This window comes from Acidaminococcus intestini DSM 21505, assembly GCF_000425045.1.
GTDB classification, from domain to species: domain Bacteria; phylum Bacillota; class Negativicutes; order Acidaminococcales; family Acidaminococcaceae; genus Acidaminococcus; species Acidaminococcus intestini.
The window spans coordinates 1-48311 of sequence record NZ_AULA01000017.1 but is presented as its reverse complement, the minus strand read 5'-3'; the positions used below and the strand labels follow the sequence as shown (position 1 = coordinate 48311).

43 protein-coding genes and 1 other RNA gene are annotated in these 48311 nt (G+C 48.8%); 32 read left to right on the top strand and 12 right to left on the bottom strand.

Annotated features, from left to right (window positions below; translation table 11 throughout):
• On the bottom strand, positions 1-292 hold a 292-nt coding region (locus tag H503_RS0106705; protein WP_026385588.1), incomplete at its 3' end, for a transposase.
• Positions 293-818: 526 nt separating this feature from the next.
• On the opposite strand from H503_RS0106705, the gene H503_RS0106700 reads away from it, so the two are divergent.
• The 8 genes from H503_RS0106700 to mmuM all read left to right on the top strand — a co-directional run bounded on the left by H503_RS0106700 (position 819) and on the right by mmuM (position 7625).
• Positions 819-1175, top strand: coding sequence for a hypothetical protein (locus H503_RS0106700; protein ID WP_009015463.1), 357 nt, complete (start codon positions 819-821; stop codon positions 1173-1175).
• Positions 1176-1256: 81 nt separating this feature from the next.
• Positions 1257-1877, top strand: a complete 621-nt coding sequence (locus tag H503_RS0106695) for an ECF transporter S component (protein ID WP_009015462.1) — start codon at positions 1257-1259, stop codon at positions 1875-1877.
• Positions 1878-1888: 11 nt separating this feature from the next.
• Entirely contained in the window at positions 1889-2407 is a 519-nt protein-coding gene (locus H503_RS12235; RefSeq protein ID WP_016459498.1) for a PPC domain-containing DNA-binding protein, read from the top strand.
• 85 nt (positions 2408-2492) lie between these two features.
• A complete protein-coding gene (locus H503_RS0106675; RefSeq protein WP_009015460.1) occupies positions 2493-3335 on the top strand; it encodes a DMT family transporter in 843 nt (280 codons plus the stop codon).
• A gap of 3 nt (positions 3336-3338) precedes the next feature.
• Positions 3339-4040, top strand: coding sequence for a heterodisulfide reductase-related iron-sulfur binding cluster (locus H503_RS0106670; protein WP_026385586.1), 702 nt, complete (start codon positions 3339-3341; stop codon positions 4038-4040).
• A gap of 30 nt (positions 4041-4070) precedes the next feature.
• Positions 4071-5105, top strand: coding sequence for a mechanosensitive ion channel family protein (locus H503_RS0106665; protein WP_009015458.1), 1035 nt, complete (start codon positions 4071-4073; stop codon positions 5103-5105).
• A 120-nt stretch (positions 5106-5225) separates the two neighbouring features.
• On the top strand, positions 5226-6656 hold the full coding sequence (locus H503_RS0106660) for an alanine/glycine:cation symporter family protein (protein WP_014128644.1): 1431 nt from the start codon (positions 5226-5228) through the stop codon (positions 6654-6656).
• Positions 6657-6662: 6 nt separating this feature from the next.
• Entirely contained in the window at positions 6663-7625 is a 963-nt protein-coding gene (gene mmuM, locus H503_RS0106655) for a homocysteine S-methyltransferase (RefSeq protein WP_009015456.1), read from the top strand.
• Between the two features lie 539 nt (positions 7626-8164).
• Here the strand turns inward: mmuM and bcp are convergent.
• Both bcp and H503_RS0106645 read right to left on the bottom strand, forming a co-directional pair.
• On the bottom strand, positions 8165-8620 hold the full coding sequence (gene bcp, locus H503_RS0106650; RefSeq protein ID WP_009015455.1) for a thioredoxin-dependent thiol peroxidase: 456 nt from the start codon (positions 8618-8620) through the stop codon (positions 8165-8167).
• A gap of 14 nt (positions 8621-8634) precedes the next feature.
• Entirely contained in the window at positions 8635-9561 is a 927-nt protein-coding gene (locus H503_RS0106645) for a DUF1848 domain-containing protein (protein ID WP_014128643.1), read from the bottom strand.
• Positions 9562-9738: 177 nt separating this feature from the next.
• On the opposite strand from H503_RS0106645, the gene H503_RS0106640 reads away from it, so the two are divergent.
• The 13 genes from H503_RS0106640 to H503_RS0106580 all read left to right on the top strand — a co-directional run bounded on the left by H503_RS0106640 (position 9739) and on the right by H503_RS0106580 (position 29155).
• Entirely contained in the window at positions 9739-9972 is a 234-nt protein-coding gene (locus H503_RS0106640) for a FeoA family protein (protein ID WP_009015453.1), read from the top strand.
• A complete protein-coding gene (feoB, locus tag H503_RS0106635) occupies positions 9965-12028 on the top strand; it encodes a ferrous iron transport protein B (protein ID WP_009015452.1) in 2064 nt (687 codons plus the stop codon). The genes H503_RS0106640 and feoB overlap by 8 nt, the downstream gene beginning before the upstream one ends.
• A 751-nt stretch (positions 12029-12779) precedes the next feature.
• Complete coding sequence (locus H503_RS0106630; protein ID WP_014128642.1) at positions 12780-12998, top strand: cation transporter; 219 nt, start codon at positions 12780-12782, stop codon at positions 12996-12998.
• 43 nt (positions 12999-13041) lie between these two features.
• A complete protein-coding gene (locus H503_RS0106625) occupies positions 13042-14952 on the top strand; it encodes a heavy metal translocating P-type ATPase (RefSeq protein WP_009015450.1) in 1911 nt (636 codons plus the stop codon).
• A gap of 208 nt (positions 14953-15160) precedes the next feature.
• Positions 15161-16084: an N-acetyl-gamma-glutamyl-phosphate reductase gene (argC, locus tag H503_RS0106620; protein ID WP_009015449.1), complete on the top strand. Its 924-nt coding sequence runs from the start codon at positions 15161-15163 to the stop codon at positions 16082-16084.
• Between the two features lie 163 nt (positions 16085-16247).
• Positions 16248-16796: an NADH peroxidase gene (locus tag H503_RS0106615; protein ID WP_009015448.1), complete on the top strand. Its 549-nt coding sequence runs from the start codon at positions 16248-16250 to the stop codon at positions 16794-16796.
• Between the two features lie 777 nt (positions 16797-17573).
• The gene (locus tag H503_RS0106610) at positions 17574-18272 is read left to right on the top strand and encodes a response regulator transcription factor (protein ID WP_016459500.1); all 699 of its coding nucleotides are present in this window, start codon (positions 17574-17576) and stop codon (positions 18270-18272) included.
• Between the two features lie 23 nt (positions 18273-18295).
• Entirely contained in the window at positions 18296-19906 is a 1611-nt protein-coding gene (locus H503_RS0106605; protein ID WP_226828481.1) for a sensor histidine kinase, read from the top strand.
• A 5-nt stretch (positions 19907-19911) separates the two neighbouring features.
• On the top strand, positions 19912-21216 hold the full coding sequence (locus H503_RS0106600) for a M15 family metallopeptidase (protein WP_016459501.1): 1305 nt from the start codon (positions 19912-19914) through the stop codon (positions 21214-21216).
• A gap of 152 nt (positions 21217-21368) precedes the next feature.
• Positions 21369-21704, top strand: a complete 336-nt coding sequence (locus tag H503_RS0106595) for a YlbF/YmcA family competence regulator (protein ID WP_009015444.1) — start codon at positions 21369-21371, stop codon at positions 21702-21704.
• Positions 21701-22636, top strand: a complete 936-nt coding sequence (gene murB, locus H503_RS0106590; protein ID WP_016459502.1) for a UDP-N-acetylmuramate dehydrogenase — start codon at positions 21701-21703, stop codon at positions 22634-22636. The genes H503_RS0106595 and murB overlap by 4 nt, the downstream gene beginning before the upstream one ends.
• 167 nt (positions 22637-22803) lie before the next feature.
• Positions 22804-25830 (top strand): PD-(D/E)XK nuclease family protein, encoded by a 3027-nt coding sequence (locus H503_RS0106585; RefSeq protein WP_016459503.1) that lies wholly within the window; start codon positions 22804-22806, stop codon positions 25828-25830.
• Positions 25823-29155 (top strand): UvrD-helicase domain-containing protein, encoded by a 3333-nt coding sequence (locus tag H503_RS0106580; protein ID WP_014128529.1) that lies wholly within the window; start codon positions 25823-25825, stop codon positions 29153-29155. The genes H503_RS0106585 and H503_RS0106580 overlap by 8 nt, the downstream gene beginning before the upstream one ends.
• A gap of 168 nt (positions 29156-29323) precedes the next feature.
• On the opposite strand, the gene H503_RS0106575 is transcribed toward H503_RS0106580, so the two are convergent.
• The gene (locus H503_RS0106575; RefSeq protein WP_014128528.1) at positions 29324-30193 is read right to left on the bottom strand and encodes a LysR family transcriptional regulator; all 870 of its coding nucleotides are present in this window, start codon (positions 30191-30193) and stop codon (positions 29324-29326) included.
• Between the two features lie 128 nt (positions 30194-30321).
• On the opposite strand from H503_RS0106575, the gene H503_RS0106570 reads away from it, so the two are divergent.
• Positions 30322-31110 carry a PhzF family phenazine biosynthesis protein gene (locus H503_RS0106570; protein WP_009015438.1) on the top strand — a complete coding sequence of 263 codons (789 nt, stop codon included), beginning with the start codon at positions 30322-30324 and terminating at the stop codon, positions 31108-31110.
• The gene (locus tag H503_RS0106565) at positions 31111-32304 is read left to right on the top strand and encodes an MFS transporter (protein ID WP_009015437.1); all 1194 of its coding nucleotides are present in this window, start codon (positions 31111-31113) and stop codon (positions 32302-32304) included.
• 1290 nt (positions 32305-33594) lie between these two features.
• Here the strand turns inward: H503_RS0106565 and H503_RS0106560 are convergent.
• The 3 genes from H503_RS0106560 to H503_RS0106550 form a co-directional block, all read right to left on the bottom strand.
• Positions 33595-34515, bottom strand: a complete 921-nt coding sequence (locus H503_RS0106560) for a LysR family transcriptional regulator (RefSeq protein ID WP_009015436.1) — start codon at positions 34513-34515, stop codon at positions 33595-33597.
• A gap of 106 nt (positions 34516-34621) precedes the next feature.
• Complete coding sequence (locus H503_RS0106555) at positions 34622-35452, bottom strand: alpha/beta hydrolase family protein (RefSeq protein ID WP_009015435.1); 831 nt, start codon at positions 35450-35452, stop codon at positions 34622-34624.
• Positions 35449-36711, bottom strand: a complete 1263-nt coding sequence (locus tag H503_RS0106550; protein ID WP_009015434.1) for a dicarboxylate/amino acid:cation symporter — start codon at positions 36709-36711, stop codon at positions 35449-35451. Before H503_RS0106550 ends, H503_RS0106555 begins: the two co-directional genes overlap by 4 nt.
• Before the next feature lie 231 nt (positions 36712-36942).
• Between H503_RS0106550 and ssrA the strand changes: the two genes are divergently transcribed.
• The 3 genes from ssrA (at position 36943) to H503_RS11905 (ending at position 39159) form a co-directional block, all read left to right on the top strand.
• Positions 36943-37289, top strand: a transfer-messenger RNA (tmRNA) gene (ssrA, locus tag H503_RS12230).
• Positions 37290-38005: 716 nt separating this feature from the next.
• Positions 38006-38173 carry an RNA-directed DNA polymerase gene (locus H503_RS12565; protein WP_014128527.1) on the top strand — a complete coding sequence of 56 codons (168 nt, stop codon included), beginning with the start codon at positions 38006-38008 and terminating at the stop codon, positions 38171-38173.
• Positions 38170-39159, top strand: a complete 990-nt coding sequence (locus H503_RS11905) for a reverse transcriptase domain-containing protein (RefSeq protein WP_009015433.1) — start codon at positions 38170-38172, stop codon at positions 39157-39159. Before H503_RS12565 ends, H503_RS11905 begins: the two co-directional genes overlap by 4 nt.
• A 217-nt stretch (positions 39160-39376) precedes the next feature.
• Here H503_RS11905 and H503_RS0106540 read toward each other — a convergent pair whose 3' ends face one another.
• Complete coding sequence (locus tag H503_RS0106540; protein ID WP_009015432.1) at positions 39377-39925, bottom strand: flavodoxin family protein; 549 nt, start codon at positions 39923-39925, stop codon at positions 39377-39379.
• Between the two features lie 178 nt (positions 39926-40103).
• Between H503_RS0106540 and H503_RS0106535 the strand changes: the two genes are divergently transcribed.
• The 4 genes from H503_RS0106535 to H503_RS0106520 all read left to right on the top strand — a co-directional run bounded on the left by H503_RS0106535 (position 40104) and on the right by H503_RS0106520 (position 43860).
• A complete protein-coding gene (locus H503_RS0106535) occupies positions 40104-41477 on the top strand; it encodes an aminotransferase-like domain-containing protein (RefSeq protein ID WP_016459508.1) in 1374 nt (457 codons plus the stop codon).
• Between the two features lie 154 nt (positions 41478-41631).
• The gene (locus H503_RS0106530) at positions 41632-42417 is read left to right on the top strand and encodes a PhzF family phenazine biosynthesis protein (protein ID WP_009015430.1); all 786 of its coding nucleotides are present in this window, start codon (positions 41632-41634) and stop codon (positions 42415-42417) included.
• A gap of 48 nt (positions 42418-42465) precedes the next feature.
• Positions 42466-42840 (top strand): RidA family protein, encoded by a 375-nt coding sequence (locus H503_RS0106525; RefSeq protein ID WP_009015429.1) that lies wholly within the window; start codon positions 42466-42468, stop codon positions 42838-42840.
• 39 nt (positions 42841-42879) lie between these two features.
• Positions 42880-43860 carry an NADPH:quinone reductase gene (locus H503_RS0106520; RefSeq protein WP_009015428.1) on the top strand — a complete coding sequence of 327 codons (981 nt, stop codon included), beginning with the start codon at positions 42880-42882 and terminating at the stop codon, positions 43858-43860.
• A gap of 76 nt (positions 43861-43936) precedes the next feature.
• Here H503_RS0106520 and H503_RS12960 read toward each other — a convergent pair whose 3' ends face one another.
• On the bottom strand, positions 43937-44254 hold the full coding sequence (locus H503_RS12960; protein ID WP_026385585.1) for a transposase: 318 nt from the start codon (positions 44252-44254) through the stop codon (positions 43937-43939).
• Positions 44255-44320: 66 nt separating this feature from the next.
• On the opposite strand from H503_RS12960, the gene H503_RS0106510 reads away from it, so the two are divergent.
• Both H503_RS0106510 and H503_RS0106505 read left to right on the top strand, forming a co-directional pair.
• The gene (locus tag H503_RS0106510; protein ID WP_026385584.1) at positions 44321-44530 is read left to right on the top strand and encodes a hypothetical protein; all 210 of its coding nucleotides are present in this window, start codon (positions 44321-44323) and stop codon (positions 44528-44530) included.
• Between the two features lie 278 nt (positions 44531-44808).
• A complete protein-coding gene (locus tag H503_RS0106505) occupies positions 44809-45696 on the top strand; it encodes a 3-hydroxyacyl-CoA dehydrogenase family protein (RefSeq protein WP_016459511.1) in 888 nt (295 codons plus the stop codon).
• A gap of 91 nt (positions 45697-45787) precedes the next feature.
• Here the strand turns inward: H503_RS0106505 and H503_RS0106500 are convergent, their stop codons facing one another.
• The 3 genes from H503_RS0106500 to panC are packed head-to-tail and all read right to left on the bottom strand — an operon-like array spanning position 45788 to position 47999.
• Positions 45788-46759 carry a bile acid:sodium symporter family protein gene (locus H503_RS0106500; RefSeq protein ID WP_014128521.1) on the bottom strand — a complete coding sequence of 324 codons (972 nt, stop codon included), beginning with the start codon at positions 46757-46759 and terminating at the stop codon, positions 45788-45790.
• Entirely contained in the window at positions 46759-47145 is a 387-nt protein-coding gene (gene panD / locus H503_RS0106495) for an aspartate 1-decarboxylase (protein WP_009014640.1), read from the bottom strand. The genes H503_RS0106500 and panD overlap by 1 nt, the downstream gene beginning before the upstream one ends.
• Complete coding sequence (gene panC / locus H503_RS0106490) at positions 47142-47999, bottom strand: pantoate--beta-alanine ligase (protein ID WP_009014641.1); 858 nt, start codon at positions 47997-47999, stop codon at positions 47142-47144. The genes panD and panC overlap by 4 nt, the downstream gene beginning before the upstream one ends.
• Positions 48000-48311: the final 312 nt, after the last annotated feature.

The following is a 48311-nucleotide window of genomic DNA, read 5'->3' as shown; positions in this document are numbered from 1 at the left end:
TACGAACCCATTGGTACAAAAGACTATAGCTCATACCATATTGACAGGCGACAGCCATCATTGACTGTCCGGCATTTACTTGTGAAACCAATTCAAGTTTCTCCTCTGGGGACCATGCCTTGTAATGTGCTTTGTGACACAATGCTTCCGGTCCGCCAGCCTGTTCGATACGATTCCAAGTACGAATCTTGTTACGAAAATTTGCTGTTTTAATTCCTTTAGGTGTTTTTACCCACTTACCTTGACGATAAAGTTCTACACACATCAGCTTAAATTCAGTCGTATAACGCAAAATGTACCCTCCTTACTGGGTGTCCAGTAAAGAGGGTACATTTCAAAATGGGGAAATCCTTTTTTCACAGTCTCTTTTTTATGGAGAAAAGACACAACTGCTTAAAGGTGGTTGCCGCATCGCACCAATTCGCACCAAGCCTTCAAAAAAGGCGCGTCAGGGTCACGGTTACCCGTCTTTTCCATCAAGACCTTGCCATACTGTCCTTTGCTCTTGGGTCATTGCCTCAGGGCGGCGGAAGCAAATCCGCCTTGGCAAAGGCGAATCGGCTCTTCGAGTCGAGTTCAAAGGAAAAATACGTACGCAGGTCGTCCCGGGACGATTGTGATTCCTCTTACGGTCTTTTGGTCGACAGACTCTTTGTCTTTCTCTTCCGCTTCAATAAGCTGGGCACTGGAAGTAATGGCATGTTCTACATAATTATCAGTCTAGTTTTTATCGGGATCCAACTTTCCGCCACCTTGTCATTGACAACGCTTCATGGTAGAATGAAAGGTGTATCTACAACAATAAGGAGGGGAGTCCCATGTCAACCGTTACGTTTGCTGCCATCAAATCCAAGGTGGAAGAACTTTGCACGCTGCCTTCCACCTGTCCTGAACTGAAAGCCGTCTGTATGGAATGGCTCGCAGCTGTTGGTACGGACCGTCAGCAGGAAATGAACACTAAGCTCTTAAAGGAAGTGGGAGAAGACATCAACACCCTTGATGACGTCATTCCGTTCTTTGAATCTGCTGCAGGTAAGAAGATCTTCGGTGAAGAAACGGCAGCCCAGCTTGCAAAAAAGGCCCACGACCTGAAGGCCGAAGGCAAGAAATACTGTTTCTGCCCGTCCTGCACGATTTGTCTCTTCATCCTGGAAAATAAAGAAGTCCTTCTCTAAGGAACGATTCCAGGGGGTGCTTTCGCGGCACCCCTTTTCCTATGTCGAAATCGCCAGTTTTCTATATCATTGGGAGGCATTATGTTTGTCAATCGTCCACTGACGACTCGTGCCGTCGTTTTTATCGGCCTTTTGGGGGCCTTATCCTTTCTTCTCATGAGTTTCGAATTTCCCTTGCCTTTTGCACCTGCCTACATGAAATTCGAAATCTCTGATATGCCGGCCCTTTTCGGCGGCTTTTTTCTGGGACCCATTGCCGGGGCCTTGGCTGCCTTTGTCAAGATCCTTTTGAAACTTGTCATTATCGGGACAAACAGCGCCCTTGTAGGAGAGGTCATGAACCTTTTCTGTTCCATTGCTTATGTCGTCCCAAGCACCATCTTCTACCATCTCCATCATTCAAAAAAAGGCGCCCTCTATGCCCTTGTGTCTGGCTCCCTCATTGCCAGTATCTTTGCCGTTGTGACAAACTATTACTTTGCCATTCCCATGTATGTGAAGCTCTACGGGATCCCTCTTGAAACCATCCTCAAGATGGGGCGAGCCGTCAATCCTTTTGTAGATTCCCTCATAGATTATCTCTTATTTACGGTCCTGCCCTTTAACCTCATCAAATACGGAATCGTAAGTTTTCTTACCTATCTTGTCTATAAAAAGGCCAGTGTGGCCTTGACGGAAATCGTGAATCGTCTTGATCGGTAAGGAGAAAATTGATGGAATATGGTAAAATTGATGAACCCCATTTTGTGGTCTGCCTTGAGGGGGGCGATGAAATCCATGACAGCCTTGTTGCCTTTGTTGAAAAAGAGCACATCACCTTTGGAATGATTCAGGGCATTGGCACCGTCCGGGAAGTCACGTTGGGCTTTTTTCACCCTGACAGGAAAGAATATAGGGAAACGAAACTTTACGGCATCAAGGAAATCATTTCCCTCACAGGAACTCTCGATATGTTTCAGAAAAAGCCCTATGGACATTTTAATATCGCCCTTGGCGGGGAAGTGGCAATACATAGGGCAGCCATATGGTCTCGGGCGTCATCGGAATTACCGCCAAAATCATCGTCACCTGTTTTAACACGATCATCATGCGGGAGAAGGACGAATCCATGGGCTTTAATATGTGGAAACTATCCAAAAAGGCGTAACCTTCGATACAATTTCATAGTAAAAAGCTGGGGCAATTTATTTTGTTCCAGTTTTTTCTTGCTCTTTTTTATCTTTTCCCATTAAAATATAAAAATACGCAATCTCGATAGAAAGGAAGGCCGCCATAATCTCTTCATCGGCAAAAGCCCGTTTATCCATCATCTTCTCCATGCTTGTCTTTGCTACGGTTGGACTCATTGTGCGCCATATTCCACTTCCCGAAAGCGTCATTGCCTTTTGCCGCGCGTTTTTGGGCGCTTTTTCCTCTTTATCTTTGCCTGCGCAAAAAGGAGAGGCCGCGCGGGAAAAACTCTGGGAACACAGGTATAAGCTTTTTTCCTGCGGCTTTGCCATGGGGTTTACCTGGATCTTTCTCTTTAAGGCCTTTGCCAGCACGACCGTAGCCGCAGCAGTCATTTGCTACTATATGGCGCCTATCTTTGTGCTCTTTTTTTCGCCCTTTAGTTTTGGGGAACAACTGACGAAAGGTAAGGTACTCAGCGTGCTCTTTGCTTTTTGCGGTATGATCCTGGTCTCCGGCATCTTTGGGGAATCAAGCGGGGCCAATGCAGAGGGCATGATATATGGGCTCCTAGCGGCTTTCTTTTATGTCTGTGTCATGATGATCAATAAGACCTTGGGGGGCCTTACCCCCTATGAATCGACCCTTGTGGAAGTCATTTTGGCCGCCCTGATCCTTTTACCCTATGTTTTCTGGACGGAAGACGTCTCCCATCTTGTGCTGACGGGTAGCGAATGGGGCTATCTGCTGTTTTTGAGTCTATTTGTGATAGGCTTTACGTACGCTCTTTTCTTCAGCGCCCTGCCCAAACTGGAGGCGGCTGCCATTGCCCTTTATACCTATATCGATCCTATTGTGGCCGTTCTCCTTTCCACGTTTTTGCTCCATGAACGCTTCACGCCTGGCATGTTCCTGGGTGCGGTTTTGATTCTCTTGCCGACAGCCGTACAGGAAATCCGGTCTTTTCATAACAAGGTGAAAGGAGAATAATCCATGTTTTTTAATCCAAGCTGCGGCTTGTGTCTTTATAAGCCGAAACTCACTGAACGGGTCTATGAAAAGCTTCATGCCATAGATCCCTCGCTTAAGCCTCACGGCATCTGTTGCCGGAGGAATCCTGAGCTGCCTCAGGGCGCGGTCATCATTAATGTCTGTCCTTCCTGCGACAATCACTGGCGAACCCGTTATGAGGGCATCCGCACCTTATCTTTGTATGAATATATTGATCGCCTGGACGCCTTTTTTTTGCCGCGCTATGACCAGCTGACGTTGACCATTCACGATCCCTGTCTTGTAAGGGGGCGGGATTCCCTTTATGACAGTGTGCGCAGCCTGCTCCGAAAAATGAGCATTACGGTACGGGAGGCCCCCTACAACAGGGACCATGCCCCGTGCTGCGGTAATTCCTTTTTTAAACGTAAAGATCCTGCAGGTGCTTTTTGCGCGCTTGATCGCTGCGTTTTGCAGCTGCCTTGTGAGAATGTCCTAACCTATTGCCTTACATGTATGAAGATGCTTTCCTTGGGTGGCAAGCGGCCGGTCTTTCTATTGGACCTTATTATGGGGGAGCAAACAAAGCCAGGCTCTCTTGATATTAAGGCATGGCACAGGGCGCTTGACAAGGCGAAATGGCAGGATGATAAGGCCTTTCGCTATTTGGAAAGCCAATCTTTGAATAATACGGAACGCAAATGATTCCGTCAAGAAAGGATCTAGACAACTATCATGGATGAGACAATACTTGCCATTGCAAAAAATGAGCTAAAGCACGGAGGACCGCATGTACATTTTCTAGCTTTTATTTTCTTTAATTTATTGGGCATCCTCCTTTTTCATTTTGTTTTCCGGTTTTTGATCGTAATCTTGGTAAAAATCACCCATATCAAGGAAAAGACGTGGAAAAGTACCTTCCGCTTCATGCCAACACTGGTAGGGATGCTGGCAGGAAGCCGCATGGCCAAGGATTTCCTGAATGTCCCTTGGTTCATCAAGGAGCTGATGGAAAACCATTTTCGCAGTCTGCTCCTCATTACGGTGACCTTTTTCATTGCCCATCTGTCTTCTTCCCTGATTAAGGCGAGGATGACGCGGCGGGAAAGCGAATCGTCTTCCATGTCTATCTTGACGACGGTCATTGATCTTGCCATCTACATGGCGGGTTTCCTCATTATCCTCAGTTCTTACGGAATTTCCATTTCTCCCTTGCTGACTGCTTTGGGAGCTGGGGGACTGGCTTCGGCCTTAGCCTTGCAGGACACACTGAGCAATTTGTTTTCCGGTATCACCACGATCGTTTCCCGTCAGGTCCATATGGGGGACTATATCAGCCTTTCCAGTGGCGAATCGGGGCGGGTTGTCGATATGAACTGGCGCAATACGACCCTTCGGACGTCAACAGGAAATATGATCATTGTCCCTAATAAAAGCATTGCAGCCTCAATCATTACCAATTATGAGCAGCCACAGGCGGAATGCACGATTGCCATCCCGTTGACCATCACTTATGGAAATGATCTGGAAGCGGTTGAGCGGGTTACCCTCAGGGTTGCACGCAGCATCCTGGACCGGAGCCAGTATGGCGTCAAGGGATTTATGCCGGCTGTACGGTTTGATAAAATGGGGGAATACGGGATTACCTTGAAGGTTGTCCTGCGCATCCGCAACATCGTTGATGAGACCAAGATTCGTCACCAGTTCATCAAGGAAATCATCCGGGTCTATCAGCAGGAAGGCATTGAGCTTCTTGTGCGTCATGATTAAATAGATGCCATATTGTTGTAGGGAAGAAGAAAAAAGAAAGCAAGGCTGCTAGGAAGGTACAAAGGGTCCCTCGGCCGTAGCCGGAGGGTACGCAGCAAAGCAAGAGGAAGAAAGGAAGGAATGCAGATGATCGTATCGTCTTTAATCGCTCTGTCGGATGCGCTCTGGGGGACGCCCATGATTGTGATTCTTTTGGGAACGGGACTTTATTTGAGTATCCGGTTTCGGTTCCGATATAATTTCCGCAGCTATGCGTTTCATTTTCGCAATACCTTTGGCCGTATGTTTGCTCATGGGGAAGGGCAGGGCACGGTTTCAGGTTTTGCAGCTGCCTGCACGGCCATGGCAAACACCATCGGTGTCGGGAATATTGGCGGCGTGGCAACGGCAATTGTATCCGGCGGTCCTGGAGCTGTTTTTTGGATGTGGGTCTCAGGCTTTTTGGGGATGTCCACGAAAGCGTGTGAAATCATCCTGGGGCAGCGTTTCCGCGTGAAGTATTCAAAATCCATGGATGAATATATGTGCGACCGCTCCTTTGTGATGAAAAATGCCTTGGGCTGGAAAAAAGGCGCCATCCTCCTTGCCATTGCCTGCTTTACCTTGGGACCTTGGACAGACTGCGTGCAAACCGAATCCGTGGTTGGTGCAATGCAGGAGGGGTTTGGCCTTGATCCGCGGATCAGTGTGGCTGTCCTTGGCGTGACCTGTTTTGCAACGATCTTTGGCGGCCTCAAGAGAATCAGTGCCGTCATGGAAAAAATCGTTCCTTTTATGGCTCTGCTCTATATTCTTGGAGGGATGGGGATTCTTTTGATCCATCTGGCCGATGTGCCCAAGGCTTTTTGGCTCATCCTTGAAAGCGCGTTTACACCGACCGCTGCCGTAGGCGGATTTGCCGGGGCCACGGTGAAAGACGCCCTGCGCTATGGCATTGCCAGGGGGCTTTATTCCAATGATGCCGGAACTGGATATGGCATCATTGCCCATGCTTCGGCCCGTACGGATCATCCTGTGCGGCAGGCTTCATGGGGGTGGGGGGAAGTCTTTCTCGATACAATCGTGGTCTGCAGCGTGACTGCCCTTTCGATCATCCTGACCAATGTCTATGTGACCCATCCGGGAGTTGACAGTGCCCGCCTGACGACTGTGGCTTTCCGCGACGCTTATGGCATTTTTGGGGCTTGGTTCATGGCCATTGCCATCACGATTTTTGCATGGACGACCATTGTAGGCATGTATTACAGCTGCGAAAAATCCATCAACTATGCCTTTGGCGATACGGAGCGCAATCGGGTTGCCGTAAAGATCTACATGCTGTACTACATGGTTCCTTGTGTCATCATGTATGATATCAAAGCCGATGCCCTTTGGGCTATGACCGATATCCTGTCCGCTGTGTATGTCATGATGACCCTGCTGTTTGTCTTTACGCAGCAAAAGGAAATCATGCGGCTTGTAAAGGACTTCTGGGACCGTTACCTACAAGCATATGAGCGTGGAGAGCACCCGCCCGTTGTCAGTTTTGGAACCATTGAGGAAAGGAAGTAAGAAAAGATGAGACAAACCCTTGCAAAGATTCTTGAAAAAAAACAGATCTGTGTCATTGACGGATCCATGGGGACAGCCCTGGAGCATTTGGGCGCCAATCTCAATAACTCCCTGTGGACAGCACGTGTGCTCTTGGATCAGCCCGAATTAGTAAAAAAGGTCCATCTGGATTATTTCCATGCCGGCGCGGACGCGGGCATTACCTGCAGCTATCAGGCCACCATTCCTGGACTCATGGCAAATGGCCTTTCGGAAAAAGAAGCCGAGGATCTCATTGTCCGTTCAGTCAAGGTCTTCCAGGAAGCCCGTAACGAGTGGTGGGAAAAAGAAGGCAAGGCCGCGGACCGCGCCTATCCCATGTGTCTAGCTGGCATCGGGCCTTATGGCGCTTATCTGGCTGATGGCTCGGAATATAAAGGCCATTACGGCATTCCTGACGCTGCCCTTCATGACTTCCATCAAAGACGGGCTGAGCTTTTGTGGGAAGCCGGCGCCGATGTCCTCCTTTTTGAGACCCAGCCTTCCCTTGGTGAAGCCAAAATTGAAGCGGCCATTGCAGAGCGGCTCGGCGCTGATTACTGGATCAGTTTCTCTTGTAAGGATGGGCTTCATATCAACGAAGGCGACCTCATCCGGGACTGTGCTGCTGCCTTCCGTAGCGGCTATCCGCGTCTAAGGGCCCTCGGCGTCAACTGCACAAAACCGGAATACCTTGAAAGCCTTATCAAGGAACTTGGAAAAGAAACGGATCTTCCGATTGTCGTGTATCCTAACAGCGGGGAAACCTACGATCCGGTTACCAAGACCTGGAATGGGAAAGGCGACGGCCATTCCTTCAAGGACTATGCCCGGACATATATGGAAGCCGGCGCCCGTGCCGTTGGCGGTTGCTGCACCACCGTATCTGAGCATATCGTCGCGGTGGCAAAAGCGCGAGAAGAATTCCTGGACCGTCAAAGTAAAGCATAAAATGAGGAAGGTGGGTCGTTTCAGCTGCTATTGGTATCCCTATATTTCAAAAGATCAGTTAATTAAAGACTTCAATTAAAGAACAAGAGCCCTAACCCGACTCTGCGCTTACAGTCGAGTTAGGGCTAGCTTTATGATGGGTTGTCTTTGTATTCTCGCCGCAGGGCCGTGAAAGCTATAAAATGGATCAAAACAGCGAAGCGAGAAATCGTGCAGGGGACGTATCCAGAGAGCGCTCCATTGTAAGACTGCGGAGTGCAGAGCCCTTTTATCCCTTACATCCGCATAGTATCAGGCGGATATAAAAAGCAGCGGAATCGTTTTCGTGTACGACGAAGTTTCGAATAGATTTTCTTAGCAGGATTGTAACAAATATGCTTGCTTACGGGAGTGGATGGTAGATGAAAATGGCGGTTTGGCACCGTGTGTTATGGGCCTTTGCCTTCCAATCTTTTCCTCCATTGCATCCATAAAATATGGATTAAGCAATGGAGGTATGTCATGATGCAGAATCGGAGCGATTTTTGCTTTGAGTACAATCATCCTAAAACCTTTACCATCTGCTCGGGATTCTTAGCCGGCTGTACTTTCTGCAGCGCCTTTACAATGGTGCCTTCTTCATCAATGAGGTAGGTTGAGCGTTCCGTGCCCATGTATTTCCGCCCGTACAGGCTCTTTTCCTTCCATACGTCATAAAGTTCCTGGACCTTATGTTCTGGATCGGAAAGAAGCGTAAAGGGAAGGGCGTAGGTCGTCACAAATTCCTCGTGCTTTTTGACGCTGTCCTTACTGATACCGATCACAACGGCGCCTTTTTCCGTAATGAGAGGGTAGCGTTCTTTAAAGCCGCAGGCTTGTTTCGTGCAGCCGCTTGTCAAGTCTTTCGGATAGAAGTAGAGGATGACTTTCTTCCCTTTGAAGTCTGATAGGGAGACTTCCTTTCCTTCTTGGTTCTGCAGGGTAAAATCAGGTGCTTTTGTTCCAACTTCAAGCATGGGTGTAATCCTCCTTAGAATAATGAAATTTCAGGACTCTTCCAGCTTTTTTGCTGGGCGTCCTTGATGATATCCCCCTGTTCAAGATGCCCGATGAGAAGGGCTGACGCAGGGTCGTGGCGCTGGTAGTTTTTCCTCACCAGGGCTTCATCGTAATTGGCATAGCAATAGCGGCAGAAATGAGAGCATGTATTATAAGCGCCGATATCGGCTCCAAGAAGACAGGTACAGCCTTCCCGCGGTGCTTTGCGGCGTGGTACGGAAAGTTTTTCACCAAGAGCTTCTTCGAGGACAGCCTGGGACAGACAGCCATTCGCATCGACATTGTCCCGCTCCAAGATGGCCGATTCACAGCACAGATGGATGGCGAGCCCTGTCTTTTTGGCAATTTCCGAAAAGGCATTGACGAGGAGCACCTGGTCATGGGCGCTGACGGGACGGGCTTCTGGAAAGTTGCGCTTTGTTTTTTCATAAAGATCGATGAAGCTAATGACCACTTGGTGTGTATAGCCTTGAAGCGTTTCTGCCATGGAGCGAAAGGCTTCGATATGGTATGCCGTCGTGTAGGTATGATTGATGAGAATGGGGTCGTAACGCCAGACGATGCGATTTGCGCCTATCTGATGGGACAGGTACTGGAACGCCGAAAGAATGTCCCTTTTGCTAGGCACGTTGGGTTCGATGTCCCTGCCATAGGGCGTAATCGTCACATGCCAAAAGGTATCAAAGATGCTCAGCGATTTTAGATGGGGCAGGATGGGATAGGGGTTCTTCGTACAAAAAACAAGGAGGTCAACGACACTGGGGTCGAGACGATAGCGCGTGACCTGATTTTCCGCATAAGGACTGCGGACTAGGACTTCACCGCTTTTTACTCGGTTCATGAACCAAGGGGTATAAAAAGCGGGTATATCCGTGCGGTTGCCTGTATTGAGGATCATGACCGGGCCTCCTTTCGAACGCAAATTCCTTTCTTCATATAGTATATATCGGTTGGGGGAAAAGAGGCAACGAGAAAGAATCTGCAATTTTCCTTCGTCTTTTTCCTCAATAAAGTGGACAAGATGAGTAGAACAAATTAGAATAGGAAGAGCTGTTAAATTGGGGGAGTCAGAGATATGAAACTAAATGAACTTGGCAAAGGGGAGACCGCCATGATCGATGCTTTCCATTTGCCTTTTGAAATTGAACGCCGTCTCCTTGCCCTTGGGATGACGCCGGGGACAACGGTCGATGTTGTGGACCGTAAAGGAAAGGGCGTCATGATTGTGACCGTCCGGGGCACCCGATTTGCCATGGGCTACAACCTGACACGCAATGTCGACGTGACAAGGGAGGTCTATCATGGCTGACGCAAAGACAAATCTCACCATTGGCTTCATTGGGAACCCGAACTGCGGGAAGACGACCTTGTTCAACGCCTATACAGGCGCCAATCTTAAAGTCGCGAACTGGCCGGGCGTGACTGTGGAAAAAGTAGAGGGTGCCATCCGCCACCACAACATGAATATCCGTCTTGTCGATCTGCCCGGGACCTACAGTCTCACAAGTTACACCATGGAAGAAATTGTTTCCCGGAAATTCATCCTCAGTGATGAGGTGGATGTCGTCATCAACGTAGTTGACGCATCGGCCCTTGAACGCAGTCTCTATCTGACGCTTCAGCTCCTTGAACTGGGTAAGCCGGTGGTCATGGCCCTTAACATGATGGATATTGTAGAAAAACGTGGGCTGGAGATTGACCTGCACCGGCTGCCAGAAATGCTCGGCATCCCGGTCATTCCCGTATCAGCTAGAAAGCGACGGGGCCTTGAAGTGCTCATTCACGCCGCGGCTCACCATAAGGACGTGAATACGACCGATCCCTTGATTCACGACCATGATCAACCCAGTACCCATGAACTCAATCATCAGGAATATGCCATGGTCTATTCCGATGATATCGAAGACCGAATCGACCAGATTTCCGCTTTTCTTGAAACTCATTATACGGATGTTCCCAATCGCCGCTGGGCCTCCATCAAACTTTTGGAGCGCGATAAGGAAGTGATGGAAAAGCTTCCTGTGAACTTGCCCGACGTGCTGGACCGGAGCTATGAAATCGATATCATTCGGCAAAAGTATGACTTTATTGAAGAAATCATTCGGGAAGTGGTCATCCACAAGGAAAAAAGGGATGAATTCACCGATCGTCTGGACCGAATCTTTACGGATAAGACATGGGGCATTCCTATTTTTCTTCTCATCATGGCCTTCATTTTTTTCCTTACCTTCACGGTGGGGGACTTTTTAAGCGGATTTCTTGAAGACGGTATTTCTGCCCTCACAGATTTTATGGCTGCCGCCATGTCGGCCCAGTTGGTCGCAAAGCCCCTGCAGTCCCTGATCCTTGATGGGGCCCTTGCGGGGGTGGGAACCATCATCACGTTTCTTCCCAATATCCTGATTCTTTTTCTGAGCCTGGGTTTTTTGGAGGACAGTGGCTATATGGCCCGCGTTGCTTATGTCATGGAAAATATCATGGGAAAGGTTGGGTTATCGGGCCGTGCCTTTATCCCTATGCTCGTTGGTTTCGGATGTACCGTGCCTGCCATTATGGCATCCCGAGGTCTTGAAAATAAACGGGACCGCTACAAGGTCATGCTCGTTACTCCGTTCATGAGCTGCAACGCTCGCCTGACCATCTATATTCTCTTTTCGGAAATCTTCTTCAATGAATATGCGATGGTGGCTGCTTATTCCATGTACATCATTGGCATTTTTGTTGCCATTGGCGTTTCCCTCTTGATCCATTGGACCGATGTTGCCCGTCATCTGGACAAGGAGGATTACCTCCTCATTGAGCTTCCTGAATATAAAATGCCGGATATGCGTACAGTTGGCATCTATGTTTCAGATAAAGTCAAAGGCTACCTGCAAAAAGCAGGAACTATCATCTTCTTAGGGACAATCGTGATCTGGGGGCTCTTGAACTTTGGACCCCAAGGGTATACGGAAGATCCGACACAAAGTCTGGGAGCTCTCTTAGGACACTCCCTGGTGCCTCTTTTTGCTCCTATTGGACTGGGATTTTGGCAGATTACGGTGGCCCTTCTTGCAGGAATTTCAGCAAAAGAAGTGGTTGTATCAAGCTGTGCCGTTCTTTTTGGAATCACCAATGCAACAAGCGGAGAGGGCATGGACCGGTTTCAGCAGGCTCTTGAAAGCATTGGTTTTACTTCCATTAATGCCTTGTGCCTCATGGTCTTTTGCCTGCTTTATGTCCCCTGTGTGGCAGCCCTTGCGACTATCAGGAAAGAATCAGGAAGCTGGGCCTGGACCCTTGGTGAAGCGGTGTTTCAGCTCGTGACGGCATGGGTGGTGACCTTTGTTGTTTATCAAGGATTTCAGATTATCTTCGGAGCGTAAATCACTCCAGCCCAGGTAAGGTACGAGCCCTTTCTTCAAAAGAGAACACGGGGTATTACGGAACGCAACGAAAAATAAAAGACGCCTCAAGCTGAACTTGTAAATGGATCCAGCTTGAGGCATTTTTGTCCTTTATGGGCGTGCAGTAACAATTCCTTGCGGCTGCAAAATTGCGAAAACTGTTTTTGTGCACAATGAAACCCGCATGTCCTTTTGTGTTTTGCTTGCGTTATTTTGAGAGGAAGCATCAGCCATATCAAAAGAGTAGCCCGTTAATAAGTTCAACTGCAAACTAAGAGTGCCGATCCGAACCAGTGCTGACGTTCAGTTTGTGGCCTACTTCATGATGATGGATCGAGAACCTGCTGCACCATGTTCCGTCATTTTAAGATTGACCGATATAGGACCCAGGGAATCATGCTTCTTCTACAAACGAAATCATTCCAAGCGGTGGCTCGACCGCCGACAGCTTTTTTCGGGCGAGATTATCTTGAAATTGTGTATCGCATCATTTTACTATGTGCCATGACCTCATTGCCATAAAATCAATCTTTTAAAGCCAATGATGACACGTAACTGTATCGAATCGGCACAATTTCTAATCCAAGTAAATAGAAAAGGTGCTGGTTGGGCCATGAACCCCTTGCTTCATATTCATCTGAATCCTCTTGACAAACCCACTCAAAATGGGTATAACATAGTTAAACGATTAAATAAATATTTAATTAAAATACATCGTGAGGTGAGTTGGATGAAAAAACGTTATGCAATCGTTGTCGACTGTGCCAACTGTGCAGCCAAGATGGAGGGCCTCGCTCAGGAAACTCCAGGCGTCAAGACGGCCGCTGTTAATTTTATGACCCAAAAGATGGCCATTGAATTTGAACCGGGAGCGGATGCGGGAACCGTTATGAAAGCCGTCAAGGAACGCTGCGAAAAAGTCGATGCAGAGGCTCAGGTCCTGATCTGATTGCTTTTTAATTAAAATTTGACTTAATCAAGAAGGAGAGATCATGGAAGCAGAACAAAAAGAAAGCCTGATCCGCATCGTTACGGCCGCGCTCTTGACGGCGGGTGCTCATCTTTTTATGGATGCTGGCCCGATGAAACCGGGCGAATCCCTCGTGACAAGGCTGTGGGAATCCTTGCCTTATTTTGCGGCTTACGCCGTCATTTCCTGGAATATCCTGATCAAGGCTTGGAAAAATATTCGCCGCGGCCAGGTTTTTGATGAAAACTTTCTTATGGCCGTTGCCAGTTTAGGGGCTTTTTTCCTCGGATTCTTCCAAAATGGGGAATACACGGAAGCCATTGCTGTTATGCTCTTTTATCAAGTTGGGGAACTATTTGAAGACTATGCGGTCGATAAGAGCCGCCGCAACATCAGCGAACTTATGGATATCCGTCCTGATTACGCTAATGTTGAAGAAAACGGGAAATTGATCCGCATCGATCCCGATGATGTGGCCGTAGGAACCCTCATTGTCGTACAGCCTGGTGAAAAAGTGCCGATTGACGGTACGGTCGTAAGCGGTCATTCTACCCTTAATACGGCCGCCCTTACGGGAGAAAGCCTGCCTCTTGATGTAGAACCGGGGATGGCCGTTGTCAGCGGGTCCATCAATCAGCAAGGTGTGCTTAAAATATGCACGTCAAAGGAATTCTGTGATTCCACGGTCAGCAAGATCCTCGAACTTGTTGAAGATGCAGGAAGCCGTAAATCTAAGTCAGAAAACTTCATCTCCAAATTCGCTCGCTATTACACGCCTATTGTTTGTTGCAGTGCCTTGGCCCTTTCCCTTATTCCGCCCTTTGTGCGGATCTTCATGGGCCTTGAACCTTTGTGGTCAAGCTGGATTTACCGGAGCCTGACATTTCTTGTCATCAGCTGTCCCTGTGCCTTGGTGCTCAGTGTTCCTTTGACATTCTTTGCCGGGATTGGCGGAGCAAGCCACGAAGGCATTTTGATTAAAGGGTCCAACTATATGGAAACCTTGTCACAGGCGGCCACAGTTGTCATGGATAAGACAGGGACCCTGACCAAGGGCGTTTTTGAAGTGGTTGGCATCCATCATTCACCTGTTGAAGACCATATCCTTCTTGAATGGGCCGCCCTTGCTGAAAATGCATCCAGCCATCCCATCAGTAAAAGCCTTCAAAAAGCCTACGGGAAACCGCTGGACCGCAGCCGTGTCACGGAAATTAAAGAACTGAGCGGCCGCGGTATTCAGGCCACCGTTGACGGACGCAGCATACTGTGCGGCAATGCCAAGCTCATGGAAGAAGCGGGGATTTCCTATCTTCCCTGCCATCAAGTGGGAACTCTCGTCCATATGGCCGTTGATGGGACATATGCAGGGCACATCCTGATTGCTGATGTCGTGAAACCGCATTCCATAAGGGCCATTGACGAGCTGAAAAAACAAGGCATCGCTACGGTTATGCTCACTGGTGATGCGAAACAGGTTGCGGAAAAGGTCGCTCAGGAGCTGGGGATTTCGCGTGTCTACAGTGAACTTTTACCTGAAGATAAAGTCACACTCCTGGAAAAGATTACCCAGCAGAAAAATGGCAATGAAAAGGTCCTTTTCGTGGGTGATGGCATCAATGACGCGCCTGTCCTTTCCCTAGCCGATGTAGGGATTGCCATGGGGGCTATGGGGTCCGATGCAGCCATCGAAGCTGCCGATGTCGTTTTGATGGATGATGATCCTTTGAAAATCGGGAAAGCCATTCGCATCTCTAAAAAATGCGTGTCCATTGTCCACCAAAATATTTATTTTGCCATCGGGATCAAGGTGATTGTCCTTATCTTGGGGGCGTTGGGCCTGGCCAATATGTGGATGGCCATTTTTGCCGATACAGGCGTCCTTATCATGGCCGTCATGAATGCCATGAGGGCTTTGTTCGTAAAAAAGGTCTGATTCTATCATCCTGCAGGGATCTGTGAAAAATGAGAACTTCATTTCTTCACAGATCCATTTTATTTCTGCGGTTTCTTGAATCTTCACAGTTTCTTCCCAAAAGAAAGCGATTTATCAAACTAAAGATGATATAATGGAATAACAGGGAAGAGCGACTAAACCGTCGGTCTTCCCCAAAAAAACTATCAATGAGGGGAAGAAACAACGTATGATCAAGGTATTTATTGATGGTTCCCAAGGAACCACAGGACTTCGTCTGAAAGATCGGCTCATGGAACGGAAAGATATTGAACTCCTTACAATTTCTGAAGAGGAGAGAAAATCCCTTCCTGCCCGGGCCCAAAAAGTCGCTGAGGCGGATGTCGCCTTTCTTTGTCTTCCTGACGCGGCAAGCCGCGAACTGGTAGAAACCGTCAAAGATGTAGATACAAAGATCATTGATACATCGACCGCTTTTCGCTGTGATGATCGGTGGGCCTATGGATTTCCGGAACTTGGGATTTCCTTTCTGGAAAAGATCCGAAATGGCAGCCGCATCAGCGTTCCCGGCTGTCACGCCAGCGGGTCCATTGCCGTTATCGCGCCGCTGGTCCAGATGGGCCTTGTCTCACCTAGTAGGACCCTGACCATTACCTCCTTGACCGGTTATTCCGGCGGTGGGAAAAAGATGATTGCTGAATACGAAGGGCCGCATGATCATGAGGTCGATGCCCCCCGTATCTATGCCTTGGGGCAAACCCATAAACATTTACCGGAGATCAAGAAGTATACGGGCCTTGCTTCGCTTCCCATCTTCCTTCCCATTGTGGCACCGTATTATTCGGGCATGTTGGTCACCGTGGGCATCGAAAATAGGGACCATCAGCGGCTGGAGGATATCCGTCAAGGCTATCGGGAATTTTTTGGCCCTTCTCCTTTTATCTCCGTAGCCGGAGAAGAGGAGAATCCAGTCATGCTTGGATCAAATACCCTTTCAGGAAAGGATTCCATGCGTCTTTATATTTGTGGGAACATGGACCGGATCACTGTATCGGCTCAGTTTGACAATCTCGGGAAAGGTGCCAGCGGAGCGGCCTTGGAGAGCATGAATATTGCCCTTGGTCTTGATCCAACGACAGGACTGTCCCTATAAGGTGCGGACGAAGGGCGGAAGAAATAAAAATTCTTAAAAAATAAGTAAAAAGGGCTTGCATTTTATAAGTTTGATGCTATAATAAGGATGTAAGCAAAAATAATTATTAATAAATACTTCTTCCAAAAATGGAAGAAGCCAATTTCAAGGGGAGGTTTTTACTATGAAAAAATTCATTTGTTCCGTCTGTGGTTATGTTTATGAAGGGGAAGAAGCTCCTGAAAAGTGCCCTCAGTGCGGTGCTCCGAAAGATAAGTTCACCGTTATGGGTGAAGGCAAAAAAGAATATGCCGATGAACATGTTCTTGGCGTAGCCAAAGGCGTAGATGAAAGAGTCATCGAAGGCCTGCGTCAAAACTTCACTGGTGAATGCTCCGAAGTTGGTATGTACCTTGCAATGAGCCGCGTTGCTTTCCGTGAAGGCTATCCTGAAGTTGGTCTATATTACGAAAAGGCTGCTCATGAAGAAGCTGAACATGCTTCCAAGTTTGCAGAAATGCTGGGCGAAGTTCTTTCCGACAGCACCAAGAAGAACCTCGAAATGAGAGCTGCTGCTGAACAGGGTGCCTGCAAAGGAAAGAAAGAACTGGCTACCTTGGCTAAACAGCTTGGCTACGATGCCATCCATGATACTGTTCATGAAATGTGCAAAGACGAAGCTCGTCATGGCCGTTCCTTCGACGCCCTGCTGGCTCGTTATTTCGGCAAATAATCACAAATCTGCCCGCATCCTCCATGGGTGCGGGCTTTTTGTCTCTTGTGGCAAAATTTTGGCAAATGGATTCAAGCTTCAAGGTACGGTTTTGTTTTTATCAAAAAATGGATTGATTCACGGATTAATTCCCGTTTGGATGCTGACAATACATTTGCTGGTTTTTTGTTTTGTCAAGTTGAGAGAAAACCTGTTCCTCAATCTCCCGAAATCACGTGTTCCTACGCCTATTTTTTAACCGTCTCAATGAGGTTGTTATCGCCTTCAGTGAATCCATTGGAATATGGCTGGTTCCATCGCTTGCATCATTGGGCGTTACCTCAATCTTGCGGGCCATAAATCGTTTTGACTGGACGATTTCCAGGGGGTGAGGATATGGAAAAAACACGATAACAAGAGAGCCTTTCGCTAGGGATGGCAGGGGAATTTGTTAAATCGAGCGCCCTCATTGTAAAATAAGGGAAACTTGTTCTTCCATAATCATGCGTTTCCGAAAAGCGCAAGACGGGCAGACTAGAACAAAATATCGCAGGAAATCCAGCGCCTCATTTAGATCCGTACCCATCATCAGGTTGCGTCTTTCTTAGGAATCTATGAGCGTCTTTTTCGCTGGCCAAATAAGGAGACATCCTGCACTTCACAGTCATTTCCTTTTTTTGTCATAAAGATTTTATTTGTTCTTTCGATTTTTACGCTGTATAATGGAGCAAGTGGTATATCCAATTTGCATGGGTCTTTCTTTGAGGGAGGATTCTGTTAAGGAAGGTTGTTATAACTATGGAAAGACAACAGACCGTACTGATTGCTGATGATGAGGCACAGATCCGAGAGATCTTGAGCCTTTATTTTAAAAAAGAAGGCTTCAAAGTGATTGAAGCGGCCGATGGGGCGGAAGCCCTGGTGCAGATCCAGGCGGGGAAACCGGACATCATCCTTCTGGATATCATGATGCCTGTCCTCGATGGTTTTGAAGTCTGCAAACAGGTCCGTAAGATTTCTGATGTGCCAATCATCATGCTGACCGCCAAGGATTTTGATGATGACCGTATCCTGGGTCTGGAGATGGGGGCCGATGATTACATCGCAAAGCCATTCAATACCCGCGAAGTTGTCGCCCGCGTTAAGGCTGTCCTGCGTCGCAGCAGCCAGTTCCTGCAATCCCAGAACAAGCAAGTCCTTGAATATCCCGATCTCATGATCAACTTAAGTGAATATCGCGTCGTTGCCTTTGGCCGGGAAGTGACCTTTACGGCAAAGGAAATGGAGCTTCTGTGGTGCCTTGCATCAAACCCGGGCATTGTTTTTTCACGCAATCAGCTGCTTGAAAAAATTTGGGGGTATACGTATTACGGGGATACCCGCACGGTCGATACGCATATCAAGCGCGTTCGCCACAAATTGGACATTCCCAAGGATGCGAAATGGGATATCGTGACCGTTTGGGGCGTTGGCTATAAGTTTGAGGTCAAGAAGTGAAAAAGTCATTAAGTACGAGGCTCATGTATAGCTACATGGGCCTTATTGTCATTATCATCGTAGGGATTTCCGTAGGACTTTCCTATTTGATTACGGATTATTTCTTCCGTACAAAGGAGACGGAACTGAACCAAAAAGGGGGAGAAGTAGCCCTCATTGTCCGCTATTTCAACGCGTCAGGGGCGTCGTCCGCCATGTTGAGCCAGTACCTTACAAGTGTGGATCAACTGATTGGCGCGCGTATCTGGGTCTTTGATTCCAATTACCGCCTCATCAATGCCTCCGAAACGATGCGGGATATGGAAAAAGATCTTCGTACAGCCCACGACATGCCGAGTGCCGGCGCCAATGACCCCTCCTCCCGCCGCAAGGGAAGCTCCGTTGAAGCCATTGACCAGCAGCTTCGGGAAGGCGGTCCCCTCAATGATAAAGTCAAATCTATTCTCTCGAGCGTCTATGAACGCAACCGTGTCAATGCCCGGCTCTTTCATCCCTACTATAAGGAACAGGTGCTCTTGGTAGGGCTTCCCATGGAAGATTCACATCAGGAAATTACAGGGGCCATTTTGCTGGCTGCCCCCATTGATGGGTTAAACCGTGTCCTGCGCGATATCTATATCTACACGATCATTGTCGGCATTGCCGCCCTCGTCATCAGTGTCATCATTGTGTCAGGACTCACGCGGCGCCTTGTGCGTCCCCTTGTAGACATGAAAAACAGCGCCAAGGCCATTGCTTCCGGCGATTACTCCTTGAAGGTTGTCGTAGACGGGGAGGATGAAGTGGCTGATTTGGGCCGCTCCCTGAATTCCTTGGGCCGTGACCTGGAACAATTTGTCCTTAAGACCAATAAGATGGAAAAACTGCGCCGCGACTTTGTAGCCAATGTTTCCCACGAACTGCGGATGCCCATTACTATCATCCAAGGATATAATCAGGCCATCCTCGATGGAACGGTCACAGATCCGGATGATATAAAAAAATATAGGAAACTCATTGATAATGAGACCCAGCGCCTGGAACGGCTGATCAATGAACTTCTTGAAATCAGCCGTCTCCAACGCAAGGAAAATGAGGAAATGGAACCTGTGCCGTTGGGTGAGATTACGGAAAACGTCGTGAGCATGATGGAAGTTCGGGCCCAAAAGCGGGATATCCGGCTCGAGCGCTACCTTGATGACAATCTCATGGTCATGGGCAACGGGGACCGGCTCTTCCAGCTTGTCATGATCTTGGGGGATAATGCAATGAAGTATTCCCCTGATTCATCATCCATCGTCTTCCAAGTCCTTCCCAGCCGCACCGGAGGCGCTGTGTTAACGGTGACAGACCACGGGTATGGGATCCCTCAGGAAGACCTTCCCTATATCTGGGAACGCTTTTACAAGGTGGATAAGTCCCACTCACGCCATATCCCGGGAACTGGCCTAGGCCTCGCCATTGCAAAGGAAATTATTCGTATCCATAAAGCCAAGGTCCAGGTCCAGAGCGAAGTGGGGAAGGGAACGACCTTTATGATCACGTTTCCCCCTGCCAAGGTCAAAAGCAAAATGGGAAAGGAACATGTGGCAGAAGTGGTTGAGCCCGTTGTGCCTCTTCCTGATGAAGATCCAGTGGAGCCGGAAGGAAAGTGATCCATATGAAAAAAGAACTCCTTACGCTGTGTTTTTGCCTCATCGGGCTGTGGGGAGCAGGTACTGTTCAGGCCACGGCACCAGTCACCCCAACCCAGCCGTCTGCTCTTAGGTATTTCGGAAATGCCCATGAAACCCTTGCCTTGGTGCCGCAAAAAAGTGGTTTTTCCCTCTGCTATGCGCTCCCCGGCGAAAATGGGACGCGCTGGAACTGGTTTTATCTGTCTCCTGAACGTAAGGACAGCTACACCCTTCGGGAAGAAGGCCCTACGGTCAAAGCTGACAGTACGGTCCGTCTGTCCCCTGGTGGATCCCAGCTTGTTGCAGGCCGTTATGTCTACCCTGCCATGACCTATACGGGCAAGCCGCCTGATGAAGCCTTTCAGGAAGCTCCCTACGAGATGGCCCCTGATGAAGAGGCCTTGATTGGATACTATCACGGCGGCGGAGATGTGCTCCTTGTCCGGGAACATCAAGGAGAACTGGAACTACTTTATGAGCTTGAAAAAAATGATCGGGATTTTACGAAAAGCAACAGCTTTGCCTTGGTAAAGAATCATTATGATGCCTATACACTGATGGAAAAGGGCCCCTATACGGATACGTCCTCTCCCGTCCGTTTTGACCGAAATGGATCAGGGTTGGGAATCAGCCTGCGCATAGGCAATCATTCCTACAGCCGAATTTTTACGCGAGGCGAAAATGACAGGCCTTGGCGCGTCAAACCGGTCATGACCTTGGCGCAGGCAAGGGAAAAAGCCAAGGCCTTTCCCGTCCCTTCAAAAATAGCTGCAGAAAAGCTTGATCTTGTAAGCGTGAGCGATGTTGTTTCAACGGCAAAACTTGACCTCCGCTACAGTACGGCGAATAATCTATTTGGAGAAGCTATCGTGTCAAGCAAAAAGGCAGAACTGAACCGTAAGGCCGCACAAGCTTTGAGCCGGGCGGCAGAAATACTGGCTTCTAAAGGGTATGGGCTCCTTATCTGGGAAGGCTACCGTTCTTATGAAGATTTTGCTGTGGCAAAGCTGCTCTTGGGTCCTTCCCGTGACAGCCTTTTGCCCCCTTTAAGTGAAGGTTATTCCCATAATACGGGGCGCAGCCTTGATGTGAGTCTCTATGACCTTGAGACGGGAACCCCCATCAAGATGATCTCTGATTTTGATGAACTGTCACCTGCTCAGTTTCGGGCTTTTCCAGGTGGTACGGATCTCCAGCGCTATTTGCGCGGCCTTCTCGATTATGCCATGACGCAAAGTGGATTTAACGGCAGCGACATGGAATGGTGGCACTACGAATACAAAGGATAATCATACATATTGCAGCAGGTCTTCTCTTTACAAAGAAGGCCTGCGTTTTTTTAGCTCCTCATGGGAGTTTCTGTACAATCACAGAAAATTGGCATTCCAATCTTTTCTATGTTAGAATAGGAGGCATAACCAAAAAAAGGAGGAGAAATCCCATGAACGTATATGATCAAATGAATCAGGTGTGCGAAGCCATCCGCGATTCCCACGAATACAAAAAGATGCAGGAGGTCAAACCGAAACTCGCGGCCGATAAGGACGCGGAATCCATGGTCAAGGACTTCCTCAAGCAGAAGTCAGAAATTGAACTGGCCCAGTATCAGGGAAAGAAACCGGACGAAGCTCAGGTACAAAAGATGCAGAAACTTTATGAAGTGCTGCAGCTAAATCCCGTTGCCAGCGAATATATCCAAAACTACATCCGCTTCCAGATGATGCTGGGCGACCTGTCCAAGGCTTTCAGCGATACCATCAAGGAAGCTGTCGAATGATGGACTTTGATGGTCTTTGCGCGTATGTAAAGGTGCATTTTCCTAATTCGTTCAGCATCGGGGAACCGATGAAGGACCATACGACCTTTGCTATTGGCGGACCGGCCGATCTATTTGTGACGGTGCGGGAGGCCAAAGCGCTCCAGGCCCTCTTGAAAAAGGCACGGGACTGTGATGTGCCTTACCTTATCCTAGGGAAAGGCTCCAATATGCTCGTCCGTGACGGCGGCATTCGAGGCCTTGTTGTTCATTTGGATGAAGGGGGCGCGCAGCTCGTGACTGGTTACGAACTGCGCGCCGGCGGCGGCGTGCCCCTTTCTCAGGTTTCCCAACTGGCGGCTGCCCATGGACTGGGCGGCCTCACGTTTGCCATCGGTATTCCCGGCAGCCTTGGCGGTGCCGTGCTCATGAATGCCGGTGCCTATGGCGGGGAAATGAGCGATGTCATCAAGGAAGTGACCTTCCTTGATGAAAACCTGGACTTTCAAACCGCAAAGGCTACGGACCTTTCCTACAGCTACCGTCATTCCTATTTCATGGATCATCCAGGCTGCGTCATCGTCGAAGCGGTCATGGAGCTATGGGCTCAGGCATCCTGTGAAATCGAAGCGGAAATGGCGGACTTTACGAAACGCCGCAAGGAAAAGCAGCCCTTGGAGTACCCCAGTGCGGGCAGCACCTTCAAACGTCCGCCCGGTTATTATACAGGTCCCCTTATCCGGCAGGCAGGTCTTGCCGGCCTTGTCATGGGCGGCGCTCAAGTGAGCAAAAAGCATACGGGCTTTGTCATCAATCGTGAGGAGGCAACCGCGCGAGACGTGCTGCGCCTCATTAAAACCATTCAATATAAGGTCAGGAGCCAGTATGGCGTCCTTCTTGAACCGGAAGTCAGGATCTTTGGGGAAGACACGGATGAAAAGCGGGGGAGCTGACAGCATAGAGGACTTTTCCTTTAGCGAGGAAAGGTCCTTTGTTTTATGGATAAGGTGATTGCTGGGTTAATTTTCACCCTATGATACGGACTATATTGAACTTTTGTTCTGCTTCCGTCATAATAGGAGAAGAAGCCAAAGAAAAGAATCTTGGCAAAGGAGGAACCATGGAAAAAACCTTATGGATCACGGGCCTTGGGGAGACCATGCGACCAGATTTCCTGAAAGAAGCGGTCCAGTACCCTTATGGAAAAGCCCTTTTTCTTGTGCCAAACCTGTATTTTAGAAACCTGGTCCGTCGCCATGGCGTCGTCAAGACGAGTACCATCGATGCCCTGCCGCGGGAAATCCTGCGCTTAAACGGACGGGAAAATGAACGGATGCTGATTTCCCGGGATACGCAGGCCCGCATTGCATCAGAAGCCATCGAGTATCTTGTTGGAAAGGAACTATTGCCTTATTTTAGGACCCTTGCCGATAAAAAGGGGTTCTGTGACAGTGTCGTCCAGCTATTGACAGAACTTGAAACGTGTCATGTGACGGGTGAAGATTTCAAGAACGCCGTCCTTTCCTGGAACCGTGAGGAAAAGCGGGGAGGGGAAAAGGATAAGGAAATTGCCCTCATCCTTTCTGCTTATGAAGCTCTCATGAATGAACGCCATCTTTGCGACCTGAATGGTCTCTATGACGCGGCCCTTGACGTGCTGCAAGATCCAGGGGCGATTCTCCCATGGGAAAAATTGTATTTCAGTGAGTTCAACGAACTGACAGGTCTTCAGATGGCTCTTGTAAAAGCCCTGGGAAAACGGGTTTCCATCTCTTTTGGCCTTTTTTATGATGAGTCGCGACCTGATTTATCGGAAGCAACGCGAAAACTCGAAGAAGATCTCTTGGGAGATGGGTATGAAAAGATAATTGCACCAAAAAAAGTGAGCCGTCCTGAGGACCTTGCCTATTTTGCCGAAACGTTTCCCAAAGCAACTGGCGATGCCGTGGCTGCGCAGCACATCTATCTTGGTGAAGCGTCCAGCGTTGACAGCGAAATCAAGATGGTCCTTACAGACGTCAAGAAAAAGCTCAAAAGCGGCGTGGCGCCCCATGAAATTCTCCTTCTTGTACGGAATCTCAATGACTATCAGGGTCTTGGCCGGTACATGGAAGAATACGGTCTCTTGTCGACCCTTGCAGATGTGACGGACCTTGCCGGTCAGCCTTTGCCCCTGTTCCTTACAAAACTCTGGGAAGCAGCGCTAACGAAGGATGATACGATGCCCCTTCTAGCCCTTATGAAGACAACGCTCATGCAGGAACTTTTCCATGTGGACCGGATAGCCGTAGGTCACCTTGTCGAGGAAAGCTATATCGAGACGCCAGGGTTCCTTTTGGAACGCATTTCCCATCTTTCCGGTGTTTCGGACCTGAAGCCTCTTTTTGAAGCGCTCCAGACGCCAAAGACCTGTACGCAGTGGCGGGATTATCTTGACGAAAGGCTCACGGAATGGGACCTTGTGCGGACCTTTGGCAGGCTCCATCAGGAGGGAAAAGTGACCCTTTCGGAAGTGAAGATCATGGCTCAGTCCGAAGACTTCGTCAGGGCCTTTTTTGACCGTCTCGAAGCCCTTTTTGAAGCTGTCGGCAGCAAGGACCTCTCCGTCGGATTGGGGGACATCTTTTCTTATTGGAAGGAGGCCCTCATTGGCACGACTATTACGCTGACGCCGAGTCATGAAGAAGGTATCCGTGTCATGGAAGCCTCCGATATTCAAGGCGTTCCTTATCCTTATGTCTATATCCTGGGCGTGAGGGATGGGCTCTTTCCGGCTATTTCCCGGGAAAGCTGGCTCTACAGCGATGAAGAACGGACAGAACTTGCTGCTCTTGATATCCCCTTGGGTACGTCCGCACGGCGCCTTGCCCGGGATCGCTTTTTCTTTGCTTCGGCTGTCAGCCTTGCCGAAAAGGAAGTTCATCTTTCCTGGTTTGCTGACGATGAGGGCGGCGCAAGCTATTATATTGAACGGCTGCGGCACTTTTTCACGCCTCACGCCCTGCCATTTGTGACGTATCATTCAGATGTCCATGACTGTTACAGCGAGCCCCAAATGGTACGCTATCTCATGGAAGCGGAAAATCTGGGCGAAAAGGAAGCCACCTATCTGGCAGACCATGTGGACGCGAAAATTTTGCTGCGGGCCCAGGACGAAAAGAATCGGTTTGCTCCAAAGAGCCTTTATAATGGCTATTTGGGACCGCAGGAAGAAACGCTCCATCTTTCCGCATCCCAGCTTGACGGTTTTCTCACGTGTCCCTTTATGTACTTATTTACTCATGTGTGGAAGCTTGACGTAAAAGAAGCAAAGACGGCATTTCCTACACCGGACGTTGTGGGAAACCTGATCCATCTGACCCTTTCCCGCTTCATGGGGCGTCACTTGGGGGAAGCGCTCTTTACAAAGGAACTGGAAATGCTGTGGCAGGAACTTAGTGAGGCGTACCAAGCTGCTTATACCGAAATGGAACGGAACGGGGATATTCCCCGGTCCCGCTACTCGGACCACATTCGAAAAAGCTATGAAGAATGGCTGAAGCGCTGGCTCCGCATGGAAGTGGACTATGAGGAAAAGAGCCCTACTGGAGTCACGGTTTGTGCCGTAGAAAAGGCCTTCGGCCGAAAAGGCGCGGCTTGGCCTCCTTATGACCTTACGGTGGATGGAAAGAAAGTCTATCTTTCCGGCCAGATTGACCGCATTGACCGAAGTGAATCAGGCTACCTCATCATGGACTACAAAACGGGCGGACGGCCGACCACGGCTCGTATGGATGAAGGAAAAGCCGTCCAGCTGCCCCTTTACATCAAGGTCCTCGAACGCAATCTGGGTCTTATTGACCAACAGATTTTTGGCGCTATTTATGGAGATATCCGAACGGGACGCCGCGTGGGCGGCATGTGGTCGAGCGTTGGCAAAGCGGCTAAAGAGGCACCAAAGAGCGTACGAGGAAAGGATATGGAGGACGTTCTCAAGATTTCCGAAAACGTTATCGCTGCGGCTGTTCGGCGCATGAGAAGTGGGGACTTTGCCGCAGAGCCGTACAACGGAAAATGCCCGGATTACTGCCCCGCCCGTGACATTTGCCGCATCAAGGACAACCAAACCCACGAAATGATGAGCGCTGAGGAGGATGCAAATGGCTGATTTCACTAAAGAACAAACCCTTGCCATTACCACATTGGACCGGAATGTCTCCGTCTCAGCCGGTGCGGGATCTGGGAAAACGCGGGTCCTTGTCGAGCGTTTCCTGACCATCTTGAAAGATCCGGACAAAAGCGCCAACAGGATCCTTGCCATTACCTTTACCCGCAAAGCGGCTCGGGAAATGCGGGAACGCATCCGTAAGTCCCTCTTGGAAGAAGTGGGGAAGACGAGCGGTGAACTGCGGGCCCATTTCGAAGAACAGTTGCGCCACCTTGATGGCGCGCCCATTACGACCATCGATGGCTTCTGCTCCCAGATTCTGCGCGATCATCCTGTTGAAGCAGGGATGGATCCTCAGTTTACGGTGAAGGAAGAATATGAAGTAAAGGAATTCCAAGCTTCCGTTATCGATGCCTTCCTGCGGGATCTGCTCAAAAAAGAAGATGAGGATCTGGAGCTTTTATTGGGCCTTTATCACCCGGGGAGGCTTGGCAGCATGCTTTATGGTCTTCTTGAAATCCTGCCGGACCTCATGGCTTTGGGGGATCTTTCTTCCCCTTATGTGGTACGTCAAGAGGATTGGGAAGAAGCAAAGATCCGGGCGGAAGAAACCTTCCTTGCCATGCTCGCCTCTGGGGCAGACCTAAAACCTTCAAAGACGAAAGACGCCCTCTTGGAGCTTGAAAATGCACGGGCAATCTACCATGAAGCCCTTGTTGCAGATGATCTTGAAACTGTTCTTCCCTTTATGAACCTTATCCGCGCAGCAGGAAAAGCGGCCCCTCTCATCAAGGAGTGGAAAGAGGCCTTAATCAAACTTCAAGGTTACGCACGCAATGAAGTGGCCATTCCTTATGCCAAAGCGTGGAATGGCCTGCTGCACCGCCTTGCGGACCGTCTCGAAGAAGAATCCCTGCGTCAGGAAATTTTTAGTTTCTCTTTCCTTGCAGGACGGGCGGTCTCTCTTTTGCGGAATTATCCCGAAATCTGCCGGGCCTACCAGCATCGTTTTGACTACATCATGGTCGACGAGTTCCAGGATACGAATGAGCAGCAAAAAGAACTGGTTTACCTGCTTTCAGGGGCGACAGCTAGTGAGCTGCGGGGGAAGAACCTTTTTATCGTCGGTGATGCCAAGCAGTCCATCTACCGATTCCGCGGTGCCGATGTCACGGTCTTCCGTGTTGTCCGTGATGACATCATACATTCTGGCGGAACGGACATTGTCATGGCCGATAATTTCCGCTCTGCCCCAGAAATCATCGAGTCCTGCAACTGTCTCTTCCGTGACCTCTTGGGGACGGACCCCCAAAAGGCGGTCATGGCCCAGGACCTTGTGCCCCATCAGAAAGCGACGCAAAAACCCATTCTTGCCATCATTGACCAAGAAGACGGCACATTTGCCGACGCACAGCGGGCCGAAGCTCAGTGGGTGGCACAAAAGATTGATGCTATCGTAAAAAGTCATGAGGAACTGGGGTATGGGGACATTGCCATTCTCGTACCGGCCATCCGGCTTGCTGAGCCTTATGCCGCAGCTCTTGCAGAGGCCCATATTCCCTATACCATGACGGATGGGAAGGGCTTTTATGAACAGCAGGAAGTCATTGACATCATCACCATCATGACCGCCGTTCTTTCGCCTGATGTGGATTGGGCCATGGCCGGCGTCCTTCGGTCTCCGTACGGCGGTCTCACGGATCAAGAAATCCTTGGCCTTTTGCGCATGTATCCCCAAAAGAACCTGTGGGAGAGCCTGTCCCAATCTATTGAACCGAGCCATGTCAGTCTTTGGAAGAAACTCACGGTCCTCATGCACGTGAGCCGCTTGGGTTCTTTGCCAGAACTTTTTGATGCCATCATGGAGACGCTCCATGTGGAAAGTCTCCTTCTTGCTATGCCTCATGGACGAGAAAAGATGGCAAACGTGTGGAAACTGCGTTCCATGGCTGCTTCCTTTGCCATGCAGGAAGGGGGCGGCAGCGAAGACTTTTTGGACAGATTGAACCTGATGCGCAGGATGCAGGCTCGGGAAAGCGGCGCTGCCTTGGAACCGGACGCCAAAAGCGTGCAGATCATGACCATCCACAAGTCCAAAGGGTTGGAATTTCCCGCTGTTTTTTTACCGGATCAACAGTATAAATCGCCTCCTGACAGGCTCGGCCTTCAGTATCTTCCCGGCGCTGGTCTTGGCATTATGATTCCTGGTGATGAAGGACCGCAAAAGACCGCCCTTTATGAAGAATTGAGCGAGGACAATCGCGCCCTCGAGTGGGAAGAAAAGAAACGCCAGCTTTATGTTGCTATGACGCGGGCTGAAAAATATCTTTTCCTGTCGGCTGCTGTGAGTGAAGAAAAGGAATCTGTCAGACGGGAAAAACGGGCTAAAGGACGTGTCAAGAGCCGGGAAAATTGGTATGAAAGCCTGCGCCGTATTTTCCATGATGGTGAGGGAAAAGACCTTGTCGAATGGGTGGAACTGAAAGCGTCGGAAATCCTTGCCTTACCCCTTTCCTTTAGTATCCAGGAAGCACCGCCCCTTGAACTTGAAGCCGGCGCCTTCGAAAAATTGAAAGCTGTGGAATTTCCACAGAAAGTGATCCTTAGCGCCACGGCCCTTGGGACTTATGACCTTTGCCCGCGCCGCTACTTCTATCAGTATCGGAGCCATATGCCGAGCCTTGATCCCGATGTGGTAGGGACGGGGAGTGTCCGCATTCCGCCGGCAACGCTGGGGACCTACATCCATAAAGTCTTGGAACTTTGCCGCACGGCACCGGCTGAAAAAGCAAAGGAACTGGCACTTCTTGAAGAATCATACAGCGATGGGGAAAAGAACGTTCTCCGAAAAGAAGGGGGCCCCCTCATCGATGCCTACCTTGCGTCGCCCCTTTATGCTGCTTATGGGGACTTTCCCCAAGATGCAGAAGTCGATTTTGAACTGCCTCTCATGACTGTAGGGAATGCGTCGGTCTACTTTGAAGGCAGCATCGATAAAGTCGTCCATCTGCCAGATGGAACGCTTGAAATCATCGACTATAAGAGCGGTCATCCGCCCCTTGATGGCATGGAACGAAAAGCTTATTCGCGGCAGCTTGCCATCTATAGCCTTGCCGCCGAAGCCCTTTATCACATGAAAGTGAGTCAGGCCTCGCTCCATTTTCTGCGCAATCTCTCGACCTGGGAACTTACTGACCGGGACAGGGAAGCGGCAGAACTTAAAGCGCTCCTTACAAAACTCCAAACCCTTGGCGAAGAAGAAGACTTTGCCGTGAAAACGGACGCCTGCACTTATTGCGGTTATGGCTATTTTTGCAAAAAGTAAGCGGTCATCCATCGTTGCGCCACCATCATCAAAAGACCTTAACCGAACCCAGGAGACTGGTTTGGTTAGGGTCTTTGGCTTTTCTTTAGGGCAGAGGCTTGAAATGGAGTCCTTGAATCCTGGAATCAAGCCCGTAAGCCCAGTATATGGCACGACTGTCTTACGTCCTTATGGCAACTCATCCGCCTTCTCCTTGATATAGGTGATGAAATGCTTACTTGCCAGCGGCAAAAGATCCCAGTCTTTATAACAAATGGCAAGATGTCGATAAAGGGGCGGGTCTATGGGAACAGTTACGATATCATAGGGATTTCGGTCCGTCATGAGTTTTGCGAGGATGCTGACACCAAGACCGGCTTCGACCATGGTCATGATGGCGTAATCATCGTGGAGTCTGTAGGCGACATGGGGTTTGATTCCCTTTTTTTGAAAGGCTTCCATTGGTTCACTGTAGTTTCCTTCTTCAAGAAGGATAAAGGGGTCCGAAAGGAGGCCCTCCAAGGGAATCGCTTTTTCCTTTGCCCAGCGGTGGCGACGGGGGAGCACCGCTAGAAGTTCTCCGTCCTTAACGGGAATGGTCATTAAGTGGGGACAGGAGTCAGGGGAGACAAAGCCAAAGTCGATGATGCCCAACTCGATCCATTCGGGAATGAGCCTGTAATCGCCTTGCTGAAAGGTAAACTTCACATTGGGGTAGCGGGCTTTGAATCCTTTGATGAGAGGCGGCATCCAGCGGCAGGTGATACTTGAGATGGTCCCTACACGAATCACTCCCGTTTCAAGTCCCCTGATTTCACGGGCCTTTTCTTCCATGGCTTCGTAACTATGGAGGACCTGTTCCAAAAAGGGGTAGAGTTGCTGCCCTTCTTGGGTAAGGGTAATGCCATTTCTGGAACGGATCAGGAGCTTAAAGGACAGTTCCTCTTCAAGAGAGGCCATCATTTGACTGATGGAGGATTGGGTATAGCCCAATGCGTGGGCGGCTTTTGTAAAACTCCCTAGCCGCAGGACGGTCCGAAGGGCTTTGAAACGCTGCATTAAAGGCACCACCTTTCATTTTGCTGTCTTTATTATACATCACTATTTCTAATTTAAACATTAGATAAAGTCGTTTTACTAATTCTCGTCACCGTGATATCCTTCCTTTAGAAACGGAGGACGTTACAATGAAACAATATATTGTCGATGCCTTTACGGATACCGTCTTTAAAGGAAATCCTGCTGCTGTCTGTATCTTGGATGCGTGGATTCCAGAGGGCATCATGATGAAAATTGCCATGGAAAACCGGTTTTCCGAAACGGCTTTTGCCGTACAGGAAGGAGGCGCATACCATCTGCGCTGGTTTACGCCAGGCGGGGAAATCGACCTCTGCGGTCATGCCACCCTTGCTGCGGCCTATGTCATATTCCATTTTTATCAGAAGGACGCGGAGAAAATTTGCTTTAAGACTTTGGGCGGACCCCTCACTGTGCGCCGCGACGGGGATCTCATTTGTATGGATTTTCCTAGCTATTCCCTCATGCCTGTCCCTGTCACAGATGCCATGGCAGATGCCATCGGTGTGCGTCCAGAACGTGCCTATATGGGACGGGACCTTGTCTGTATCCTTTCAGATGAAGTCGCGGTCAGGAACGCAAAAATCAATCAACAGCAAGCCCTTGACCTAAACGGATTGCTCCTTCACATTACGGCCCGCGGGAAGGACTATGACTGTGTAAGCCGTAGTTTTGCGCCAAAACTCAGTGTGCCAGAAGATCCGGTCTGTGGGTCCGGGCACTGTCATCTCGTTCCTCTTTGGTCCGCCATTTTAGGAAAGGATGACATCAAGGCCTTTCAGGCATCGGAACGGACCGGCGTCCTTTATACCAAAATAAGGGGCAGCCGGGTGGAACTTGCCGGTAAAGCCGCTCTTTATTCCATTGGGGAACTGGTCTTTCCCTTGGAGGTAAAATAAATGAAACAAGGAAACACTTCTTTGCGCAGTGCCCTCTTTTTAGGACTTATTGCCTGCCTCATCTATGGCCTGGGGGCAGGGCTACGGGCAAGTATTGGCATTCTGCTAGAACCCATTGCGGATATGACAGGCCTTTCCTATGAAGAGGTCAGTTTTTCCATTGCCGTCATGCAGATTGTCTTTGGCGCGTCCCAGCCTTTATTTGGGCTCTTAGCGGCACGATGGTCCAATCGATTCGTCCTGACGTCAGGTGTTTTTTTCATGGTCCTTTCCGTCCTCGGTATCAAACTATGTACCAGCTATGGGATGCTCATCGTGACCCTCGGCGTCCTCATGGGGCTTGGAACGGGAGCCATTGCGTTTGGCCTTGTCCTGTCGTCTGCCATCTCTTTTGTCGGACAGGAGCGCTCTCTTTTTCTTGCGGGACTCCTTAACGCATCAGCCGGTATGGTCAATTTCTTTCTGGCCCCGCTCCTTAACTTTTCTCTCCAACACGGCGGCGTACCGTCGACCATGCCCCGACTTGCTCTTATTATGGTGCTCCTCATTCCTTGTATCCGCTATCTGACCAAAAAGGACAGTACGATAAAGGGCGGGACGGATGTTCCCCGACTGGGCCTTGGGGAAATCCAGTCGGCCTTGGGGGAACGGACGTACCAGCTCCTCCTCGCCGGGTTTTCAACGTGTGGGTTCCACATGGTCATCATTGAATCTCATCTCTTTTCCCAATTCGTCTCCTATGGGATTCCTAAGATGGAAGCAAGCTGGGCCTTTTCATTTTATGGCATTGCGACCATTGCGGGCGCCCTGCTATCTGGGTATGCCAGTTCCCGTCTGAGAAAAGGTGGGCTCCTTTCCTTCTACTATGGATTCCGTGCCCTGTGGGTGCTATTCTACCTTTTTGTCCTGCCCAAAACGATGACAACGGCCATCCTTTTTGCAACGGGTCTTGGCCTTACCGGAGATGCCACGGTATCGCCCACATCGGGCATCTTGAGCGGCCATTTTCCGCTTCATCAAGTGGCAACCCTCATGGGCTTGCTCTTTTTTGCCCATCAGATCGGTGGGTTCCTAAGTGCTTATTTGGGTGGCCTTTCCTATCAGCTTTTTGGCAATTACACGCTCATTTGGCTGATTGACATTATACTTTGCCTAGTGGCGAGTTTGGCGAGCTACCTGATTCGAGAAAAATAGGGGACGACCCAATAGTCGGGCTGATTTGATGTAGGACGTGAGCCCCTTGCTTTAGAAAAGATTATTCTGAGGCAAGAGGCTTATGACCTATCGCACAATGGACCGACCGTCTCACGTTGGGGGATAGGATAAAGGCTGTCAGGCTGCCACGCTAAGGGGGGCGTCTGCCGGTTTAATCATCAAAATTGCGAAAATGGCAGGATACAACCGCGTGAAGATGGGAGCTCCCTAATACTGTACTACTGAGAGACGCTTATTCACAGTAATCAACTCAACGCGCACGTGCGAGGCTGAATCGCCGCGACGGAATCTTGCCAGTAGCGGTTTTGAACTATCAAAAATATTCCTTGCTCCCGCTCGCAAGGAGACAACCGCCCCCTTTTTCATCTTTACTCGGAGCAAAAATTACTCCGATTTTCTGCACGAGGTGACTTCGTTGCCTTGTTCAAGATTTATGAGATGGCAATTTGGATTTTTTTCGGATGATGTAGGAAACTTCATTCACTTACAGTCCATCTCGGTCCATCTGCGTCGTCAAACACGGCAGGCTTCCCAGAAGTACGGACAATCAATGTACGACGTCGTCTGGCTGCTTTGTGTTTTTTCAGCATCTGGGCCAATCTGGAGCCATATTCGAAAAAGGTCAATGGAAAAAAGACAGGAAGGAAAAGTATGACGAACCTTTTTAAAATCGTCTTGATCAGGTGGAACGGCATTCGCCGTTTCTAAGACAAAAGACCATAAGGCGAGTCTCTGTGAAGATTACATTCATTTCTAAACTCAGTAATGAATGAGAATCTGACTTCAGCTAGTGCTCAAAACAAAAAGTCTTATTCCGAATTGGTGTCTTGATTCGGGGTAAGGCCTTCTTTTTTATTTATTCTTTAGGTTCGATGCACCAGCATCGAACCGTCACCGTCGGATCTTTCGCCTTGCCAAAGCGGGGAACCGAAACGGGGAAATTTCCAAACACATGTTACCTCTGAATTTTATCCGTTTTGATGGAGGATGAGGACGCGCAGTGACGTTACCTCACTCGCGTTAGCGAGGCATACTCGCCCGAGTCCCAAGCCCGTTTTGGAGCAAAGTGGAAGGACGCAGGGACATGGTTAAGGGCAAATGTAATTCGGCGCCCATTCCCGCAGGGACACGGTTTGGCGCCGGCGTTAGGGCTTTTCCATATCCTTAGCCAGCTTCCGGAGGCAGCCTTAGCCTTGTATTCTTTTCGCTTGACAGCTGCGGACATGGCCGCGAGACAGCCAGAGCCGAAGGCTCGAGACAGCTCGACCGCTATTTTCCCTTCCCATCAAACTCTTTCTTTAACAGCTCAATCAAATATTTCTCTGCTTTATTAAGATACGTTCCTTTTTTATAAAGGGCTTGGATGGGAAAGACGGGTGGATGGTCACTGTAGGAAAAACTTGTCCCATTTTGTTTGTCCCCGAGGATGATGACCGTGCGCTGGGGCACAATGGTGTAGCCCATCCCGCAGGCTGCAAGCTGGACGGCATCGTAGCTGCTGTCAACTTCCGTGAGAATATTGGGAATGATGCCTTCTTTTTGGAAGACGCGGTCCACAATGGTGCGGATGAAGTGTCTTTTTTTAACGGCAATAAAGGGCTTTTTAGCAATCTTATTGAAGTTAATGCGGCGCGCTCCTTTGTCCCAAAAATCTGCATCGCTGAAAAAGTCCGGTGCGGCAATGAGAGGAATCTCTTCGTCGTAGATATGTTCCTTGTGGATTCCTACAGGCAGTTCGTCATCAAAATAGGGGACGATGATAAAGGAGACCTTTCCCATTTGTAGAAGCTCCAAGAGGTCACTCGTGCCGCCTTCTTTAAAAAAGAGCTGGGAGGCCGGGTACTTTTCACGCAGGCGCCCCAGAACAGGGCGAAACATATAACCGGCCCGGCCCGATGGGATACCGACAATGATATCGCCGGAACTTCCTATCTTGAGATCAGCGATGCGATTTTTCATATCCGTTTTTTCGCGAAGAATGAGGCGTGCCGTCTTAACGTAGATCCGCCCTGCATCCGTGAGTGTTAACGGCTGATGGGAGCGGTCAAAAAGTTTGGCACCCACTTCCTTTTCAATTTGGGCCAAGGCATGGCTCAGGGATGGCTGGGAAATGAAAAGTTCTTTGGATGCTTGGGTGATGTTCCGGCAGTCCGCTACCGTGACAACGTATTGCAGTTCTCGAAAATCCATAAGCCCTCCATAGAAACAATCGAATCGATTTCTTATTTTTCATCAATTATATCATAGCAAACCAGAAAAGAGCCTTTCCTTGAAAGGAAAGGCTCCTTGACTTACCTTATGAAAGGCTTTCAATAAACGTCCCCACCGTTTCAATCAGTTTCAGTCGGCACGTATCAAGAGAATGGTTGCCCAGAAGGTCGACACGCTGGTGAATAGCCTGAGACTGCTGGTCTGTAAGAAGGTTCCAGAAGGGATCGATCATGTATTGGGGTGGGGCTGTCGTATCTTTTTCACCGCCGATGATAAGGATGTTCTGATCCTTCAAAGGGTAGGCAGCAAGAGGGAAGGCCCATTCGTCGCGGTGCGTTTCACTGTCATTGACTAACGCTTCGGGGCTTTCGATATGAAGGACTGTGGCCGCTTCTGTGAGCATGGAGGCAAGGCCTTCTTTTCCGAGAAGGGTTTCCGCCCCCTTGTGATCAAAGGGGCAGTAGGCGATGACGCCGCGCAGTTCTGGATGGCGCTTTGCAACGTTGATAACCGTGTTGCCCCCGTTGGAGTGTCCAAGGAGAAAGACACGCAATGGGTCAATGGCATAGCGGTCCGTGCCGCCTGTGGCAAGATAGGAAAGGACCGCTTCCGTATCTTCTAGACAGTGAGAAAACGAGTAGGTGCCGGCACTGCCCCAGGCTCCACGGTGATAGAGCCTGATGACGACGCAGCCCATTCGGCGCAGGCTTTGGCATAGGTCGTCGTTGTTATTGGTGCCGGGAATGCCGTGGCAGACAATAACGGCTGGATGGGGCGCATCATAAAGGCCGCTGGGAAGGTACGCTTCGCCTAACAGGCGGTCGCCTGCAACCTCAAGGATGAAGTCCTGTGAATCTGGCTGAGTGGCATCTCCGTAAGGCGGTTCCTGCAGGACATATTGGGCATTGATTTTCATTCTATGGCCTCCTGATTTGGGTTCAAGTTTTGTTTATACCAGTCTTTCCCGTGGAAAATGCGCGTAATGAGCATGGAAACGACGGTGTCGCCGCAGGAATTGAGAAGTGTGCAGCCTGGATCAAAGAGTTCCACAATCATGAGCAGGATGGGAAAAGCCGCTTCGGGAAGGCTGAAAACAGAAACAATCATGGTTTCGCCGGCCGCTCCGCCGCCTGGAACACTGCTTGTTGCAACAGAAGAGGTTACACCTACAAAAATGGCAAGAAGGAAGGCAAAGCCTTCGAGGGGAACCCCAAACATCGTCGTTGCCAGCACTTCGGCATAGACCATGGCGATGCAGGCTCCATCCATATGGCAAGTTGCGCCCATGGCAATGACAACACTTGAGATGTCACGCGGTACGCCCAGTTTATCACAGGCTTCCATCTGAAGCGGAATCGTTGCTGCTGACGAACGTGTCCCAAGGGCCGTCAGGGCCGGAGCGAGAATGACCTTAAAGAAATTCCGTACGCCCCAGGGACCTGCGGCTAGGAAAGCATAAAAACCAAGGAAAAGGAAAAAATAAAGGAAAACGACGGAATAAAAGACGAGCATGGCATTGCCATAGGTTTTTAGGAGCTCAATACCATAGGTTCCGGTGAGGTCCGCAAAGTAGGCACCAAGGCCAAGGGGCGCAAGCTTCATGAGATAGGCCACCATTTTATAGCAGACCTTGGTCATGGCGTTCATCCAGTCGATAATCGGCTTTGCTTCGTCGCCAAGACGGGAGACGCAGATGCCAAAGAATATGGTCATGATGATGAGGGGCAGGACGTGGTAGCGGGAAATGAGAAGCGGCAGGTCGCCGACCGTGAGGGTCCCGACAATCTGGTCACTGACGCTGATGGGCTTTGCTGCCGCTGCATTTTTGGTCACGGCCGTAAAATTTGTCGGAACCCCTGTAAAATGGGTCACGACAAGGATCAAGATGGCAGAAAGGATGGCCGTCGTTACAAAAATAAGGAGCGTTAGTCCAATCATCTTGCCGACCTTGCCCGTATCCTTCGTATTAGCAATGGAGCCCGCAATGGAAAAGAAAATAAGGGGAACAATCAGGCAGAAGAGGAGATTGAGGAAAATCTGTCCAATCGGTTTGAGAAAAGAGACCTTGTCCCCAAAAACAAGGCCCAATATAGCCCCAATCACGCATCCTGTAATTAGAATGATCGGATCCCGGTAACTGCTGAGGGGTGCTGTTTTTGTTTTTGTGCTCATCATAACACGCTCCTTAAAAATAAGTAAGTCTATTATATTCCTACAGCTATAATAGGAAAAGACATAACGCTATTTTATACAATAAATGAAGAAAATAAATAAAAACATGAAAATTATTAATATTAATGAAAAGATTTCTGATAATCATGCAGTCATTCTCGGCTCAGTGTAACTCATTTTACTTTCATTGCTTTTTGGCGATGGATGTGCTATGATGAAGTTCATATAAACCCTGGGGATGTACTGGTTTCGACGGGGGTAGATGTTGTGTGATAAGCGAGCTGGGATTCCATCAACCCCATAAAACGGTGGAAACGCGTTATAAACGCAGAAGATTCTTACGCTTTAGCAGCTTAATTGCTAACGTTCCTTTTCTTCATTCCTGCTGAAGGAAAGTGAACGACACTTGCAGGATACCACAGGGCCAATTCTCGGAGGTCGCGTGGGAAATCCATCGAGATAGGGACTGATTAGCCCGCCAATAGGCGATGATGCCCCGAAATAAAGTATGTTGGATGCGCTCGGAGAAAGTTGCATGGCAATGCTTTCGGACAGGGGTTCGACTCCCCTCATCTCCACCAATTGAAAATAAGCCCTGCTTTGGGCTCAGGCGGCACCGCATGGATGAATCAATCCATGCGGTGTTTTTGTGCGCCCGGCATAGGGGCACTCTTAAGGATGCAAGTCCTTAGACTGTTCGAGTAAGTCATAGCCGAACACCAAAAGCGACACCGTGAGGTGGAATCTGAAGGAAGGTGCAGGCAAATCTCTGACCTGACGAACAGAAACCGCATAAGGCCAATTCGGGATGGATAAGGGAGTAAAACAGACTGAAGTCCCATAATGACTCGGAATCCCCAAGGGTAGATGCGGCAGGTGGGTGGAGAGAAAGAGTGTGTTCTTACGCGGGGAGGCCTCACGGATAGGGCCGGAGCCATGAAAATGGCAGCTGTGGCCCAAACAAGATTTATCGTGAGGAAGTCAGCAGAGGCCATCGTACTGGACGGGTTATAGACCGTCCAGGAAGGGCCGAATCTTAGGAAATATCAGTTAGTGAAGGGAGTCAAAAGAGGTCATTAAAAGCAGAAAACTTCATAGAGAAGGTTGCCCGCGAAAAGCAGCTGCCAAGCGGCAAGGATATGCGGGAACGCCTATCCCTGTGAGGAGTGCCGAACACAACGACATCATTGCAAACTTGTGAGCGGACACTTTGTTGGGGCAAGTCCTGAGGCGAGACAACCTGAATGCCGCGTATCACAGGGTAAAGGCCAACAAAGGATCAGGCGGTGTCGACAAGATGAGTGTAGATGAACTTCTACCGTACCTTGGAGAGCACCGACTGGAACTCTTACAGCAGATACGGGATGGGAAGTATAAATTCAAACCCGTCCGACGGGTAGAAATACCCAAAGAAGAAAAAGGAAAATTCCGTAAATTGGGAATCCCGACGGTTGTGGACCGGTGATACAGCAGGCGATTACGCAAGAGCTGACGCTGGTATATGAACCGCAGTTCTCAGACAGCAGTTTCGGCTTCCGGCCGGGACGCAAAGCGCATGACGCCCTGAAACAGTGTAAGGCCTATGCAGATGCAGGATATGTCTATGTGGTGGACATGGATTTGGAGAAATTCTTCGGCAATGTCTACCAGAGTAAATTGGTAGAAGTCCTGTCAAGAAGCATCAAGGACGGAGCTGTCATCTCACTGATACACAAATACCTGAATGCAGGAATCATGAACCACGGGATATTTGAGAGAAGCGAAACAGGCGCTGTACAGGGAGGCCCCTTAAGCCCACTATTAAGCAACGTGATGCTTAATGAACTGGACGAGGAACTGGAACGGCGAGAACATAAATTTGTCCGTTACGCCGACGAATGCATGATACTGTGCAAAAGCAGGAGAAGTGCAGAGAGGACCTTGGAAAGCATAACACGATACATAGAAAGGAAACGGTTCCTCAAAGTGAATCGGGAAAAGACGCCGGCTCCATACATTAGCCGGGTAAAATACCTGGGATATGGATTCTACAGGAGGAAAGGGAAACTTCGTTTTCGTGTGCATGCAAAATCCGCAGCAAAGATGAAGGAGAAGGTGAGGGCCATTTTAGACCGCAACAAACTAACTCCGAATGCGGTAAGGCCCATCAGGCTGAAACAGTTCATCCACGGATGGGTCAATGATTTCAAGCTGATAGACATGAAACAGCTGCTCATGGAAGTGGATACATGGATACGGCGGAAAATCCGGGCAATCTACTGGAAACAGTGGAAGAAGGTGCGAACAAGGTACTGCATGATGCGCCAATACGCAATTCCAGAATGGAAAGTGCATGAACTGGCAAGTTGCCGAAAAGGACTATGGAGAGTGGCGCTTATGCTGAGCTCATTCCTTACGAACGAAGAAATAGCCCGCCCTGGTTATATAACCATGACGAGCTATTACAAATAAGTTTGTGAAAACGAGGAAACCGCCGCGCTTCGAACGGTACGCACGGTGGTGTGAGAGGTCGGGATCTCTATTTAGAAATCCCTCCTACTCGTATTTCTGGGGATTGTTATTTCACATTCCCTTTTTGGCGCAGTCTGAACGAATCAATACAATAACCTCAAAACTAAGCATTAAAAAAGCTCCATCTTTTAGGATCAAAGGTGTAGTGTGTACATCCTTACAGTTGGTCAGCCAGAGCTCGAGCTTGTTCAGGTCCGGCAGTTTGCTGTAGTTCGCCAGGTTTATCCATAGAGGAAATAAGGATTTCGCCTATGTTTTCCCATCCGAGATAGTCAATGGCCTTATGGTATGGCATGATGATACCTTCCATGTCGCTTGTGCTCTGAGACCGGCAAGTGCAGAGCAGGCCAGCTTTTTTACCGGCAATGGCTTCTTTTTTGCCAACACAGAAGCTATAGAGTTTATCAATCAGGCATTTAACTTTGCCAGGTATGGAAAACCAATAGGTCGGTGTCGCGAGGATGACAGCATCTGCTTCTTCAATATAAGGTGCTACCGTATTGAAATCATCGTCAAAGGTGCAGGCTTTACCCGTCTTGAAGCAGGTATCGCATCCATGACAAGGACCGATATTTAGATAGGCAGCATCGAAGCGTTTGACAGAGTGACCTTTTTTTTGAGCCTCTTCAATGAATGCTTCAGCAAGAGCGGTACTATTGCCATCTTTACGAAAACTGGATGTGATAACTACAATTTTTTTACCCATACTCTTTTCTTCCTCTCTTTTTATGGATATTTTCTTTATATTTTTTTCATGATATCATGAATATATACTGCATTCAATTATAAAATTGTATGTAAAACAATTACGCGTATATAATGTAAATGGATTTACTTTACTCACTATTTACGTTAAAAAACAGACAGAAAGGGGACCGATACCTATGTCCATTAATTCGTTTGATAACTATTATATGTCCTGGAAGCCTCAACTGAACCGCACCAATCAACCATTGTATATTTCGTTAGCCAGACAACTTGAAAATGATATTGCTACTGGTGTTTTGCTGCCAGGAACTAAACTGCCGCCACAACGTGAATTAGCTGATTTTTTAGATATTAATGTCAGTACAGTAGTACGAGCTTTTAAACTCTGCTCCAATAAAGGCCTGCTTACTAGTACTGTTGGAAGTGGCACGTATGTAGCGTACGATGTGGTGACTAATATTTTCGATACACCTGCAAAAAAAAAGCCTTATCTGATAGATATGGGTTCTCTTACACCGGAAACAATTCCTCAGGATGAAGTCGTGACGCTCTTGGAGAAAATGATACAAGAAGATGATTTTGGACGACTGTTGCAATATAATCACTCTGCTATGTTGTTTCATAAAGAGGCGGCCGTGAAATTACTTGATCGGGCAGGATGCCATACTGATGCTGATCATGTCCTTTTCGCCAGCGGCGGCCAAAATGCAACGTATGCTGTACTAGCGGGGCTTTTCAGGCCTGGTGATCGTATTGGTACAGCACCTACTGTGTATCCAGGGCTAAAAAGTGCTGCCAAGCTTATTGGCATTCATCTCGTTCCTATTCGGCAGGAAAATAATGAATTTACGGCTGAAGCAATTCAGTACGCCTACCACAATGAAGGTATCACCGGTCTGTATGTCATGCCGGATTATCAGAATCCAACGACCCATAGTATGCCACTATCCTGCCGAAAAATGATTGCACGCCTGGCCAGAGATCTGGATCTTCTGGTAATAGAAGATGGCATTAACTGTCTGCTTTCTCCACACATTCATCAGTCTATTGCCAATATGGCTCCGGAACAAACCATCTTTCTTGCCAGTTTATCCAAAACGCTGATTCCAGCTTTACGTTTAGCCTATATTAAGGCTCCTAAAAAATATTTTAAGAATTTGCGCAACGCCTTATATGCGATTCAATTATCTCCATCTGCGTTATTAATGGAATTGGCATCGCGCATGATCGTTTCAGAAAAATTTGAAGGCTTGCTTGAACGACGGCGCCAGGGGTTGAAAATTCGCAACGGGATTGTTGATGAAATTTTAAAAGGCTATGATGTGCGTGGCACGGAAGAATGTCTCCATCGCTGGTTGATTTTATCAGAAGATATGTCCGGAGAGCAATTTGAGCACCTTGCTTTGGAACATGGCGTCTATGTCTATGGCTCACAACGATTTGCTGTCGGTAAAGATATGCCTGTCCATGCGGCTAGACTGGGTATTTGTGTACCTTCTACGTATGATGAGTTACGAGAAGGCCTGAAAATTCTGCGTCAACTATTATGATGAAAAAGCAAAAATCAATTGAAATATATTTATTAAATCGTACTGCACACAATTTTAATATTGAATGAATATTGACTCTCTAGTATACTTGAATAAATCAAATAAACAGGTTCCCAATCGGGAAACAAACGAAGTAGAAGGAGGATTGATGAATATGAAGTACTACGTTGTTGATGCGTTTACTGAAGAATTATTCAAAGGTAATCCGGCAGGGGTTTGCCTGGTAGATGAATTCCCTACAGATGAAACCATGACGAATATCGCTGCAGAAAATAGACTTTCTGAAACGGCTTTTGTAAAGCATAAAGTAGATGGCATTTATCGTGTCCGCTTTTTCACACCTACATCAGAAGTAGATTTGTGTGGCCATGCTACATTGGGTACAGGGTTTGTCCTCGCAAATTTTGTGGAACCGGGTAAGAAAGAATTCCATCTGCGTGCCAATCAAGATGATATTGTCATTACCGTTCGCGAAGGCGGATTGTATGAAATTGAATTCCCATCCTGGCATCCCCAAAAAGTTGCAGTGACCAAAGAAATGGAAGATGCCCTTGGCTTCAAACCGGAAGCTGCTTGGCAGACACGCGATCTCATCATTTTAGCGAAAGATACAGATACGGTCCAAAATTTCCAGCCCGATTATCAGGCTATTGCCCATATGACCGATAAGCTAGGTGTCCTCATCACGGCTCAAGCTAGTGACAGTGAATTTGTCAGCCGCACTTTCTTCCCCAATATCGGTATTCCGGAAGATCCGGTTTGTGGTTCTGCTAACTGCTCGTTGATTCCGCTCTGGTCTCAGCGTCTCGGTAAAAAAGAGATAATCAATCATCAGCTGTCGCCTCGCACCGGTACGATTTACTGCCGTGACGGAGGTAATGTAGTTAAGATTAGCGGCCATGTAACGCTCTATAGCACGGCCGAATTAAATATCCATTAATCAAGTATTTTGTACGATATCTAACATATCCAGAGGAGGCTATCTATTATGAAATGCATCTATACAAATAAAGGCGCTGATCCGCAGGCACCATATTCTCAGGCAATGGTAACGGGGAATCTCGTATTTACAGCAGGCCAGATCGGACTGCTTCCTGGTGGTACGCAACCTGCCGGTGATACTGTAACGGAACAGGCAGAACAAGCTTGCAAAAATATCCAAAATATTCTTGAGGCGGCTGGCACAAGCTGCAAAAATGTCGTGAAAACCACTGTTTTTCTCAAAGACATTGCATACTTTGATGAATTCAATACAGTATATAATAAGTATTTCCCTCATCATCCGGCTCGCACCTGCGTGGCTGTCGTAGCGTTGCCGCTTGGCTATCTCTGTGAAATTGAAGCCATTGCTGAAATCAAATAAGATTCTTTTAAATACCCGTATAAAAAGGAAGAACCTGTCATGAAAGCTATCGTAATGAAAGAATTCGGCGGACCGGAAGTACTGAAATATGTTGATGTACCTGACCCGGTACCGGAAGCTAACGAAGTCCTGATTAAGCTTGCATTTTGCGGCGTCAATCCAAATGAAACCTATGTCCGTACAGGCACATATAATTTCTATAAACCGGAACTGCCTTATACGCCCGGCTATGACGGCGCTGGAGTAATAGAAAAAGTAGGTGCAGGTGTCACGCATGTGAAAGTCGGCGACCGCGTTTTCGTTGCAGCTCTGTTGGCAAAACGCAATACTGGTACCTATGCGCAGAAAGTCGTTTGCGATGCTGATTCGGTCCACAAGCTGCCGGATTTCATTTCCTTTGAAGAAGGCGCATCCTTTGGTATTCCGGCAATGGCTGCATACCGCGCTTTGTTCCATCGTGCTCACATCAAGGCCGGCGAAATTGTAATGATCCATGGGGCTGAAGGCGGTGTAGGATCGTTAGCTGTTCAGATGGCAAAAGCTGTAGGTGCCATCGTCATTGGTACAGGCACGACTCCTGAAGGCTTGGACATCGTCCGTTCCTTTGGAGCTGATTATGCAATCTATCACCTCAAAGCAGACAATCAGGATGAATTGATGGAATTAACCAAGGGGAAAGGCCCGGACGTCATTATTGAATTCCTGGCAAATGTCAATCTGCAGACCGATTTGAAGGTGATTGCAAAATATGGCCGTATCGTAGTCGTAGGCAATCGTGGCACGATTGAAATCAATCCGCGCCTGGCCATGGCCAATGAATCTACTATCCTAGGCATGGCTCTGTGGAATGCTCCGGCCAATGAATATCGGGAAAGCCTGTTTGCATTGCGTGCTTTTATGCAAAGCGGCGCTGTTCGTGCAAAAGTTGGAAAACAGCTTCTCTTGAAGGATGCTGCTCAAGCACATAACGAAATCATTAATGGTTTGGCAAAGGGAAAAATGATCCTCAAAATCGAATAACGACCATAGTCCATTGTAATTCCTGATTTGGTAAAGTAACTATCTTTTTACTAAAAATCCATTTTAAAACGATTCTTCACGTATTTTTGGGGGATGCCAAATCATACGCAGGTAAAGACAAGTACCGAATCAAGGTAAAAAAGTATCTGTCGTTCTTGTACCCATATGCATTCCGTTTGGCAACCTTAATCATGTTGTACCCTTCCAATCGGCTTGTGTTAATAGGGCATTTGGCGTGATTTGCCAGACCATCGATTCGCTTTTCCTTTAGCTTGGCGAACCGGACCAAGGCCGGTATCACGCTCGCCTTGGCCGCCTTAAACCATCGTTTCCACCTCTCGACAGCCTTCTGGTAGTCTGTTATCGCATATAGCTTATTCATTTCTCCCTTCATGGCGTAGCAGATTCCCACGGCTGTTTACGTAGTTTTACGAGCAATACAAATCAGAAGAGCTAAATTATGACTCAATCAAAAAGAGGGGGAATGCGCCCAGGTGCTGGGCGTCCTAAAGGTTCTGTTAGCCCAGAAGGAACAAGAAAACAGCATCAGGTCAGGGCTTTTGATGATGAATGGGATCTCATCTACAGATTTGCCAAGCTTATAAAATCCGGGAAAATTAAAGCTTGCAAGGTCGCAGTAGAAAAGCTTGGAAAAAGCAGCATTGACTAAAATTGCGCACTAAGTGCGCACCAAAATCATTTTAGTCATAAATAGTTAGAAACGTAGCCACTTTGTTAAGAGACTCCCCTCATCTCCACCAATTGAAAATAAGCCCTGCTTTGGGCTCAGGCGGCACCGCATGGAACATAGAATCCATGCGGTGCTTTTTGGGTGTACCGCCCGGCTCCGACAGATAAAGGGCCTTTAAAAAGATACGGCTCACTACCGCCTTTTTCTTAAAAGTGCTATGATAGACCTAAGAGATGATCTTGAAAGGAGCCTTGATTATGGAGATCAAACGAATCGGCATTGCCGGCGCTGGTACGATGGGCTATTCCATGGCGGATATCTTTGCTTCCTATGGTTTTGATGTGACCCTTTGGAACCATAGAAAGCCTACGCTTGAGCGTGCAAAGACCCTCATCAGTGAAACGAGCCGCGACAAGATCCACTATACGACCAATCTGGAGGACATCGCCCATCTCGATATTGTCATTGAAAACGTGACGGAAGACATGGCCATTAAAGAGGGGTTCTATGAATCTTTCTGCAAGATGGCCGATGCGGACATGATCCTTGCGACAAATACATCAGGTCTTTCCATCAATGCCCTGGCCCAATTTGTGACGCACAGGGAACGCTTTTTAGGGATGCACTGGTTCAATCCGCCGACGCTTATTCTCCTTATTGAAATCATTAAAAATGACGAAACCTGCCAAGACGTGGCTGAGGCCGTTCGGGACCTTGCCCGCACCATTGGAAAGAAACCGGTCATTGTCAATAAGGATGTCCTGGGTTTTGCTGCAAACCGCATCCAGCTGGCTGTCGTGCGGGAAGCCCTGTCTTTGGTGAAAAAAGGTGTTGTTTCTGCTGAAGATATTGACGCTGTTATGAAATATGGACTTGCTTTCCGCTGGGCCTGCATTGGACCGCTCGAAACCATGGATTTTGGCGGGATCGACACGTTCTACCATGTCTCGAGTTACCTCATGAAGGACCTTGATGACAGCCATGAGATCCCCACTCTTTTAAAGGAACATTATGAAAAGGGTGAACTGGGTGTGAAGACCAAGAAAGGCTTCTACGACTACTCGAATGGGAAAGATAAGGAAGCAACCGAAAGACGGAACGAAAAACTCTTGAAAGTCTTCAACGTCCTTTATAAAACTTTATAAAAAAGCATAGTCCTATCAAAAAGCCCCTCCAAAGCGCAGGTCATGCGTTTTAGAGGGGCTTTTGTCTATGATGAAGCTGATTTCCTAGGAATTAGGAGCGGGATTTTACATGGAGAGGGACTGTCTCTTCTCTTTCTTCCATTTCCTCGTCCTTTCCGACGCAGTAGGAGGCGTAGAGGGACCCGGATACGTTATGCCACACGGAGAAGATGGCGCCGGCAATGCCGCCAGCTGCCGTAAAGTACATGAGGGCAAGGGCTGAGGCGAGACCGGAATTCTGCATGCCTACTTCGATGGTCATGGCACGCACTTTTTGCGGCGTCATGCCAAAGCGGCGTGCTGCAAGGTGGCCCAAGGCCATGCCGCCAAGGTTATGCAAAATGACGGCAACGAGGATCACAAGGCCGTGGTCCAAAATGGTCCTTCCTGAAAGGGAGACGACGCAAAGAACCGTCACCATAATGACAAAGGAAGAGAACATGGGCATGAAGCGGGAAAAACGGGATACAGTGCGGGGAAAGAAATAGTTGCTCGCAAGGCCCAAAATGAGGGGGAGGAGCACCATCTTGACGATGGAAAGCATCATGGAAGAAAGGCTGATTTCAATCCACGTCCCAGCAATCAGGTAGATGAGAAGGGGCGTGATGAAAGGGGCCAGTATAGTGTTTACCATGGTCATGGATACAGAAAGGGCTACATCGGCATGAGCGATGAAGGAGATGACGTTCGACGCAGTCCCACCAGGGCAGCAGCCCACAAGGACGACACCAATGGCAATTTCAGGAGGCAGGGCCAAGAGCGTAACAAGGACATAGGCCAAAAGGGGCATGATGGTAAACTGCAGGATGGCCCCGACGGCAACAGAGCGTGGATCCCGAAAGACATTTCGAAAGTCTTCGGCCTTAAGGCTCATGCCCATGCCAAACATGATGATTCCCAAAAGGGTGGGGATAAAGCGGGCGTAGGGTTTCATGGCCGCTGGGAAGAGAATCCCTAAAAAACCTGCAATCATGACGCCGACGGCCATGTAGCGTGTGGACCAACGGATGAGCTTATCGAGCATCAGTCTGCCACCTCCCGTTCTTTTTCCGTCCCGCGGCTTTTTAGCGGCTGATTTCCTTCGCCGAGCATGACGACCTTGGGCGTAAAGGAGCGGGCTTCTTTTTCGTCCATTTGGGTATAGGCGATGATGATGACAATGTCTCCTATCTGGGCGTAACGGGCGGCTGCACCATTAAGGCAAACAACACCGCTGCCGCGTTTTCCCGCAATGGTATAGGTTTCAATGCGGGCGCCGTTATTATTGTTGCAGATCTGGACGCGTTCGCCGGGAAGGATGCCTGCGGCGTCAAGCAGGTCGGCATCGATGGTGATGCTTCCCATGTAGTTCAGGTTTGCTTCTGTAATGGTGGCGCGATGGAGCTTTCCGTGCATCATGGTGTAGATCATGCTTCCACCCCCAAAATGACGTTATCAATGAGGCGCGTTGTGCCAAAGCGGACGGCAACCGCAAGGAGGACGGGCGTATGGAGCGTTTCTTCCACTTCAAAGAGGCCGGGCATGCCATACATTTCAACGTAGTCGATGTCGCTCATGGGTTCTTCCTTGATTTCTTTCATCACAAGGTCAACGAGGGCTTTCTTGCTCCGCTCGCCTTTTCCGTAGGCTTCTTTTGCATGACGGAGGCTGCGGGAAAGGACAAGGGCGGCTTTATGTTCTTCTGGGCTCAAGTAGACGTTGCGGGAACTTTTGGCAAGGCCGTCTTTTTCGCGGACAATGGGCATGAGGCGCAAGGTGACGTTCATGAAGAGATCTTCAACCATGCGCTGCAGGACCTGGGTCTGCTGAGCGTCTTTGAGGCCGTAGTAGGCGCGGTCACATTGGGTGAGGTTAAAGAACTTGGCACAGACCGTAGCGACGCCGCGAAAATGAATAGGTCGTGTCCTTCCGCAAAGGACCTTCGTAATAGGACCCGTGACCTCAACCCAGGTCATATCCTCGTGGGGATACATTTCGCCCGGGGCTGGCGCAAAGACGAGGTCGGCGCCTTCGCGTTCCGCCATCTTGCAGTCACTTTCCAAAGTCCTGGGATATGCAGCGTAGTCTTCCGTCGGTCCAAACTGTGTAGGATTGACAAAGACGGTGACGATGACGAAATCGTTTTCTGCCCGGGCTGCCTTGATGAGGGAAGCGTGTCCTTCATGAAGAGCGCCCATGGTGGTCACAAGACCAATGGATTTTCTTTCTTTCTTGACGCGGCTGACCTCATTTCTAAGTTCCTTTGTTGTGTGACAGACGTACATAGATGAATCACATTCCTTTCTGATTGGTGGAGTGTGGGGACAGGTTTCAAAAGGAAATGAAATGATAAGCAAGATCCTGGCGGACAATGCGAAAAATAGGAAGCAGCATACAAAAAAGCCGTGTTCCCAAAGAAACACGGCAAAAAAATTCCACAACAAAATGGAAAAACAGGTTTCTTTGGGAAGCAGCTTTTCGGAAGGATCATTTCATCATTCCAATTTTCTGCCTTAAGGGAAGAATTTCTCCCCTTTGAGCCCTTCGGGAAACAAGGCCGCCCTGCGGCTTTGCGACTCGCGGCACACACCTTCTGA

What these genes read in the sequence shown, in the direction of transcription:
- H503_RS0106700 (WP_009015463.1), top strand. Translation starts at nt 819, where the DNA reads ATGTCAACCGTTACGTTTGCTGCCATCAAATCCAAGGTGGAAGAACTT.
- H503_RS0106695 (WP_009015462.1), top strand. Translation starts at nt 1,257, where the DNA reads ATGTTTGTCAATCGTCCACTGACGACTCGTGCCGTCGTTTTTATCGGC.
- H503_RS12235 (WP_016459498.1), top strand. Translation starts at nt 1,889, where the DNA reads ATGGAATATGGTAAAATTGATGAACCCCATTTTGTGGTCTGCCTTGAG.
- H503_RS0106675 (WP_009015460.1), top strand. Translation starts at nt 2,493, where the DNA reads ATGCTTGTCTTTGCTACGGTTGGACTCATTGTGCGCCATATTCCACTT.
- H503_RS0106670 (WP_026385586.1), top strand. Translation starts at nt 3,339, where the DNA reads ATGTTTTTTAATCCAAGCTGCGGCTTGTGTCTTTATAAGCCGAAACTC.
- H503_RS0106665 (WP_009015458.1), top strand. Translation starts at nt 4,071, where the DNA reads ATGGATGAGACAATACTTGCCATTGCAAAAAATGAGCTAAAGCACGGA.
- H503_RS0106660 (WP_014128644.1), top strand. Translation starts at nt 5,226, where the DNA reads ATGCAGATGATCGTATCGTCTTTAATCGCTCTGTCGGATGCGCTCTGG.
- mmuM (WP_009015456.1), top strand. Translation starts at nt 6,663, where the DNA reads ATGAGACAAACCCTTGCAAAGATTCTTGAAAAAAAACAGATCTGTGTC.
- bcp (WP_009015455.1), bottom strand. Translation starts at nt 8,620, where the DNA reads ATGCTTGAAGTTGGAACAAAAGCACCTGATTTTACCCTGCAGAACCAA.
- H503_RS0106645 (WP_014128643.1), bottom strand. Translation starts at nt 9,561, where the DNA reads ATGATCCTCAATACAGGCAACCGCACGGATATACCCGCTTTTTATACC.
- H503_RS0106640 (WP_009015453.1), top strand. Translation starts at nt 9,739, where the DNA reads ATGAAACTAAATGAACTTGGCAAAGGGGAGACCGCCATGATCGATGCT.
- feoB (WP_009015452.1), top strand. Translation starts at nt 9,965, where the DNA reads ATGGCTGACGCAAAGACAAATCTCACCATTGGCTTCATTGGGAACCCG.
- H503_RS0106630 (WP_014128642.1), top strand. Translation starts at nt 12,780, where the DNA reads ATGAAAAAACGTTATGCAATCGTTGTCGACTGTGCCAACTGTGCAGCC.
- H503_RS0106625 (WP_009015450.1), top strand. Translation starts at nt 13,042, where the DNA reads ATGGAAGCAGAACAAAAAGAAAGCCTGATCCGCATCGTTACGGCCGCG.
- argC (WP_009015449.1), top strand. Translation starts at nt 15,161, where the DNA reads ATGATCAAGGTATTTATTGATGGTTCCCAAGGAACCACAGGACTTCGT.
- H503_RS0106615 (WP_009015448.1), top strand. Translation starts at nt 16,248, where the DNA reads ATGAAAAAATTCATTTGTTCCGTCTGTGGTTATGTTTATGAAGGGGAA.
- H503_RS0106610 (WP_016459500.1), top strand. Translation starts at nt 17,574, where the DNA reads ATGGAAAGACAACAGACCGTACTGATTGCTGATGATGAGGCACAGATC.
- H503_RS0106605 (WP_226828481.1), top strand. Translation starts at nt 18,296, where the DNA reads ATGTATAGCTACATGGGCCTTATTGTCATTATCATCGTAGGGATTTCC.
- H503_RS0106600 (WP_016459501.1), top strand. Translation starts at nt 19,912, where the DNA reads ATGAAAAAAGAACTCCTTACGCTGTGTTTTTGCCTCATCGGGCTGTGG.
- H503_RS0106595 (WP_009015444.1), top strand. Translation starts at nt 21,369, where the DNA reads ATGAACGTATATGATCAAATGAATCAGGTGTGCGAAGCCATCCGCGAT.
- murB (WP_016459502.1), top strand. Translation starts at nt 21,701, where the DNA reads ATGATGGACTTTGATGGTCTTTGCGCGTATGTAAAGGTGCATTTTCCT.
- H503_RS0106585 (WP_016459503.1), top strand. Translation starts at nt 22,804, where the DNA reads ATGGAAAAAACCTTATGGATCACGGGCCTTGGGGAGACCATGCGACCA.
- H503_RS0106580 (WP_014128529.1), top strand. Translation starts at nt 25,823, where the DNA reads ATGGCTGATTTCACTAAAGAACAAACCCTTGCCATTACCACATTGGAC.
- H503_RS0106575 (WP_014128528.1), bottom strand. Translation starts at nt 30,193, where the DNA reads ATGCAGCGTTTCAAAGCCCTTCGGACCGTCCTGCGGCTAGGGAGTTTT.
- H503_RS0106570 (WP_009015438.1), top strand. Translation starts at nt 30,322, where the DNA reads ATGAAACAATATATTGTCGATGCCTTTACGGATACCGTCTTTAAAGGA.
- H503_RS0106565 (WP_009015437.1), top strand. Translation starts at nt 31,111, where the DNA reads ATGAAACAAGGAAACACTTCTTTGCGCAGTGCCCTCTTTTTAGGACTT.
- H503_RS0106560 (WP_009015436.1), bottom strand. Translation starts at nt 34,515, where the DNA reads ATGGATTTTCGAGAACTGCAATACGTTGTCACGGTAGCGGACTGCCGG.
- H503_RS0106555 (WP_009015435.1), bottom strand. Translation starts at nt 35,452, where the DNA reads ATGAAAATCAATGCCCAATATGTCCTGCAGGAACCGCCTTACGGAGAT.
- H503_RS0106550 (WP_009015434.1), bottom strand. Translation starts at nt 36,711, where the DNA reads ATGATGAGCACAAAAACAAAAACAGCACCCCTCAGCAGTTACCGGGAT.
- H503_RS12565 (WP_014128527.1), top strand. Translation starts at nt 38,006, where the DNA reads ATGAGTGTAGATGAACTTCTACCGTACCTTGGAGAGCACCGACTGGAA.
- H503_RS0106540 (WP_009015432.1), bottom strand. Translation starts at nt 39,925, where the DNA reads ATGGGTAAAAAAATTGTAGTTATCACATCCAGTTTTCGTAAAGATGGC.
- H503_RS0106535 (WP_016459508.1), top strand. Translation starts at nt 40,104, where the DNA reads ATGTCCATTAATTCGTTTGATAACTATTATATGTCCTGGAAGCCTCAA.
- H503_RS0106530 (WP_009015430.1), top strand. Translation starts at nt 41,632, where the DNA reads ATGAAGTACTACGTTGTTGATGCGTTTACTGAAGAATTATTCAAAGGT.
- H503_RS0106525 (WP_009015429.1), top strand. Translation starts at nt 42,466, where the DNA reads ATGAAATGCATCTATACAAATAAAGGCGCTGATCCGCAGGCACCATAT.
- H503_RS0106520 (WP_009015428.1), top strand. Translation starts at nt 42,880, where the DNA reads ATGAAAGCTATCGTAATGAAAGAATTCGGCGGACCGGAAGTACTGAAA.
- H503_RS12960 (WP_026385585.1), bottom strand. Translation starts at nt 44,254, where the DNA reads ATGAAGGGAGAAATGAATAAGCTATATGCGATAACAGACTACCAGAAG.
- H503_RS0106510 (WP_026385584.1), top strand. Translation starts at nt 44,321, where the DNA reads ATGACTCAATCAAAAAGAGGGGGAATGCGCCCAGGTGCTGGGCGTCCT.
- H503_RS0106505 (WP_016459511.1), top strand. Translation starts at nt 44,809, where the DNA reads ATGGAGATCAAACGAATCGGCATTGCCGGCGCTGGTACGATGGGCTAT.
- H503_RS0106500 (WP_014128521.1), bottom strand. Translation starts at nt 46,759, where the DNA reads ATGCTCGATAAGCTCATCCGTTGGTCCACACGCTACATGGCCGTCGGC.
- panD (WP_009014640.1), bottom strand. Translation starts at nt 47,145, where the DNA reads ATGATCTACACCATGATGCACGGAAAGCTCCATCGCGCCACCATTACA.
- panC (WP_009014641.1), bottom strand. Translation starts at nt 47,999, where the DNA reads ATGTACGTCTGTCACACAACAAAGGAACTTAGAAATGAGGTCAGCCGC.